This window comes from Endozoicomonas sp. ALE010, from assembly GCF_049310165.1.
GTDB lineage: Bacteria > Pseudomonadota > Gammaproteobacteria > Pseudomonadales > Endozoicomonadaceae > Endozoicomonas.
The window spans coordinates 115,344-173,014 of record NZ_JBLYNV010000003.1 but is presented as its reverse complement, the minus strand read 5'-3'; the positions used below and the strand labels follow the sequence as shown (position 1 = coordinate 173,014).

Annotated in this window: 43 protein-coding genes and 1 pseudogene (2 of these 44 cut by a window edge); 23 read left to right on the top strand and 21 right to left on the bottom strand. The window is 49.7% G+C overall.

What is annotated here, in order from left to right; translation table 11 throughout:
• Nucleotides 1-618: the 3' portion of a zinc metallopeptidase gene (locus ACO6UY_RS02840; protein ID WP_422446495.1), read on the top strand. The gene continues 66 nt to the left of window position 1, outside the view; 618 of the gene's 684 nt are visible here — the last part of the coding sequence; the start codon falls outside the window, past its left edge; its stop codon occupies nucleotides 616-618.
• A gap of 39 nt (nucleotides 619-657) precedes the next feature.
• Complete coding sequence (locus ACO6UY_RS02835) at nucleotides 658-1,281, top strand: LysE family translocator (RefSeq protein WP_422459578.1); 624 nt, start codon at nucleotides 658-660, stop codon at nucleotides 1,279-1,281.
• A gap of 1,402 nt (nucleotides 1,282-2,683) precedes the next feature.
• Here ACO6UY_RS02835 and nrdG read toward each other — a convergent pair.
• Complete coding sequence (nrdG, locus tag ACO6UY_RS02830; RefSeq protein ID WP_422467387.1) at nucleotides 2,684-3,169, bottom strand: anaerobic ribonucleoside-triphosphate reductase-activating protein; 486 nt, start codon at nucleotides 3,167-3,169, stop codon at nucleotides 2,684-2,686.
• A gap of 67 nt (nucleotides 3,170-3,236) precedes the next feature.
• Nucleotides 3,237-5,369, bottom strand: coding sequence for an anaerobic ribonucleoside-triphosphate reductase (gene nrdD / locus ACO6UY_RS02825; RefSeq protein ID WP_422446491.1), 2,133 nt, complete (start codon nucleotides 5,367-5,369; stop codon nucleotides 3,237-3,239).
• A 435-nt stretch (nucleotides 5,370-5,804) separates the two neighbouring features.
• Here nrdD and ACO6UY_RS02820 point away from each other — a divergent pair, with 435 nt between their 5' ends.
• The 3 genes from ACO6UY_RS02820 to ACO6UY_RS02810 all read left to right on the top strand — a co-directional run bounded on the left by ACO6UY_RS02820 (nucleotide 5,805) and on the right by ACO6UY_RS02810 (nucleotide 8,947).
• The gene (locus ACO6UY_RS02820) at nucleotides 5,805-6,809 is read left to right on the top strand and encodes a C2H2-type zinc finger protein (protein ID WP_422489004.1); all 1,005 of its coding nucleotides are present in this window, start codon (nucleotides 5,805-5,807) and stop codon (nucleotides 6,807-6,809) included.
• Between the two features lie 287 nt (nucleotides 6,810-7,096).
• Nucleotides 7,097-8,089: a C2H2-type zinc finger protein gene (locus ACO6UY_RS02815; RefSeq protein ID WP_422446487.1), complete on the top strand. Its 993-nt coding sequence runs from the start codon at nucleotides 7,097-7,099 to the stop codon at nucleotides 8,087-8,089.
• A gap of 117 nt (nucleotides 8,090-8,206) precedes the next feature.
• Nucleotides 8,207-8,947: a UPF0149 family protein gene (locus ACO6UY_RS02810; RefSeq protein WP_422489003.1), complete on the top strand. Its 741-nt coding sequence runs from the start codon at nucleotides 8,207-8,209 to the stop codon at nucleotides 8,945-8,947.
• A gap of 288 nt (nucleotides 8,948-9,235) precedes the next feature.
• Here the strand turns inward: ACO6UY_RS02810 and ACO6UY_RS02805 are convergent, their stop codons facing one another.
• The 6 genes and pseudogenes from ACO6UY_RS02805 to ACO6UY_RS02780 form a co-directional block, all read right to left on the bottom strand.
• Nucleotides 9,236-10,987: a mechanosensitive ion channel family protein gene (locus tag ACO6UY_RS02805; protein ID WP_422489001.1), complete on the bottom strand. Its 1,752-nt coding sequence runs from the start codon at nucleotides 10,985-10,987 to the stop codon at nucleotides 9,236-9,238.
• A gap of 194 nt (nucleotides 10,988-11,181) precedes the next feature.
• Nucleotides 11,182-11,292 (bottom strand): annotated as a pseudogene (locus tag ACO6UY_RS02800) (aldehyde dehydrogenase family protein); the annotation flags it as partial.
• A 240-nt stretch (nucleotides 11,293-11,532) separates the two neighbouring features.
• Complete coding sequence (locus tag ACO6UY_RS02795) at nucleotides 11,533-12,711, bottom strand: pyridoxal-phosphate-dependent aminotransferase family protein (protein ID WP_422446481.1); 1,179 nt, start codon at nucleotides 12,709-12,711, stop codon at nucleotides 11,533-11,535.
• A gap of 116 nt (nucleotides 12,712-12,827) precedes the next feature.
• Complete coding sequence (locus ACO6UY_RS02790; RefSeq protein ID WP_422446479.1) at nucleotides 12,828-13,313, bottom strand: MaoC family dehydratase; 486 nt, start codon at nucleotides 13,311-13,313, stop codon at nucleotides 12,828-12,830.
• A 392-nt stretch (nucleotides 13,314-13,705) separates the two neighbouring features.
• Nucleotides 13,706-14,650 (bottom strand): alpha/beta hydrolase, encoded by a 945-nt coding sequence (locus ACO6UY_RS02785; RefSeq protein ID WP_422467381.1) that lies wholly within the window; start codon nucleotides 14,648-14,650, stop codon nucleotides 13,706-13,708.
• Nucleotides 14,651-14,686: 36 nt separating this feature from the next.
• Nucleotides 14,687-16,033, bottom strand: coding sequence for a hypothetical protein (locus tag ACO6UY_RS02780; RefSeq protein ID WP_422467379.1), 1,347 nt, complete (start codon nucleotides 16,031-16,033; stop codon nucleotides 14,687-14,689).
• Nucleotides 16,034-16,237: 204 nt separating this feature from the next.
• Here ACO6UY_RS02780 and ACO6UY_RS02775 point away from each other — a divergent pair, with 204 nt between their 5' ends.
• Together ACO6UY_RS02775 and hrpA are read left to right on the top strand one after the other, a co-directional pair.
• The gene (locus ACO6UY_RS02775; protein WP_422446473.1) at nucleotides 16,238-17,917 is read left to right on the top strand and encodes an AMP-binding protein; all 1,680 of its coding nucleotides are present in this window, start codon (nucleotides 16,238-16,240) and stop codon (nucleotides 17,915-17,917) included.
• A 146-nt stretch (nucleotides 17,918-18,063) separates the two neighbouring features.
• Nucleotides 18,064-21,960 carry an ATP-dependent RNA helicase HrpA gene (gene hrpA / locus ACO6UY_RS02770; RefSeq protein WP_422488999.1) on the top strand — a complete coding sequence of 1,299 codons (3,897 nt, stop codon included), beginning with the start codon at nucleotides 18,064-18,066 and terminating at the stop codon, nucleotides 21,958-21,960.
• A gap of 45 nt (nucleotides 21,961-22,005) precedes the next feature.
• On the opposite strand, the gene ACO6UY_RS02765 is transcribed toward hrpA, so the two are convergent.
• Nucleotides 22,006-22,947, bottom strand: coding sequence for a porin (locus ACO6UY_RS02765; protein ID WP_422467375.1), 942 nt, complete (start codon nucleotides 22,945-22,947; stop codon nucleotides 22,006-22,008).
• 502 nt (nucleotides 22,948-23,449) lie between these two features.
• Here ACO6UY_RS02765 and ACO6UY_RS02760 point away from each other — a divergent pair.
• Nucleotides 23,450-24,430, top strand: a complete 981-nt coding sequence (locus ACO6UY_RS02760) for a DUF3418 domain-containing protein (protein WP_422446467.1) — start codon at nucleotides 23,450-23,452, stop codon at nucleotides 24,428-24,430.
• A 228-nt stretch (nucleotides 24,431-24,658) separates the two neighbouring features.
• Here ACO6UY_RS02760 and hldE read toward each other — a convergent pair whose 3' ends face one another.
• From hldE to msbA, 3 genes are all read right to left on the bottom strand, one after another.
• Nucleotides 24,659-26,101 carry a bifunctional D-glycero-beta-D-manno-heptose-7-phosphate kinase/D-glycero-beta-D-manno-heptose 1-phosphate adenylyltransferase HldE gene (hldE, locus tag ACO6UY_RS02755; RefSeq protein ID WP_422488997.1) on the bottom strand — a complete coding sequence of 481 codons (1,443 nt, stop codon included), beginning with the start codon at nucleotides 26,099-26,101 and terminating at the stop codon, nucleotides 24,659-24,661.
• Between the two features lie 232 nt (nucleotides 26,102-26,333).
• Nucleotides 26,334-27,803 carry a hypothetical protein gene (locus ACO6UY_RS02750; RefSeq protein ID WP_422459472.1) on the bottom strand — a complete coding sequence of 490 codons (1,470 nt, stop codon included), beginning with the start codon at nucleotides 27,801-27,803 and terminating at the stop codon, nucleotides 26,334-26,336.
• A gap of 216 nt (nucleotides 27,804-28,019) precedes the next feature.
• Nucleotides 28,020-29,834, bottom strand: a complete 1,815-nt coding sequence (gene msbA / locus ACO6UY_RS02745; RefSeq protein WP_422446461.1) for a lipid A export permease/ATP-binding protein MsbA — start codon at nucleotides 29,832-29,834, stop codon at nucleotides 28,020-28,022.
• A 329-nt stretch (nucleotides 29,835-30,163) separates the two neighbouring features.
• Between msbA and ACO6UY_RS02740 the strand changes: the two genes are divergently transcribed.
• A complete protein-coding gene (locus ACO6UY_RS02740; protein WP_422446459.1) occupies nucleotides 30,164-30,439 on the top strand; it encodes an AbrB/MazE/SpoVT family DNA-binding domain-containing protein in 276 nt (91 codons plus the stop codon).
• Between the two features lie 2 nt (nucleotides 30,440-30,441).
• Entirely contained in the window at nucleotides 30,442-30,828 is a 387-nt protein-coding gene (locus tag ACO6UY_RS02735; protein ID WP_422488996.1) for a PIN domain-containing protein, read from the top strand.
• A gap of 19 nt (nucleotides 30,829-30,847) precedes the next feature.
• On the opposite strand, the gene ACO6UY_RS02730 is transcribed toward ACO6UY_RS02735, so the two are convergent.
• Together ACO6UY_RS02730 and ACO6UY_RS02725 are read right to left on the bottom strand one after the other, a co-directional pair.
• Complete coding sequence (locus tag ACO6UY_RS02730; RefSeq protein WP_422488994.1) at nucleotides 30,848-32,662, bottom strand: anthrax toxin-like adenylyl cyclase domain-containing protein; 1,815 nt, start codon at nucleotides 32,660-32,662, stop codon at nucleotides 30,848-30,850.
• 340 nt (nucleotides 32,663-33,002) lie between these two features.
• A complete protein-coding gene (locus ACO6UY_RS02725; RefSeq protein ID WP_422459466.1) occupies nucleotides 33,003-34,256 on the bottom strand; it encodes a hypothetical protein in 1,254 nt (417 codons plus the stop codon).
• A gap of 348 nt (nucleotides 34,257-34,604) precedes the next feature.
• Here ACO6UY_RS02725 and typA point away from each other — a divergent pair, with 348 nt between their 5' ends.
• On the top strand, nucleotides 34,605-36,422 hold the full coding sequence (gene typA / locus ACO6UY_RS02720) for a translational GTPase TypA (protein ID WP_422466083.1): 1,818 nt from the start codon (nucleotides 34,605-34,607) through the stop codon (nucleotides 36,420-36,422).
• Between the two features lie 55 nt (nucleotides 36,423-36,477).
• Here typA and ACO6UY_RS02715 read toward each other — a convergent pair whose 3' ends face one another.
• Nucleotides 36,478-37,560, bottom strand: coding sequence for a hypothetical protein (locus ACO6UY_RS02715; RefSeq protein ID WP_422488992.1), 1,083 nt, complete (start codon nucleotides 37,558-37,560; stop codon nucleotides 36,478-36,480).
• 226 nt (nucleotides 37,561-37,786) lie between these two features.
• Here ACO6UY_RS02715 and pip point away from each other — a divergent pair, with 226 nt between their 5' ends.
• Both pip and dtd read left to right on the top strand, forming a co-directional pair.
• A complete protein-coding gene (pip, locus tag ACO6UY_RS02710) occupies nucleotides 37,787-38,740 on the top strand; it encodes a prolyl aminopeptidase (protein WP_422488990.1) in 954 nt (317 codons plus the stop codon).
• A 38-nt stretch (nucleotides 38,741-38,778) separates the two neighbouring features.
• Nucleotides 38,779-39,216, top strand: coding sequence for a D-aminoacyl-tRNA deacylase (gene dtd / locus ACO6UY_RS02705; RefSeq protein WP_422488989.1), 438 nt, complete (start codon nucleotides 38,779-38,781; stop codon nucleotides 39,214-39,216).
• A 65-nt stretch (nucleotides 39,217-39,281) separates the two neighbouring features.
• Here dtd and ACO6UY_RS02700 read toward each other — a convergent pair whose 3' ends face one another.
• Together ACO6UY_RS02700 and argS are read right to left on the bottom strand one after the other, a co-directional pair.
• On the bottom strand, nucleotides 39,282-39,878 hold the full coding sequence (locus ACO6UY_RS02700; protein WP_422488987.1) for a hypothetical protein: 597 nt from the start codon (nucleotides 39,876-39,878) through the stop codon (nucleotides 39,282-39,284).
• Nucleotides 39,879-40,022: 144 nt separating this feature from the next.
• On the bottom strand, nucleotides 40,023-41,765 hold the full coding sequence (gene argS / locus ACO6UY_RS02695; protein ID WP_422488986.1) for an arginine--tRNA ligase: 1,743 nt from the start codon (nucleotides 41,763-41,765) through the stop codon (nucleotides 40,023-40,025).
• Nucleotides 41,766-41,958: 193 nt separating this feature from the next.
• Between argS and ACO6UY_RS02690 the strand changes: the two genes are divergently transcribed.
• From ACO6UY_RS02690 to ACO6UY_RS02665, 6 genes are all read left to right on the top strand, one after another.
• Nucleotides 41,959-42,552 (top strand): SPOR domain-containing protein, encoded by a 594-nt coding sequence (locus ACO6UY_RS02690; RefSeq protein ID WP_422488984.1) that lies wholly within the window; start codon nucleotides 41,959-41,961, stop codon nucleotides 42,550-42,552.
• A gap of 105 nt (nucleotides 42,553-42,657) precedes the next feature.
• Complete coding sequence (gene hslV, locus ACO6UY_RS02685; protein ID WP_422446439.1) at nucleotides 42,658-43,200, top strand: ATP-dependent protease subunit HslV; 543 nt, start codon at nucleotides 42,658-42,660, stop codon at nucleotides 43,198-43,200.
• Between the two features lie 28 nt (nucleotides 43,201-43,228).
• Entirely contained in the window at nucleotides 43,229-44,569 is a 1,341-nt protein-coding gene (gene hslU / locus ACO6UY_RS02680) for an HslU--HslV peptidase ATPase subunit (RefSeq protein WP_422446437.1), read from the top strand.
• A 76-nt stretch (nucleotides 44,570-44,645) separates the two neighbouring features.
• Nucleotides 44,646-45,023 (top strand): DUF971 domain-containing protein, encoded by a 378-nt coding sequence (locus tag ACO6UY_RS02675; protein WP_269673216.1) that lies wholly within the window; start codon nucleotides 44,646-44,648, stop codon nucleotides 45,021-45,023.
• Between the two features lie 75 nt (nucleotides 45,024-45,098).
• On the top strand, nucleotides 45,099-45,329 hold the full coding sequence (locus tag ACO6UY_RS02670; RefSeq protein WP_422446434.1) for an antitoxin MazE family protein: 231 nt from the start codon (nucleotides 45,099-45,101) through the stop codon (nucleotides 45,327-45,329).
• Nucleotides 45,326-45,649: a type II toxin-antitoxin system PemK/MazF family toxin gene (locus ACO6UY_RS02665; RefSeq protein WP_422446432.1), complete on the top strand. Its 324-nt coding sequence runs from the start codon at nucleotides 45,326-45,328 to the stop codon at nucleotides 45,647-45,649. The genes ACO6UY_RS02670 and ACO6UY_RS02665 overlap by 4 nt, the downstream gene beginning before the upstream one ends.
• Here ACO6UY_RS02665 and ACO6UY_RS02660 read toward each other — a convergent pair.
• Entirely contained in the window at nucleotides 45,584-48,346 is a 2,763-nt protein-coding gene (locus ACO6UY_RS02660) for an ankyrin repeat domain-containing protein (RefSeq protein ID WP_422488983.1), read from the bottom strand. The genes ACO6UY_RS02665 and ACO6UY_RS02660 overlap by 66 nt on opposite strands.
• A 344-nt stretch (nucleotides 48,347-48,690) precedes the next feature.
• Here ACO6UY_RS02660 and ACO6UY_RS02655 point away from each other — a divergent pair, with 344 nt between their 5' ends.
• The 3 genes from ACO6UY_RS02655 to ACO6UY_RS02645 all read left to right on the top strand — a co-directional run bounded on the left by ACO6UY_RS02655 (nucleotide 48,691) and on the right by ACO6UY_RS02645 (nucleotide 56,030).
• Nucleotides 48,691-50,640, top strand: a complete 1,950-nt coding sequence (locus tag ACO6UY_RS02655; RefSeq protein WP_422488981.1) for a hypothetical protein — start codon at nucleotides 48,691-48,693, stop codon at nucleotides 50,638-50,640.
• Nucleotides 50,641-50,879: 239 nt separating this feature from the next.
• Nucleotides 50,880-52,232, top strand: coding sequence for an ankyrin repeat domain-containing protein (locus ACO6UY_RS02650; protein ID WP_422459450.1), 1,353 nt, complete (start codon nucleotides 50,880-50,882; stop codon nucleotides 52,230-52,232).
• Between the two features lie 123 nt (nucleotides 52,233-52,355).
• Nucleotides 52,356-56,030 carry a DUF1601 domain-containing protein gene (locus ACO6UY_RS02645; RefSeq protein ID WP_422488980.1) on the top strand — a complete coding sequence of 1,225 codons (3,675 nt, stop codon included), beginning with the start codon at nucleotides 52,356-52,358 and terminating at the stop codon, nucleotides 56,028-56,030.
• 70 nt (nucleotides 56,031-56,100) lie between these two features.
• Here ACO6UY_RS02645 and ACO6UY_RS02640 read toward each other — a convergent pair whose 3' ends face one another.
• The 3 genes from ACO6UY_RS02640 to ACO6UY_RS02630 form a co-directional block, all read right to left on the bottom strand.
• Nucleotides 56,101-56,262: a hypothetical protein gene (locus ACO6UY_RS02640; protein ID WP_422488979.1), complete on the bottom strand. Its 162-nt coding sequence runs from the start codon at nucleotides 56,260-56,262 to the stop codon at nucleotides 56,101-56,103.
• A gap of 35 nt (nucleotides 56,263-56,297) precedes the next feature.
• On the bottom strand, nucleotides 56,298-56,522 hold the full coding sequence (locus ACO6UY_RS02635) for a hypothetical protein (protein ID WP_422488977.1): 225 nt from the start codon (nucleotides 56,520-56,522) through the stop codon (nucleotides 56,298-56,300).
• 332 nt (nucleotides 56,523-56,854) lie between these two features.
• On the bottom strand, nucleotides 56,855-57,175 hold the full coding sequence (locus ACO6UY_RS02630; protein ID WP_422488976.1) for a hypothetical protein: 321 nt from the start codon (nucleotides 57,173-57,175) through the stop codon (nucleotides 56,855-56,857).
• A gap of 291 nt (nucleotides 57,176-57,466) precedes the next feature.
• Between ACO6UY_RS02630 and ACO6UY_RS02625 the strand changes: the two genes are divergently transcribed.
• A protein-coding gene (locus ACO6UY_RS02625; RefSeq protein ID WP_422488974.1) for a hypothetical protein crosses the window boundary here: on the top strand, nucleotides 57,467-57,671 show its 5' portion. It continues 20 nt past the right edge of the window; only the first 205 of its 225 coding nucleotides appear in the window; its start codon is at nucleotides 57,467-57,469; its stop codon lies off the right edge, out of view.

Genomic DNA, 57,671 nt, shown 5'->3' with positions numbered 1-57,671 from the left:
CATACGTTCCGTAAATATGGCAGAGACCGACCGGATCTTCAGGGCACCGGCGGCGAGCTGGCACAGCACCTGATTGAACGATTCCAATTGGATGGCGTATCCGTTCGTGAAGGTCAGGAAGGTGAGGATTATTATGATCCGGAAAACCGGGTAGTTTCGCTCTCCTCATGGCACTATCGGGGGAAAACCATCGCTGCTGTTGCCGTTGCTGCCCATGAAGTCAGCCATGCCTTGCAGCATCAGGAGCAGCACCCCGGGTTTATGCGCCGTCAGAAGCGGGTAAAAATGGCCATGATGATTGAGCGGTTCAGCGTTATGGCCCTGATGGTGACGCCTTTTATTTTCTTATTCACCCGGCTTCCCCAGAGTACCCTGATCACTTTGCTATTGGGCGCTTCCGGGATGATTGCCTCACTCTGGGTGCAATTGATGAACCTGCCCATTGAGATGGATGCCAGTTTTAACAAGGCCCTGCCAATTCTGGAGGAAGGGTATCTTGCCAGAGACGATCTACCGGGGGCGAGAAAGGTCCTGAAAGCCGCGGCAATGACCTATGTTGCTGCGGCACTGGCAAGCTTGCTGAATATCGGACGATGGATAGCTATTTTAAGACGATAAGCCGTTGGGCAAATGGATGCCTTTGGAATTGAGTTAAATATGGTCAATTTATCCCTGCTGGTTCTGTTTGTTCCTACGTTTTTATTTGTGTCTGCCACCCCGGGCATGTGCATGACCCTGGCCATGACGCTGGGTATGACCGTGGGTATTCGCCGGGCGCTGTGGATGATGTTGGGAGAACTGTTGGGCGTTGGGCTTATTGCCGTGCTTGCCGTGGTCGGTGTGGCTGCGGTGATGCTGAACTATCCAGCCGCTTTTACGGTGTTTAAATGGCTGGGGGGGGTGTATCTGTTTTACCTCGGGGGGCAGATGTGGTTGTCCAGGGGGAAAATGGCCATTCCTCATGAGGGGCTGCAACCAAAAGAGACGGGTGCCAGAGAGCTTATGATTCAGGGGTTTTTTACTGCGGTAGCGAATCCCAAAGGATGGGCATTCTTTATCTCATTGCTACCACCCTTTATTTCAGCAGATCAGCCGCTGACTCCACAGCTGATTATTCTGGTGGCCATTATTCTGGTTATTGAATTTATCTGCCTGAATATATACGCAGCCGGTGGCAGAACGCTGCGACATTTTCTGCAGAAAAGCGGTAATGTCCGGGTGTTGAACCGGGTTGCCGGTTCTCTGATGATGGGGGTGGGTATCTGGCTGGCGGTTGGTTAAATCTGGCAGAATAAATCAACTGCCAGCGGAGGATCTGTTGCCAGAGAAAAATCTGTTTAATCTGTGTAAGGGGGGTTGTGGAGCTCTCCTCCCTCTCAGAATTTGAATGTCCTGGTTTAAATCCGCAATTTTTCTGGCGTAAAGATGTTGACGGTTCCCGGCGTCATTACAATGGTAAAAATCATGGCATTTTACTTTGAATATGCCTCGTTTTTGAATACGTTCTGCCTCATTCCAATCTTTAAGGCACTCAAAGCAAATGTCATGGTCACAAAAACTGGCATCTGCGGCTGCATTCTGACGTGCATGGAGGCCTGACCGTCGAATGTGATTACAGCCTGAAGATCTCTCAATGAGGTTATCACATTTCGGGCATGGCCTGAATTTACTGTCATCCGCCTGGGCCATCTGGTAGACCTGCAGTTTTGCATTCAAATCAGAAAGCCGCTGTTCCTGATTTATGATATGTGCTTCATCACAACTCTTATTGAAATGGGGCTTTTCTTCACAGTTTGCGCAAAACTTGCGAGTACAGGGTACGTAACCAATATTGCGTTTGTAAATTTGTCCAGAGCAGCTGATTACAGCCTGTTCAGGCTCTCTCAGATTGACAAAATACTGTTCATTGCAGTCTCGGCATGTAGCATTTTTTGTCACTACAGGGCCAAGCAATGGGGAAAACGGATCCCGGGCAAAAATTCGGAGTTGTGATTGCAGGTGGAAATCTTGCAGCATCTGCAAACATTCCGGGGATGATATCTGTGGAGCAAGCTTGTCGACGGGTATGGAGTGGTGTTTGGACGAATCGCACGTTGGGCAGGCTATGCCAACGCCATTTGTTTCATCATTTGTTATGGGGTCTGCGATTCGATATTGAGTGTGCTGTGCCAGGCAGTCAGAGTGAATCCACGTTGCTGTTTCACATCCGGGGATAAATGCTGCTTCTGGTGCACTTTGAAAATCACTCAGGCAGACAGAGCATTGTGCATCGGTGGGTGGTTGAGCCTTACTTGCATCCGACGTTTCTTGTTGTGGAACAGGTTCCGGGTTTTGTGCAGCAGTAGATTCTGGCATGGGAGCAACAGGATTTAATAAATGGCGGGTTCCGCGCAGGTAGGCACCATCAGTTGCTCTCATTTCATAAGTTATGGTTCTGGGTATGTTGGGGTCAGCCTCAAAAACGGCCTGTAAGGTACGATCCAGCCATGAAGCCAGGGCATCAGTATTCGGGTCTTCATTAGATCGTCCAATATTGTTAGAAGCATTACTGCTAGAAGCATTTCTGCTAGAAGCAGTACTGTCAGGAGCGATATTTAAATTGGAATTGGGAATCATATTTAGGTATTTAAATTCTTGATTTACTCTCAATAGACTAAATTTTGATCCCAAAGTTTCATTTTCTTTAAGTAATCTGTCTCAGTGTATTATTAATATCAATTATTCTCTGATTGCTGCTACCCCGCCAGGGCAGTGACAGATCTCTCTTATCCAGCTCAAAACGTCCATCAATCAGCACATCAATGTATTGCACAACGTTTTGTTGAGCCTGGCTGAGCTCTTCCAGCGTGTAGCCAGTCCAGAGCCAGATATTTTTCTGCGGATATTCGGCTTTTACCCGCTGAACCAGCTTCAGTATGCCGGATAGATTGCCGGGAAACAGTGGGTCTCCGCCGGACAGCGACAGCCCATCCCGTTTGATGCGGGAATCCCCAAGGTCGGCAATAATCCGGTCTTCCATGGCCTGGTCAAAAGGGGTTCCCTTGCGGGCATCCCAGGTGGTGGCGTTATGGCAGCCTTGGCAGCGGTGTTCACAGCCACTGACAAACAGGGTGCAGCGGGTGCCTTCACCATTGACCACATCGATTGGATAGTACTGGAGATAGTTCATGCTCTTTGCTTTTCCATGGTACCTGTGGTGCCTGTTCCCACGCAGAGCGTGGGAACAGGCAGCCGTATCAGAGGTGCTTCACCCGACGAACCACTTCTTCCTGCTTACCTTTAATAAACGGGCGGCTGTTCGGTTGACCCAGGTAGCCACAAACACGACGGGTAACGGACATCTTGTCGGAGTCACGGTTTTTGCACTGCGGGCACTCAAAACCACGGCTGGTGGCGTTGAACTCACCTTCATAATCACAGCTGTAGCAGGAGTCATTGGGTGTATTGGTGCCGTAGTATGGGACCTTGTCGTAGGTGTAGTCCCAAACGTTTTCCAGAGCCTTCAGGTTGTTGACCATGTTCGGGTACTCACCGTAACAGATGAAGCCACCGCTGGCGTGTTTGGGGTATACCTGTTCAAAGTCGACCTTGTCGTATGGGTTGACCTTCTTTTCCACATCCAGATGGAAAGAGTTGGTGTAGTAGCCTTTTTCAGTCACGCCTTGAATAACACCAAATTTCTTTTTGTCCAGACGGCAGAAACGGTCACACAGGCTTTCACTCGGGGTTGAGTAGAGGCTGAAACCGTAGCCGGTTTCCTGTTTCCACTTATTCACCGCGGCACGCATGGTTTCCACAATGGCAACGGCTTTCTGGCGCAGCTCTTCACTGTCGTACAGATCACCAGAACCATTTTTGCCACCATAAAGGGCATTGATCGTCTCATGGATACCGATATAGCCAAGGGAGATGGAGGCGCGGCCATTTTTGAAAATATCGCTGATCTTGTCATCGGGCTTCAGGCGAACACCACAGGCACCTTCCACATAAAGAATCGGCGCTACCCGTGCACGGACACTGTCCAGACGCTGGATCCGGGTCATCAGGGCTTCTTTCGCCAGCTGCAGACGCTGTTCCAGCAGCTGGTAGAAGGTCTCTTCACTGCATTTACTTTCAATTGCTATGCGGGGCAGGTTGAGTGAGACGACCCCCAGGTTATTACGGCCATCGTGAATCATCTTGCCGTCTTCTTCATAAACCCCCAGGAATGAACGACAGCCCATGGGTGTTTTAAAGCTTCCGGTCACTTCAACCAGCTTGTCATAGTTGAGAATGTCCGGGTACATCCGTTTGCTGGCACACTCCAGTGCCAGCTGCTTGATGTCGTAGTTCGGATCTTCAGGGCTGAAGTTCACCCCTTTTCTGATGGCAAAGACCAGTTTTGGAAAGACCGGTGTCTTGCAGTTTCTGCCCAGACCGCGAATCCGGTTTTTCAGAATGGACTGCTGCACCAGGCGCTCTTCCCAACTGGTACCCAGACCAAAGCCAAAGGTGACAAACGGCGTCTGACCATTGGCGGTGTGCAGGGTATTTACCTCATACTCCAGTGCCTGGTAGGCGTCATAGCAATCCTTTTCGGTCATTTCCATGGCGTATTCACGGGCTTTCCCTTCATCATGGATCCAGCGCATACCTTGCTGCAGGTGCTTTTCAAAGGTTTTGCGTACGTAAGGTGCGTGAATACGGTCAATCTCATTGATACTGGTGCCGCCATAGATATGGCTGGAAACCTGGGCAATGATCTGGGCTGTGATGGCCGCTGCGGTAGTGATTGATTTGGGCGTTTCAATTTCCGCATTACCCATGCGGAAACCGTTGGTCATCATTCCTTCAATATCGATCAACATGCAGTTGAACATTGGGAAGAAGGGCGCGTAGTCCAGGTCGTGGTAATGGATTTCGCCACGGTCATGGGCCGCAGTAATATGCTTTGGCAGAATATGCTGTTTGGCGTAGTGCCTGGCGACCACACCGGCCAGAAGGTCCCGTTGGGTGGGGATGATTTTACTGTCTTTGTTGGCGTTTTCGTTGAGCAGCTCTTCATTATCCTGGTTGATAATGCTCAGAATGTCCCGGCTCAGGGCATTACGAGACTCACGTTCAATATCCCGGATCTGACGATATTCAATGTATTTGCGGGCAGCGTTATGGTATTCGCTGCTCATCATCAGGTGCTCTACCTGATCCTGAATATCATAGATATCCACCAGTTCCAGACCTTCCACGGTGCTGGCTACTTTTTTCGCAACGTACTCAGCAAAGTCATGGTCTTTGATCTGAGCATCATTGAGGGCGCTGGCAACGGCTTTTACGATGCGTGGTGCATCAAAAGGCTGGCGTGAACCATCGCGTTTGATGATCTCAGTCATGGTGGGTCTCCGGACAAATAGAGTAATGAGATATTGCGCCTTTTCGGGAGGAATATCTACAGGTAGTGGTATGCGTGCCTGGTTGGCACTATATGATGTGGTGTTTTGCGGGGGCTATGATCTACTAAACTGTTTGATTCTGCAATATTGACAAAACGTAAATCTGCATGGGAAAGCGCGGTTTTCATTCGGAAGTCAGGAGTTACTGACAGGGAAAGTCTCACGTACTGTGTGGTTAAACACGATGAGCCTGCTGGAAATAGCATTTTGTAGGTATATGCCGAGATATTTTCATATCAATGGGAAAATGACTGCGACTGTGCAAAACAGTTGCAGCATGGAAAGCGCACTTCATCGCCATTCGGCAACGCTTTCCCGGTTCAGAATCGGTATTGAATAAAATGTTAAAAAAATTTGGAATGAGGGAATTTTGTCTTGGGAAAGTGGTCAAATACTGAATACAATGAAAACAATTTAGTAATAAAGTACAAAAAAATGAATCCATTTTCTGATTACCTTTTTTTTTCCCCTGATACTTTTGGTTGGCCCACTGAAACAACAACATGTGATACCAAAGAGATCGGAATAACAAATGGGCTTTTTTATAATAAAAAAGTTAAAGCAACTGAATCGGCTGGTTCTGGCTATGTTACTGAAATGATCAAACGAAAAGATGTTTTTGATTCGCCCATTCGCTCAGTAATGGAGAAGACTTCTCCAATGTTTCCTAAGTTTGATGATATTGTCTCTACGTCTGCTAATAGCGAAGGAAATAAACGCCCACTATTTTCGAACCACGAAAATTGTAATAAATCTGGCAATATTGATATTTCCATAGAAACAAAACTGAATGAACCGGATGCTCAGATAGAAAATTCAACAAAGGTCTTGCACACTGTCAAGAAGTATTTTCAGTGTAATCAATGTGACAAGCGCTATAAACGAAAGTGGGATCTGGAAGAACATAGTCGTGTACACACTGGCGAAAAGCCCTTTAAGTGTAATGTATGCGAAAAGAGCTTCGGGTATGCCTTTAGCCTGAAAATACATACCCGCGCCCATACTGGCGAGAAACCCTATAAGTGTGAGCTATGCGACAAGGGCTTTGCCCAAAGCGCTGGCCTGAAAAGACATGCCAGCACCCATTCCAGCGCGAGGCCCTTTAAGTGTGGGGTGTGCAAAGAGAGTTTCAGTGAAGCCCGTGGCCTGAAATTGCATACCCGTATCCATGACGGCGTGAGACCCTATAAGTGTCAGTTGTGCGATAAAAGCTATATCCAGAAAAGTGGCCTGATTGACCACAACCGCCGCCTCCACTCCAGTGAGAAGCCCTTTAAGTGTGAGGTGTGCGAAATAAGCTATGCAATAAAAAATGATCTAACAAAGCACCAGAAATCTAAACGCCACTTGCAGACACTGGCTGAACTGTCATCAACCTGACCGACAGGCTCCCAGTCGCTGTCCTCTGGACAGGCAAACGGTAAAACCTGCTTTGCCTGTCCGGGAGCCCCGTTAGATCGGTCAAAAATTATGGAGAACTGTCGGTTATCTCAGAGGGTAAATGTAATTGTTTTACTTGGCCGCCCTGTAAAGAGCAAACAGGTTCCTGGCAAGTCCTTATGCCTGGTTGTGACAAATGTTAAAAAATTTGGAATGAAGGAATTTTTTCTTGGAAAATTGGTCAAATGGCAGATCTATCGAAAACAATTAGGTAATAAAGTACAAAAATGGACCCATTTTCTCATTACCTTTTTTTTTCCCCTGAGGATTTTAACTGGCTCACTGAAACAACAATATGTGATGCAAAAGAAATTGGAGTAAAAAATGGGATCTTCTGTGATAAAAAAGTTAAAGTGATTGAGTCGGTTGATTCTGGCTATATTGCTAAAGTGATCGAACGATACGGTGTTTTTGATTCACCCATTTGGCCAAAAATTAAGAAGACCCCTCCGCTATTTCCTAAGCCTGATGATCTTTACCATACGTCCGCAGATAGTGAGGTAAATAAACGTCCACCATCTTCGCACCTCGAAAATTGTGATAAATCCGGAAATGGTGATATTTTCACAGAAATAAAAATGAATGAACCGGGTGCTCAGATAGAAAATTCAACAAAGGTCTTGCACACTGTCACGAAGTCTTTTCAGTGCCGTCAATGTGAGAAGCGCTTTAATCGAAAGGTGAATCTGACAAATCACATGCGTATACACAAGGGCGTAAAGCCCTATAAGTGTCAGTTATGCAAAAGGAGCTTCACTCATTCCAGTAACCTGAAAATACATACCCGCCGCCATAATGGCGTGAAACCCTATAAGTGCGATCATTGTGACAAGCGCTTTACCCAAAGAAGTGACCTGAAAAAACATACCCGCATCCATACCGGCGAAAGGCCCTATAAGTGCGAGGTGTGTGACATGAGCTTCAGTATGGCCACTGGCCTGACACAACATACCCGCATCCATACCGGCGAGAGGCCCTATACGTGCAAGGTTTGCAAAAAGCGCTTCAGACTCGCCAATAGCCTGAGAAAACATAGTCTCATGCATGCCGGTGAGGATGGTACCTTTAAGTGTGAGTTGTGCGAAAAGAGCTTTAAACTAAAGAGTTATCTAATAAAGCACCAGAAAACCAAACGCCATTTGCAGAAACTGGCTGAACTGTCATCAACCACCAGGAAATACAGGTCGTTGTCCTCTAAACAGGCAAACGGCCGTTTATGAAAAACAATTATAAAATTTACGTCATCTTTGTGGCAGGGATATTGATGGACTCTGTTGATGATGCGATGATTTGCGCCTTTTTTTGTATCTGTCCTGAAATGGAGAGAGGAGATTGAGTTGAGCGCTAGTTCTGGAAAAGCATCCCTGGCCAATTGCAAGTTTGATCAGCAGCAGGAAACCGTATTATCTGCCTATCTGGCATCACGCCCTGGCGGGAAAAGCGGTCAGGTTATGACGCTGCCAGCCATCAAAGGCCTGATGTTTGCCATTGCCAACTCACCGGTTAATGTTCCGCCGGATCGTTGGATGACCCTGGCACTGGCGACTAACACACCGCCGTTTGAATCCCCACAGCAGGAAGATGATATCCGCCATATCCTGTTTAACCTGCTGGATAAAACCAGAAAGACCATCACGGGTGGTTTTGAGGTACTGCCGGAAGAGTGCCGGGCTGAAGATGTGTATTGTTCAGAATTTTCCCGCCTGCAGGAATGGGCGACAGGTTATGGGCAGGGCTGTCAATTGCTGATGGATGTCTGGATCCAGGTGCTGAAGCATCCCGGGGTTCAGCCTATGGAAGAGTCCTGGTCCAGTTGCATGGTGCTGCTGAACGTCTGGAGTCGTGCAGACAGCCTGCTGGAAAAAGCCAAAAAGAAAGATGGCCCGGATGTGAATAAGATGCTGCAGGCAATGCCAGCGGTGGCCCGGGAGATGGCGGTGATGTGTCACGATATTCGCGAGATCTGGCAAAAGGCGCTGGAAAAGCCCGCTCCGGTCAAGGTGACCAAAGTTGGCCGCAATGACCCGTGTCCATGTGGCAGCGGCAAAAAGCACAAGAAGTGCTGTGAAAAGGCTTAAAAGAAAGAACTGTTAACCACAAAGACATCAGGACACAAAGTAACGGCATTTTGATGGTAAGGAATTGGCCCGGAATAATTTGCACATTTCTGAGCTTCAAAACTACGTTCGTCCTGAGCCTGTCGAAGGGCGTGAACTCCGGCCTCATGTATTGTGCCAATCACCCTTCGACAAGCTCAGGATGAACGGAGATCGAGTTCAAAATGTCGAAATTATTTAAGGGCAATTCCTTACCTTCTGTTGCTCTCCTTTGTGTCCTTTGTGCCTTTGTGGTGCAAAAAAAGTCTTTTAAGTACGCCCGTCTTCCCCTTCGCCCACCGTACGCAGCCCGATATCTGATCGTTGTACGGTTACCCGCTCGCCCGGCAGTTCGGCTGGTGCTTTATAAAAGTGCAGTTCCCGTTGCGGGAATGGAATGGTGATGCCTTCCCGATCAAACCGGACTTTTACTTCACGGGTAATATCCCAGTATACATCCCAGTAGTCGTCTGTTTTTACCCAGGGACGAACGACAAAATCCAAGGATGACTCATTGAGGACATGCAGACGAATAACATGCTCTGGCGTTTTCAGGATTTTCGGATGGCTGCTGACAATATCTTCGAGAATCCCTTCTACCTGCTCAACATTGTCGCCGTAGGCAACCCCGAAGACCATATCCACCCGGCGGATCCGTTCTGAGGTGATGTTTTTGATGGTTTCTCCCCAGATCTTGGCATTAGGCACCATAAAGACCTGGTTATCGAAGGTGCGAATGGTGGTGTTGACCAGGCTCATCTTGCCGACTTTACCGGCAACACCGCCCGCCTCAACAAAGTCACCCACATCAAAAGGGCGGTAGATCAGGATCATCATTCCGGAGGCGAAGTTGGACAGGGTATCCTGCAGGGCAAAACCGATGACAATACCGGCAACACCGAGACCGGTCAGTACCGGTGTCAGGTCCAGACCCACCTGTGCCAGGGCGAACAGGAGGCCAAAGATGATCACCAGGTTACCACCAACATTGATAAAAAATTCCTGAACCAGTGTACTGAAACGGGCTTTTTTATGGGTGACGGCACGGGATATGCCCCGCCGAACCAGACGCGCTAACACTATCGCTGCCGCCATCAGAGCGGCAAACAGGAACAGGCGGGAGAGGATGCCACCCAGATTGGCTTTGAACCAGTGCGTCAGGTCGTCCCATAGCCCAACAATTACCGTGCGCAGCGTATCAATGTTAACCACGGCTTCGGCCAGATTGCCGGTTGCCTTGAAGATCAGTTCATTGTAATGATCCACCGGCAGTCCCTGTTCTTCCATCATCATCACGATCTGCCTCAGGTTGGTGACCGCGCTGCGCACCAGGCGATCCTGGGTGGCAATTTTACTTTCCAGAGAGCTTCGGGAATCCGCAGGAAGGGATTTCAGCTCGGTCTGTAACAGTTCTTTCTGACGGTTATTGCTGCGCAGGTAGGTAGCCATAAACTCGGCATAGCGGGTGATCTCATGGTCAAGTTTCTGCTGTAATGCGGTGGTATCAACCTGCCAGCTTTTCAGTAAATTCAGGTTATCCAGTCTTTCGCTCTGTAGCCAGTTGATATAGGCGTAAAAGTCATTGATATGGAACAGCACCAGTAATTGCTCGTCCGTTTCAGCCTGTTCGTATTGTTCAAACATTTTACGCAGGTCGGATGAGGCGGGGGTCAGTCGGGCTTCAAAAAAACGGTTTTCCGCGTTCACCACCTCCTCGCCCAGTTGCACGGCGGCTGTTGTATTAACGGCTTTAACCTGGTCCAGGAAGTTATTTACCCGTTGCGTGGTCGTGCGAATATCGGAGACGATCTGTTGCTGAATCAGGTCGCGGCTCATTTCTGATGTGGTTGCCTCCCAGCTGGCTTCCATCTGATGCACGCGCTTGCCGGTGGCTTTAATATCCGTTATTACCGCAGCATGAGCATCAATCAGCTCCGTTGGTAACGGTGGCTGGGGAGCGGTGATGTCGGCAAAGGTGTTGAAGGAAAAAAACACTAATATCCAGACAAGGTTTCTGAACATCGGAAGTCTCCGAAAGGAACATCAGACGCTGTTCCAGTTTAGGTGTTGATTGTTGGCGCTACGGGAAAATTTGTGGGCCAGAATTTTACCTCTGCTTTGTTTAAAGAGATATGCTGATGTAGCATTTTGGGCAAAATGCTGGTTCTGGAGGAGAGCAAAGGCTGGCAAAAGCCAGCCTTTGAAAGGTTATTTCAGAAGATCTCTTCCCGGTAGATGGCCATCTCCGTAGTAACATCAGTAAACAGTGTTGGCCCGACCCAGTTGCCTTCCGGAAGTCCGGCAGCCGTGCAGTCACTGCCGTCCAGCGGTGACAGGAATAAACTGTGAGCTTTCACTGGTGATGAATTCGCCATCGATAAACAGGGGGATTCTATTGGGCATGGGATTACCTGTCTTATTTTATGATTAAGCGTGTTCTTCCCTACCCAGAGGATCTGGCGTTGCCGGGCGCTCTTGCGGCCGCGCAGCAACTCCAGCTCCTTTGGGAATATAGCCAATACGTCTTAATGGCAGGCTCAAAGGGTTTGCCATTTGAGCCTTTCTTTCTATTGATAAACAGAGATGGCGGCTTTTACCGCTTCGCCGGGTGTGAACCTGTGGCCCTGTCTCAGCAGCGCAGATTCCAACGCTGAGAGACAGTGCAATACATTGGTTTGATTAGCGGCATACCCCATCAGGCCGATCCGCCACACTTTGCCGGCAAATGCGCCGAGACCTGCACCAATCTCCAGGTTATATTCCGCCAATAGTTGCTGTCGAACCGCAAGGTCATCGACACCCTCCGGTATAACCACGGCATTCAGCTGGGCCAGTCGCTCCTCTTCAGGAACCAGCATTTCCAGTCCCATGGCGGCCAGTCCGGCAACCAGTGCCTGATGATGCCGCTGGTGCCGCTGCCAGCTGTTGTCCAGCCCCTCTTCCTGCAACAGGTAGAGCGCTTCGTGCAAGGCGTATAATTGGTTGACGGGTGCCGTATGATGATAGGCTCTTTTGCCATCACCCCCCCAATAGCCCATAACCAGGTTCATATCGAGAAACCAGCTGCGTACCGGTGTTTTTCTGGCCTGGATTTTCTCCACAGCGGCTTCGCTGAAGCTGACCGGTGACAAGCCGGGAACACAGGACAGGCACTTCTGGGAACCGGAATAAACGGCATCGACTCCCCATCCATCGACTTCCAGCTCTGAGCCGGCCAGCGAAGTTACGGTGTCGACAATGGTCAGGCAGTTATGCTTTCTGGCCAGCTGACACAGTGTTTTTGCATCCGAACGTGCACCGGTAGAGGTCTCGGCATGAACAAAAGCCAGAACTTTGGCATCGGGGTGGGCGTTCAGTGTTTCTTCCACGGCTTTCGGGTCCACTGCACGCCCCCAGTCGGAATCGACGGTAATCGCGGTACCGCCCATGCGTATGACGTTTTCTTTCATCCGGCCGCCAAAGACACCGTTTATGCATACAATGACCTTGTCGCCTTCTTCGACCAGGTTGGCAAAACAGGCTTCCATTCCTGCCGAACCGGGTGCGGAAATGGGCAGTGTCAGCCGGTTGCTGGTCTTGAAGGCATATTGAATCAGTGACTTCAATTCATCCATCATCCGGATGAACTCAGGGTCAAGATGCCCAATGGTGGGTCGCGCCAGGGCTTCGGTAATTCTGGGGTGAACATCTGAGGGGCCGGGGCCCATCAGGGTACGTTTCGGGGGGTGAAAAGGGGCGATAGTCATAACTGCCTGTTATTCTCCATTTATGGGCACTGCTGTCGGGTAGAGCGTGCCAGTCTATTATTCTGGGGAAGCCTGACAGCAGAAGGCTTGTCAGGCAGGGCTTTCAGTCGATGTTGCTATTCGGCTCGCTTCAATAATACTACTTCGGGCAGCGGATATTCATCAACAACGACCTTTCCAGAGGACGGCATGATTTCCGCTTTGCCTTTCACAACGGTTTTACCATTCTGGTTGATCACATTGGTCGAGACGGTTGCACGCTTTCGTTGTTCATTGATTTCCAGAATTTCCAGCTCAACCGTTACCGTATCACCGACTTTTACCGGGCGCAGGAATTTTAGCTCCTGGCCCAGATAGATACCACCGGGGCCCGGCAGTTTTGTCGCCAGGGCACAGGAAATCAGAGAGGCGGTCCACATGCCGTGGGCAATACGACCTTCGAACTGGGTGGTTGCGGCAAATGCCTCGTCCAGATGAACGGGGTTAGTATCGCCGGATACTTTGGCAAACAGCAGAAGGTCTTCGTCGGTCAGTGTGCGTGTCAGGCTGGCCCTGGTGCCAATGGTTAATGCTTCAAATGGGATGTTTTCCAGCTTGCGCATAAGTACAGGCTCTATTGCTTTGTTAAAGTATGGGTAACTGTTTTGTCAGAACGGTCTGAGCGTATATTTTCATTGGCAATGATTATCGCACCTTTTGTGGACAGATGTTGCTTTTGTGGTCATTCCGTGCAGCTTCTTTTTGATAAACCAGGGGATCCTGTCTGAAATGGCAATAGAGTCGATCTTCAACGCTTTATTACCTGATGGCAGGTTTCTGAATCGAGTGTGATTTGACTGCAGGGCCCGGATTACTGTTTTCTCAATTTGCTTCTGTAATAGCGGTAATTGTTTGTCACTCACCCCATCAGATTGGAAATAAACTGGTTCTGCGCTGGTCCGCCGATACCTGAAGATTTGTCCATAGTTCAGAAATCGGCGACTTATGGATATTGTTAGCTGTGCTTTTCAAGCCAGGTGCACAGTTGATCAATCACTTCCTGATGGTTGGTTTCATGAAATAATTCGTGTCTGGCACCTGGGTATAGTGTCAATGTTGTATTGTTGTGCCCAGAACTGATCCATGCCGTTTGCAGGTTTTTTAAGCCATCCGGTGCGCTGACAGGGTCTTGGTCTCCCCCTATGATCAGCACTGGCAGCTGATGGTTGATTTTCTTTAACAGGCTTGTTGAACTGATTTCCTGCAGCCCCCCGAACAGGTCATGCCAGAGCTGGTTGCTGCAGCGAAAACCGCAAAGGGGATCCTTGACATATCGCATAACCGATTCAGGGTCGCGGCTTAACCAGTCAAACTCTGTCGTATTGGGTTTAAAGCTGTTGTTGTATCCGGCAAATGTCAGTTGGTGGATGACAGGGCTGTGCCCCATCACTCCCTGGCGCAGGGTTTCAATTTTAGCGACCAGCCGGGCGAGCATCAGCAATGGCTTTGCCACCAAGTTTGACCCGGAGAGAATGGCACCGGATATATTGGGGTTATGCCTGCCCAGATAGCTTTGCAGGATATAACTGCCCATGCTGTGACCCAGAAGAAAGCAGGGTAGAGTCGTGTGCTGGGCAAGGGTGTGGTCAACGACCCGTTTCAGGTCCTGAACCACATTATTCCACCCATCATGGTCACCAAAATGCCCCTGGCTGGACGTTTTATCTTTGTTGATGGTGGCACCATGCCCGCGATGATCATGGGCATAGACATGAAACCCTCTTCTGGTCAGCTGCTCCGCCAGCTGTTGGTAGCGGGCACTGTGCTCAGCCATGCCATGACTGATATGGAGCACAGCCTTTGGACTTTTTTTCGCCAGCCATTGGTAAACCGGAATGCGGTGGTGGCCTGACTGGCTGTTGATGGTTACCAGTGAAGGTGGTGATTCCGAGTGGTTCATACAGCGTCCTTGAATAGGCTTTTGGATTCATTATGCTTAACATCTGAATTGAATGGAAACTGGCTCGAGTATTTTCACGTTTATTTTATCAAAGTGTGGCTGAAGGTTGTCCGTAGTGATCACGGACAGTGCTTCTACCTCAATCATCTGTTCAATATCAAAAGAGGTGGCATCACCGGAGCGGTTATCGATCAGCTTGTATTTTTGCAGTGATAAAATCGTCCTCACTGACACATCACCGTTATCAAGAACTCTTGTTTCCGTTCTTATTTGTCTTTCAGGCATAGACAAACTGAGGTTTTTACCAATGAAATACAGATTTAATAAATTGTGGAAAATATTGGCAGATCGTTGGCTACAGAGAAAAGTTAAAATGTGTACCTGTTTATGAGAGCACAGGATCTTGTCAAGTTTTGCTTCAATCAGGGATTGGAATAGCTGTTCACGAGTATCACGGTCTGTAAGGTTCCCTGTGTCAAAGGTCATTTGGTCGATAATAACACCACTCTCCTCCCTTTCCTTGAATGAGCAGGTTTTTGTATTGCTGTAAATGCTAAGCAGGGGGCGGTCTGACGGAGAGTAAATGTCAATATTCATGCCTCTTAATAAATCATTGGAAAAAATGTCACTTAATTTCGTGTTGGAGGAGATTTCGAGATCTTTTTGATATTCTGTTTTCAGGTGCAGGTTGCACTCATCTAACTCTTGGTGCTCCAAATCGTCCATTGACATTGAGTAGTGGTTTTGTGACAGGTTGGTTAAATGTCTTTTAATACCCAGGCTGCTATTAATACAGGCTTCGACCTGATCAAAAATCGTGGTCATCGTTGTTATACTCCGGGCGGGATGGTCCTGGGTTGTTAAATGGTGTTCCACTGACTTTCTGTCATCTGTAAAGCGTTGAATAGCGCTGCCCGGGTTGTCACCGAATGTTATCAGGTAGTAATTTGTCAGGGTTTGCAGTTGCTCATCCCGGGATAATGTCAGCTCATTTAACTGGTTCAGAAATTTGCTCATTCTATTTGGCGAAAGAAGGCTGCCAATAAAAACCTTAATTGCTCTGGTTTCGGTAATATGCTGCCAAAGACGTATAAATTCCTTAACGGGTTTGGTCATGTCAGGATCCCCGGATAAACGAGGCGTACTCTTGCTGCAAAGGGGCGTTGCCCGTTTTCTCTGGAGCGATGACACAGGCCATCGCTGACTCACTACTGGCTGAAGAAGAGGTACCGATATCAATCGCTCAGAAAGATGGGTGCTCAGTGATGAATTTATGGGGCTTGAAGACTGTGGTTGTGCTGTCTTCAGTGGTTGTGCTTTATGGCTATCAGATGGTGGCGTGTAAGTGCCCGTTAGCAGGTGATTGCCGCTTATTCTGTCCATTGGCTTTTCTCTTGTGAATACTATTGTTCAGGCCTTCGTTGAAAGCAGGTTAGAAGTATTTACCGCAGGTCGTCTATCAGGAGCAGCAGAAAACTGATAACCTCAAAAAATTTTCCAATGCGATAGTCTGCAAGACAGGTTGAACAGTTTGCGAGCCAGTTTTTATTCTATACAGCTCCATCATGGATGTGGGAGGCGTACTCCATGACCACCGGTTTCTGGAAAGACAAGTACCCGCAAGGTATTCCTGCAACGATTGATGTTGGTCAGTATCGCTCAATTATTGATGTACTGGAGTACAGCACCCGTAAGTTTGCCAGCAAACCGGCATTCAGCAACATGGGGCATGAGCTGAGCTATTCCCGTCTTTATGAGCTCAGTGGGCATTTTTGCAGTTATCTGCAAAATCACACCGATTTGCGCCCCGGTGATCGTATAGCCATTATGCTGCCCAATGTCATGCAGTTTCCTGTGGCGGTCTTTGGTGCACTGCGTGCGGGATTGATTGTGGTAAACACCAATCCGCTCTATACCGAACGTGAGATGGAGCACCAGTTCCGCGATTCCGGTGCCAAGGCGCTGGTGGTGTTGGCCAACATGGCGCACATGGCTGAGAAGGTGGTTCCCAAAACGGCCATCAAGCATGTTGTGGTGACGCAGGTCGGCGATATGCTACCCACCCTTAAGCGGACACTGGTGAATCTGGTGGTCAAACACGTTAAGAAAATGGTGCCGGATTATTCGCTGCCATCGGCGGTGTCATTTACCACTGTTCTCAGTCGGGGAGCCTTGCACCATTGCACGGATATTCGCCGGGAAAATGATGATGTTGCCATCTTGCAGTATACCGGTGGTACGACAGGTGTCGCTAAAGGTGCCATGCTGACTCACCGCAATATTCTCAGCAATATGTTCCAGGTCAAGGCGCTTGTTGGGGGTAATTTGCGCGAAGGCGAGGAGCTGATTATTGCGCCATTGCCGCTTTATCATATTTTTGCTTTTACCGTGCATTGTATGGTGGCTATCTTGATGGGTGAGCATAACATGCTTATTACCAACCCGAGGGATATGAAATCCTTTATCAGGGATTTGACCGGTAAGCCTTTCAGTATGTTTATTGGTCTGAATACTCTCTTTGTCGGGCTAATGAACCAGGAAGCCTTCCGTCGTCTTGATTTCTCCTATCTGAAAAACACCATTTCCGGTGGTATGGCGCTGCAACTGGATACTGCGGAGCGATGGGAGAACCTGACCGGCAGTTGTATCTGTGAAGGTTATGGTATGACAGAAACTTCACCAGTGGTGACGATTAACCCACTGGGTAAAATCAAGCTGGGTACCATTGGTCTGCCAGTGCCGTCCTGTGAATTGAAGGTGGTTGATGCTGAAGATCAGGATCTGCCCATTGGTGAAGTGGGTGAACTCTGCATAAAAGGCCCTCAGGTGATGAAGGGCTACTGGCAGAGTGAGCAGGCCACTGAAGAAGCGATGCTGGATGGCTGGCTGAGAACCGGCGACATTGCCCGAATAGACGAGGAAGGTTATGTCACCATTGTCGATCGCAAAAAGGACATGATCTGTATCTCCGGTTTCAATGTGTACCCGAATGAACTGGAGGAGGTGCTCTCTGCCCACCCTGATGTCTCTAAGTGTGCCGTGATCGGGGTGCCCGATAAACGCTCGGGAGAGGCGATCAAGGTGTTTGTGGTGTCCAGTAATCCGGAACTGACCAAAGAAGAAGTGATTCACTTTTTCCGGCAAAACCTGACGGGCTATAAAGTACCCAAAATGGTTGAGTTCAGAGATGAGCTGCCCACGACCAATGTGGGTAAGATCCTCCGTCGTCATTTGCGTGATGAAGAGCTGGCAGCCCGGCAAATTTAATGAGTGGTTAGGGCCTGTTGACGTTTCGTTGCGCTGAGCACGCAACGAAACGTCAACAGGTCCTGGAATTCCTCTCAGGCGGCCATTCAGGCCGCTTGTCAAACTTATATAATCATCACTGATTCCATATAAACGGGAGTACCTGGGTGTCCGGCTTTTCCGATAAGCAACTGCGCCAGTCCATCAATCAATGCATGATACGCGATCGTTACCGCTTGCGTGGTCAATTGCGTCGGCTGAAACGGGATGATGAGGCAGGTCTGGAGCGGATTCAGAAAAAAATAGCGTCATCGCTGTTGCTGGTAGAGCAGCGACAAGCGGCTCTTCCTGACGTCCGTTATGAGCAGGCGCTACCGGTGATTGACCGGAAAGAGGATATCGCCAGGGCTATCCGTGAGCACCAGGTAGTGGTGATCGCCGGTGAAACAGGCTCAGGCAAGACAACCCAGCTGCCAAAAATCTGTCTTGAAGCGGGTCGTGGTATTTTTGGTACGATTGCCCATACCCAGCCCCGGCGACTGGCCGCCCGTTCCGTTGCCAATCGCATTGCTGAAGAGCTTGGGGGCGTGCTGGGGGAGCAGGTTGGTTACCAGGTGCGTTTCACCGATCACTCCACCGAAACTACCCTGATCAAGTTGATGACTGACGGTATTCTGCTGGCCGAGATCCAGAATGACCGTTTTCTTAACCGCTATGACACCCTGATCATTGATGAAGCCCATGAGCGCAGCCTGAATATTGATTTTCTTCTGGGCTATATCAAGCTGATTCTGCCTAAACGACCAGACCTGAAAGTCATCATCACGTCGGCTACCATAGACGTCGAGCGGTTTTCAAAGCACTTTGATCAGGCACCGGTGATCGAAGTCTCGGGCAGAACCTATCCGGTAGAGACATTATATCGTCCACTGGAAGATCTTGAGCTGGAAGGGCGTGATGCCGACCAGCGATTACAGCAGGGGATTCTGGGCGCACTGGAAGAGATTGACAGCCTTGAACGCGCAGGAAAGGGCAAACCACTGGGCGATGTGCTGGTGTTTCTCAGCGGTGAACGGGATATCCGGGAAACTCACCAGTTTCTCCGGGATGCCAAACTGCCCCATACTGACATTCTGCCACTGTATGCCCGCCTTTCTGCCGCTGAGCAGAACCGGATCTTCCAGGAACACTCCGGTCGTCGTGTTATTTTGTCCACCAACGTCGCCGAAACCTCGTTAACGGTGCCGGGCATTCGCTATGTGATTGACCCCGGTACTGCCCGTATCAGCCGCTACAGTGTCCGGTCAAAAGTCCAGCGGCTGCCGGTTGAGGCTGTGTCGCAGGCATCGGCCAATCAGCGTAAAGGGCGCTGTGGTCGTGTTGCCGAAGGTATCTGTATTCGCCTTTACTCTGAGGAGGATTTTCTTTCCCGTCCGGAGTTTACCGATCCGGAGATTCTCAGAACCAACCTGGCGGCGGTGATCTTGCAGATGTTGCGGATGGGGCTGGGCGATATCGCCGCGTTTCCGTTTGTTGATCCACCGGATGGCAAAGCCATTAATGATGGCTTCAAGCTGCTGCAGGAGCTGGTGGCGGTGGGTAAAGACCGGCGTATTACCCCGATTGGCCGACAGCTGGGGCAGCTGCCGGTAGATCCACGCCTTGGACGGATGCTGATTGAGGCGAATAACAATAATGCCCTGCATGAAGTGTTGATTATTGTCAGTGCCCTGGCGGCACAGGATCCCAGGGAACGCCCGCAGGACAAACAGCAGGCGGCCGATCAGCGACACCGTGAGTTTTATCACGATGACTCGGACTTCATGACATACGTGAATCTCTGGGAAGCCTATGAGGAACAGCGGCAGGCACTGTCCCAGAATCAGCTGCGCAAATACTGCAATAAACAGTACCTGTCTTTTATGCGCATGCGCGAGTGGCGCGACCTCCATCGACAGCTGACACTGGCCTGTAAAGACCTGCAATTCCGCTTGAATGACAGCCCTGCCAGCTATGGCGATGTTCATAAGTCACTGCTATCCGGCCTTTTGTCCCAGTTGGGCAGTAAAGATGATGAAGCGGATTATATGGGGGCCAGAAACCGGCGCTTCTATCTGTTTCCGGCATCGACGCTTTATAAGCGCAAGCCCAAATGGGCGATGGCGGCAGAGCTGGTGGAAACTTCCCGGCTCTTTGCCCGAACCAATGCCAAACTGGAGCCCCAATGGATTGAGCCGCTGGCAACGCATCTGGTGAAGCGGAACTATTTTGAACCCCACTGGGAGAAGAAACGTGCCCAGGTGGTGGCGTTTGAGCAGGTCACACTGTATGGATTGATCATTGTCGGCCGTCGTCGGGTGAATTATGGCCTGATAGATCCGGTGGTTGCCCGGGAGATCTTTATCCGTGAAGCCCTGGTTGAAGGGCACTTTGATTCCAAAGGGGCATTTCAGAAGCATAACCTGGCATTGATTGACGAAGTGGATGAGCTGGAAGCGAAGTCCCGCCGCCGGGATATTCTGGTGGACAGTGACACGCTCTACCACTTTTACGATGCCCTGATTCCTGCGGATATCTGTAACGGTGCGGGCTTTGAGCAGTGGCGCAAAGGGGCTGAACGACAGAAGCCTGATTTGCTCCACCTTACCAAAGAGTATCTGATGCAGCATGAAGCAGAGCATATCACCGTCAACAGATACCCGGATCGCTTCCGCTGGGAGGGGTTGGAGCTGCCGCTCAGTTATCACTTTGCCCCGGGTGAGACGGATGACGGCGTCACCCTGACCGTGCCGGTGGAGGCATTAAGGTTGCTGCCCAGGCATCGTCTGGAGTGGCTGGTGCCCGGTATGCTGTTCGACAAGTGTGTGGCCCTGGTTCGATCCATGCCCAAGCCGGTGCGCAAGAACTTTGTCCCTGTGCCTGACTTTGTCAACGGTGCTTTGGAATCGCTCTCTGCCTGTGACGAGCCGCTGACCGACATGCTTGGGCGGCAGCTGACCCGTATGTCCGGTGTGCGTATTCTCGAAGAGCACTGGAACACAGATAGCCTGGATGGACATTTGCTAATGAATATCCGGGTGGTGAATGAAGATGGCGATGTTATTGGCCAGGGGCGTGATTTAAATCAGCTCAGACAACAGTTCTCTGATCATGTACAGGACACCATCCGTAAGCTGGCGAAAAGTCATCTGGAGCAGGAAGGTCTGCTGGACTGGACCTGTGGCGAGCTGCCCCATGAAATTACCCGCAAAGCCGGAGGGCTGGTATTAAAGTCATACCCGGCCCTGGTTGACCAGCGTGATTCAGTGGCAGTTCAGCTATTTGAGAGTCCGGCGATGGCCGACTTTGAAAACCGCAAAGGGTTGACCCGACTGCTCAGGATCAGGCTGTCCACCCAGCTTAAGTTTGCCTTGAGTAAAATGGCCCGAGTGAAGGAAACCCTGTTGCTGGCGACCAATCTGGTGCATCAGAGTCAGCTGGAAGATGATTTACAGAGTTTGATTATCAGCGGCGTCTATCTGAATGATGACAACGGGCTGCCCAGAAACCGGGAGTCATTTCTGGCATTGCTTGAGCGGCATAAAGGCGACATTGTGCCTTTTGCCGAGAAGATCGATCCCATTGTTAATGAGATTTTTCGTATTGCCCAGGGGGTGAGTCGTCAATTGAAAGGAAAGATCAGCTTTGATCGGGCATTGTCGCTGGCTGATATCAAACAGCATTTACAAAGGCTGTTACGCCCCGGCTTTATGGCTGATGCCGGTAGGGAGTGGTTGAGCCACTACCCCCGATATTTTAGAGGGATTGAAGCCAGACTGGAGAAACTGCCCGCCCAGGTAAACAAAGATAGAGCGTGGACGGAAGAGCTGGCTGTACTACAGCAAAAATATGAAAAACGGCTTGATGCGCATCTTCAGCAGAAGATTGTTGATCCGAACCTGCAATTATTTTACTGGATGATCGAAGAGTACCGGGTTTCCCTGTTTGCCCAGCAACTGGGAACCCGTTTTCCGGTATCAGACAAACGTCTTCGTAAACTGTGGGAACAGGTTGAGGATATTTAAGCAAGGTTACTCCCTCGGGATGTCCCGGAGGGAGTATCAGTGAAATCAGAAGTCGTAGCGGATACCGGCCTGTAACTCGTCATCCGTGTTATCAATCTGCTGGAATCTGTAACCGGCGTAGGTTCGCAGGTTGCCATTGAACTTGTAAACTGCCTCAATGGCAAACTCGTCAATTGTGTCTACTGTTGCACCAGCCTTGGGGTCTACTTCCTGATAGTTGTAAACACTGGCCAGGGTAAGTTTCTTTACTGGTTTGTATTTAGCTGATATTTCGTAGCCGGTAATATCATTGTCAGCGTTGCTACCCAAGGTGTACAGGGCACCCAGGGTAATGTCGTCAATAGAGTATTGGACGACAAGATTAGCCTGGTCGTCGTCGTTGACCCCGCTGGTTTGGGAAACATAACCGGCACCAATATCAACTGAGCCAATATTGTAGAGGGCAGCAATACCGTAGCTTTCGGTATCTTTGGTGTTATCTTCATCCGCTGCGGTATAGTTGGCCTGAATGGTCAGGGCATCAAACTCTCCGGAATAAAGGAAGGTATTTTCGCGTTTGTCTTTGTTGCCATCAACGATATCTGCTGCTTCGGCACCAAATGTTGCCATAATATCAGTGATATCAGTCAGCAGTACCTGAGCCGAGTCTTGTTTGCCGTAGGAAAACTCTCCAAAAGAAGTGCCTAAACCTGCAAAGTAGTAACGATTAGTTAGTTCAGACTTGTCGTCAAACTGAGTCTCATATTTACCAAAGCCATACAGCTCTTCGGAGATCCGGGTTTTTCCGGTTATCTTTACGCGGGCGCGGGACTTATCTTTGAAAGAGTCAGTGTCGGCACTTTTATTTTCGTCAGAGATATTAAAACGGGCTTCTGCACGACCGCCGACTTTTAGCAAAGTCCCGTCTTCATCATAAACAGTTACAGCAAAAGCAGGGGTTGATGCCAGTGCGGTCAGAATGGTTGTAGTCAGTGCTGCGTTCTTCATTTTGCTTGTATTACCTTACTTATGTGGATGAACGTTCTGTTCATTAGATTGAGACCGTTATAGTAATTAGCAAAAATGAAAGAAAAATTTCTGTAAAGTTACGATTTTATTGCGATTTTATTTCTGTCTGATGAATTCGGGGGGGCGAGGCTTTGATCCGTCTACTTGATCCGTCTACGATGAGCGGTCGAGGGGGGGGCATTATGGATTGAGTCATTGATATCAGAGAACAATTTTCTTTCCCCTGAAAACCATCACCGTCTTAATTATAAGATTTTTGCATATTATCCATTATAAATAATTCAAACGGTTCTTTTCACCGCCTGAGCCTTGTCTATCCTTGCCTGATTTTGCAAGGCAACAGCTTTGATATCCCAACCTGTCGTTCAGCCAACGGTGAATGGGGGGCTATGGGCCAATGGCACTGACTTAGGAGTTGTCTGGAAATAACTTCCCTATTTTCATTGCCTGACTCCGTTCGGACTGAGCTTGTCGAAGTTCGGTGGCACGACCCTTCGACAAGCTCAGGGTGAACGGAAATCGGGAACTTATTAAAAGACAATTCCATAGAGCGGCAAAGGACAAGCGAGAGCGCGAGCACGTTTATAAAATATCCGGGTTAAGTAGTTGGTTAACTACTTACGATGCCCTGATTCCTGCGGATATCTGTAACGGTGCGGGCTGTGGGAAGTGGTGCAAGGGGGCTGAACGACAGAAGCCTGATTTGCACCACCTTACGTTTGAAAGTCCGGCGATGGCCGACTTTGAAAACCGCAAAGGGTTGACGCGATTGCTCAGGATCAGGCTGTCCACCCAGCTTAAGTTTGCCTTGAGTAAAGTGGCCAGATTGAAAGAAACCAGGTTGCTGGCCACTAATCTGATGAAGCAGAACCAGCTTGAAGATGATTTGCAGAGTTTGATTATCAGCGGCGTCTATCTGAATAAGGACAGTGAGCTGCCCAAAAAACGTGAATCATTCATGGCATTGCTGGAGCAGCCCAAAGGCGACATTGTGCCTTTTGCCGAGAAGATTGATCCCATTCTTAATGAGATCTTTCGTATTGCCCAGGGGATTAGCCGACAACTGAAAGGTAAGATCAGTTTTGACCGGGCCCTGGCCCTGGCAGATATCAAGCAGCATGTGCAAAGACTGTTACAGCCGGGGTTTATGACGTCAGCGGGTATGGAGTGGCTTAGCCATTATCCTCGTTATTTCAAGGCGATTGAGGTCAGGTTGGAGAAATTGCCAGCCAAGGTAAACCGTGATCGCGCCTGGACGGAAGAGCTGACCGCTCTGCAGCAGAAATATGATAAACGCCGAGAGGCTCATTATCAGCATAAGGTGATCGATCCAAATCTTCAGCAATTCTATTGGATGATTGAAGAGTACCGGGTTTCCCTGTTTGCCCAGCAGCTGGGCACTCGTTTTCCGGTATCGGACAAACGACTGCGGAAATTGTGGGAAGAGGTGGAAGCGATTTAATTCATCAGTGTTTTCTCACCAATGTTATCAAGGAGTCACGGTAAATGTGTCAAGCATGGGCCTGATCAATATATCGGCCCTTGATAGGTCTGGTTAATGAGTACGTGTTATTTGATCTGTCATAACCTGTAGATGTTGTTAAGTCCGACAGGCTACTACTCTGCCGGTTGATGCCCGGCAGATAATTCAGATCAGGGGCTGGCCACAGCGGTTATGGCCAGGCAATCATCAGGCAGGTTGTGCTTCTTTTTCATCGCGGATTTTATCGACAATGGCAGTGGTTGAGCAGTTCTCCAGGAAGGCCAGCACTTTCACTTCACCACCGTATTCATGAACAATCGGAGCACCGACCACTTCATCCAGTGAGTAGTCGCCACCTTTTACCAGTACATCCGGCTTGATTGCCTGAATCAGATTTTCCGGGGTATCTTCATCAAAACTGACAACCCAGTCCACCGCTTCCAGGCCAGCAAGTACTGCCATTCGGCGGTCCACCGGGTTAATCGGGCGTCCTTCACCTTTCAGGCGGGTGACAGAATCATCGCCATTAATGGCAAGAATCAGCCTGTCCCCCTGCTTGCGTGCCTGCTCCAGGTAGCCAACATGGCCAGCATGGAGGATATCAAAACAACCGTTGGTAAAAACGATCTTTTCGCCGTGAGCCCGGGCATCTTCAACCGCAATCATCAATTGCTCGGCAGATACCGCACCTCTTTCAGCACCCAGCTCCCGGTTCACTTCACGTCTCAGTTCGGGCATGGAGACGCTGGCGGTGCCTAGCTTGGCCACAACAATGCCGGCGGCAATATTGGCCAGACCGGCAGCCTGGGGCATGTCACAGCCAGCGGCCAGGGAGGCGGCCAGTACCGAGATAACCGTGTCGCCTGCACCTGTTACATCGAAAACTTCTCTTGCCCTTGCCGGGTAGTGGACTTCAGGTTCATTTTCCCGGATCAGGGTCATGCCGTGTTCACTGCGGGTAATAAGCAGTGCTCCCAGCTCAAGGTCTTTTAACAGTTGTTGACCTTTGCTGACCAGCTCTTCTTCGCTGCGGCAGGGGCCAGCAATTGTCTCAAACTCTTTCAGATTGGGCGTTATCACCGTGGCACCACGATAACGCTCAAAGCTGCTGCCTTTGGGGTCCACGAGAACGGGAATATTATGGGATCGGGCCAGGCGAATCAGTTGCTGACAGCCCTGCAGAGTTCCCTTGCCGTAATCAGAAAGGACAATGGCGCTCAGGTTATGGATAAGCTGGGCGGCCTTTTCTTCAATCACATCGGGACTCAGACCATCAAAGCTTTCTTCATGATCCAGGCGAATCAATTGTTGATGCTGGGAAATGACCCGTAATTTGGTAATGGTTGGCGCACCGGGGATTCGGGCAAAGCAGCAGTAAATGCCAGCGGCCTCCAGTCGGGTCTGAAGGACGTCGGCGGATTCATCGTCACCAGTTGCCGCGATAACCCATGCCGGTGCGCCCAGTGTGGCAATATTGAGGGCAACATTGCCCGCTCCGCCCGGACGGTCTTCTATCTGTCCGACTTTAACTACAGGCACCGGAGCTTCCGGTGAAATCCGGGAGGTGGCACCATGCCAGTATCGATCCAGCATGATATCGCCAATTACCAGGACTTTGGCCAGATCAAAACGGGGAATCGTCAATTTCATCAATGAGGTCCAGTCAGCTTAATGGCAGTTGGTTAACTACTTACCATACCACAGCCGTGCAATATGCACCTTAAAGTCAGTTGACGGATATTTTGGCAAAGGCTGTACAGCGTGTGCTGGTACACCTTATACGCCTTGTTTCGTGTTTCCGGATCGGGGGCAGTGCAGCTGTTTTACGGTAAATTGGCGACTTTACCATAGATGTTTTCTGCTGCGTAAGTGAGAAATAATATTAATCCTGTGACGTCAGATGGTCGTCGTACTCCTCGACACTCGCCTCATCATTGTCAGCCTGGATATCCTGGCATTTAGACAGGTATTTTTGCAGTTTATTATTCTGGGAGTCTTTAAGCTCAGTGGCGTATTGAGGGTTATGTTCAAGTAATGTTTTGAGCTTAGCTGCATCATTGCGTTCGATCAGCAAAGCGATTTGTTTGGCAAGGGATAGTGTTTTTTCTGAGGGATTTTCTAATTTATAGGAACTGGCAGGGGCTACGGCTGGTGATGGTTGAGCTGATGCAGATGATTGGGGTTCTTTTGGTTTTGATGATTTTGCCGATTGCTCGCTCAAGCTATTCAGCAGAGATTTTAAGGTTCTCTTTTGAAATTTTTCAAGGTTATCCGATTGAACTCCTTTTGGTTTTGGGCAATAAGTTAGCCTTGCCGGATTCAGCCTGGGCCTTTTGAACAACGCATGGTAGGGGTGGCTTTCAGCCAGCGACTTTGAGAATGCGGCGATTAATTTGAATGGCGGGATGTGGCTGGATTGTGTTTTTATGCAGGGAATAACAAGGGTTTTATCCTGACTTTTCCATAATCCCAATGTCTTGAAGAGTATGGCAATGTCACAATTATCATCACTGGTATCAGGGCAAGTTGAGTCAGTTTGAGCCTGAACACGTTTTGAGGTCGCAGGATGATCATAAAAAGTACAAATTGTGGAGAGCAATGCCCCAATAAAATCCGCAGTGGTATGACATGTTTTAAAAGGGTCATCAGGTATAAAAAACTTAGCATCCTGGTGGGAGATAGTCTCAGTAATTATTTCACTTACTTTTTTATGTCTGAAAGCGATCGATAGTTTATAGGTGCTATGTTCGCTGAACATTATTAGTACGTTAGTATTATCAGGTGGAAATAATTCTGGCATTAAAATGTGCTTTGGCATGTTGGAGACTCTGCGGGTTGCCATATTCAACGTACCTGACAGAAAAGCCTCGGCAATGTGTGCTGGATTTTCCCTGTCAAACCTGCCCAGTTGAATTGATCGGAGTATTAATGCTCTTTTGCATTTGGTCATGAACTTGATGAGTTCCTGAAACATTAAATTTCGTGGGTAGTTCGTCGAGATTACTTGCCACTCCCGAATACATGCTTGCAACTCATTGGGCAGAGAGCTTTTCGCAATGTCATTATTTTGAGGGCCTTTTAGCGATATAGAAGAACCAGAGCCAGAAGATGCAAGTATTGTTGTGTCGGCGCTACCGGGAAGCACAGCTCTTGCTTCAATGTCAGTGGTTCTGGTGGATGTTATGTCATTGGAGCCGGACTGGCTGGATGTATGCGTCTGACATGTTGCCACTGTTCGGTGAGGAGAAAAAACACATTTGGAGCTATCAGAAGCGGGTGCTAAAGGCCGGGTTAGCTGATTGGCAGGCGCTGCCGAGACGTTTGCCGGGTTGGTGCTTGGATATGTTTCCATTGGAAATGCCTGTTTAAGCTCAAGATACGACCAGTACATGGTTTGAATTTAATTGATGAGTTCCTTCTATCAATGGCTCCCAAGCTCCGTTCATCCTGAGCTGAGCCGAAGGGCACCCGGGGTGAACGGAGATTTTACACATCAAACTTATTGGAATGATGTACTAAGTAAGATTGAAAAAGGGAGCAAAAGTTCCATTTTCTTCCTGAGTAATATTTAAACGTGTTCTACGGTAACAGGCGGTTCATCCTGAAACTGCATCTTGTGCAGTTTGGCGTAATGTTCACCTTTCGCCAGCAGTTCAGTATGGGTTCCTCGTTCAATAATTCGGCCATGCTCCATTACCAGGATGCAATCGGCATTCTCAATGGTTGACAGGCGATGAGCAATCACCAGGGTGGTACGGCCTTTCATGATGCTGTCCAGGGCTGCCTGAATGTGGCGCTCGGATTCTGTGTCCAGGGCTGAGGTTGCTTCATCCAGAATCAGGATGGGCGCATCTTTAAGCACCGCACGGGCAATGGCCAGACGCTGACGCTGGCCGCCGGACAGGAGAACGCCGTCTTCGCCAACAATTGTGTGCATACCGTCCGACATGTCTTTGATGAACTCTGTGGCATGGGCCGCTTCTGCAGCCAGGCGGATATCTTCCTGATCGGCGGTATCCGCCAAGGCACCGTAGGCAATATTTCTGGCAACGGTATCATTGAACAGGGTGATGTTCTGGCTGACCAGGGCAATATGGCTGCGCAGGTTTTTCAATTCAAAGTCATTCAGGGGAACACCGTCAATCAGGATATCGCCTTCGGTATGGTTATAGAACCTGGGAACAATATTGGCGAGGGTGCTTTTGCCGGAACCGGATCGCCCCACCAGGGCGTAGGTTTGTCCGGGTTGAATGGTGAAGCTGATGTCTTGCAGTGCGGGTGATTCCGCGCCTGGATAAGCAAAACCAATCTGCCTGAATTCAACGCAACCGGTTACCCGGTCGCAGGTGTACTGGCCATGATTGGCTTCTGGTGTTTCATCCACCATGGCGAAAATACTTTCTGCCGCCGCGATGCCCTTCTGGATACTGGCGTTCACTTCGCTGAGCTGGCGGATCGGCTTGGGCAGCAGGGCGGCCGCTGTTACATAACCCACCAGGATTGCTGTAGTTGAGTCACCTTTGACAAACAGAACCATAAACAGCAAAAGGGCAAGGGCTATGGAGACAATAAATTGCAGAACCGGCGTATGGACGGAGCCCGCTTTGGCCAGCTTAAGGTTCTGGCGGGTATTGGCGGCACTGGAAGACCGGAAGCGATCACATTCATAACCTTCACCACCAAACCCCCTGACCTCCCGATAGCCATTAATGGTTTCCGAGGTGACATGGGTCAGGTCTCCCATGGAATTTTGCATATTTCTGCTGATCCTGCGGAAACGTTTGCTGGCATAGGCAACCACCATGGCGATGATTGGCAGTGCGGCAATAAAGATCAGGGTCATCTTCCAGCTGGTGTAAAACAGGAAACTGAGCAGGAAGACAACGGTCAGGCCTTCCCGGACGGCAACACGAATGGCATCGGTAGCCGCGGCAGTCACCAGGCTGACGTTATAGGTAATACGGGCAATCAGGTGGCCGGAGTTGTTGTTATCAAAGAATGCATTGGGCAGGTTGATCATGCGTTCGAACATCTCGGTTCTCAGGTCATGGATAACAAAGTTCGCGACCTTGGAGATGTAGTAATTACCCAGATAAGAGCCGATGCCCCGAACGATGGCGATAATGACCATCAGTGACGGGATCAGCCAGAGTGATGAAATGGCTGAGTTGGGCAGCCATGCCTGGTTTTGCAGCAGGGTGACCTCTTCGCCTTCCAGCGCCTGGACAAAGTATTCAAGCAGCTTGGCGAAACCGGGCTGGGTCAGGGCAAAGATAGCCAGGCCAAGGAGACTCAGGGCAAAATAGCCGATGTAGGGTTTTACGTAAGTCAGCAGTCGAAGGTAAATCTGCAGACTGCCAGGATTAGGGTTCTGTTCTGACATGGTATTGGATCATTTCCGGCTCTGGACAGACGTTGCCATGAGCGTAAGTGCCGCTTCCGATTAAAAGAAAAGTTTGGCTGGGAAGCACGTTCTGGCGGCATTTTCATTAAAATAAAAATGAACCCGCGAGCATAACAGCGATATCAGCCATTTAAAAAGCCTTTTTACCGGGCGTTTGCGGAAGCGCTTCAGGAAAAATAGCAGGTTTGTTTATTCGGTTGCGGAAAAAGGACAGGCTTAAAACCTGAATGTACTACTTAACCCGTCCGTTTTGACAAGCTGCTGATCAGGTATTACCTTTTGTAATACTCGAACCAGAGACCTCAGCCATGTCAACCAGCTCAATCACCAGCAAAGGGCAGGTCACCATTCCCAGTGCTATTCGGGAAAAATATCAGTTGCAACCCGGTGATAAAGTGCTCTTTCAAGAAAAAGACGGAGTCATCATCCTGACCCCCATGTCTGACGATATTGAAGCCCTTGGTGGTTGCCTGGCCCAGCACACCAATGGTCGCAGGGCATCGCTGGACGATATGGAAAAAGCCATTAAGGCGGGTGCTTCTGAAACCTGGATCAATCAACATGACCAGCACAAAGGCAAGTAGTAATGGACGGTATTGACACGAATATCCTTATTCGCTATCTGGTTCGAGATGACGAGCCTCAGTATCAACAGGTTCTCAACTTCCTCACCGGTTGCCAGAAGTTTTACATCAGCCCTCTGGTGTTGATAGAAACTGTGTGGGTGCTCAGTCATTTTTACAGGGTAGACCCCGAACAGCAATGTCAGAAACTCAGAGCTGTTTTGCACCTGCAAAAGTGCGTAACTGATCATTGTCCGGAAACCCTGAAAGCTCTTGATGATTATCAACAGGGTTATGATTTTGCGGATGCCATGATCGGGCATCATAACAAACAACGATGTGTAACAACCCTGACCTTTGACCGCAAGGCTTCAAGGTTGCCTGAGTTCAGCCTGCTCTGGCCGCAGTGATCGCCGGGAGGTGCAGGTCCTAAGGACCAAAGCCGGAATCATCATCTTCAGAATCACTGTCGCTGAAATCGGAAAGATCCGCTGTTGATGAGTCCCCCTCTGATCCCTGGTCAACGGAGTCGAGACTGCTATTGAAGCTGATAGCGGAATCACGGCGCTCATGAGCGTCACCTTTCAGATAGTCCTCCTGTTCAGAGATCAGCGCTGCCCGGTAATCTTCATCGAGATCATCTGCCCGGGCCATTTGCTCAAGACCCCTGACAAACTCTTCAGGGTCGATTAACGAAGCTTTCATACTGGCTGCCACACGGGCCTTGGCATTGAGAAAATTGTGATTTTTCGGACGGGTTTTCCAGAGTGGATTTTGCTGGACTGCATAACCTCGATTCATCAGCTCACCCAGCACAGAGTGAAACTGCTCCTCATTGAAAATCATGCAAATCCCTTCTGCCATATTTAATGAGGCTGGCAGAAAAGCGGTAATGGGATAATTGGCCTGCTCATCAGTGGCCAGACTGTGAACATCAACATTATGGTGAATAACCCGGTGTTTTCTGCCCAATGCCCGTTCGTAATAGCTAACCATATTCCGGGTTCGGTTTGACACATTGCCCATATCCGAGTCCTCCCTGAAGAGGGTTTGCCCGGATTCATCTTTTACCGAATAAAAATCGTTCTGCAGTTTTTTTTCCAACTGATCATAGCCAGCCAGTTTCTCCTGCAACACCTCTTTGGATATTTCCCCGGCAGCAAAGGATTTCTTCAGTCTCGCGCGATACTTGTCTACCTGCCGGGTGACAACCTGGTCTGATACTAAAGGTATGGGTAATCGGTCTAAACGCTCCAGATCCAGTTTCTCCAGGGGAAAAACCTCCATCAGTGGATCAATATCTGCGGTCATGGGCTGTGCCGTGTCGCCTGGCTCTGTTGCCGGCTGCGCAATCACCATAACAGGTGCTGGGGATATATGATCAGCGTCGTACACAGCCCATTGGCCATCGGGTTCTCTTATCAATAGCTGGGTATGTTCAGGCCCGTCACTGCGATTGCAGGCCCGTGTCTTGAAATAGAGACACGGATCACCGTGTTCATTGACCTGCTCATTTCGCTGATACAGATAGCCATTGCGTTCAAGCTCCTCAAGGCGGTTCTGGCTGATTCTTAATGGCACAGCCTCGGCGTACGGATTGCCGTGGCGATCTACCCCTTTCAGGCACTTTTCTGCCTGCTTGCTGTATTTTTCTATTTTACTGTCCCTGTCCAGGGCCAGTTTGCTGTACTGCTGAAGCACCGGAATGGTACCTGCCTGAGCCCCCCAATTACTGCTTTTTGCTTTGATTCTGAAATGTTTGGTGGGCCACCCTTCATCAATCAAGGTGCGACAGACTGGCTCCACAGGTCGGGTAAACAGTGCTGCACCGCGGTGATCAGCGGCCTCTTTCAGCTGGCTCAGAAGATTATAGGGGATTCCCTGGAGGGAGTGTGCTGCAACCCGTTGCAGGCCGGTGATTACTTTGTCCCGGGAAGTATGTTCCTGCACAGGGTCAGCCAGAGTGATCAATGAGTTACTGAGGCTTTTTTGTGAATCTTTATCCAGTCGGCTCGCAGTTCTGTCACTGTTAACACCCTTGCCAATATGGGTATCACTGCGCTCAGTGATCGGGGAAACCTGCCGGGTATTGGCAAACACCCCTCGAGTGTTATCGTTGGCCGGCCTGGGTTTATTTTCTTGAGCTGGATATTGAGTTGGTGTATTTGTGGTAATTTTTTTGGCCATAGTATGCAGGCTTCCCCAGCTCATCCCGTTGCGAGCGAAACTATCAATGTTTTGCATCGGCAGTCTTTGCTCCCTTTAAAGAACAGGGTCTCCACAAATTCTCATGACCAGCATAGATGGTGTTGAGGGTTTGTAATCTGAATTTTTGCGTCACCCTGCACAATGAAAATGCTCGAGGTGCAGGGCAAGCGCAGAGAAGTTTCCGGAAGAGATTGCGAAGTGTTGTCCCGGTTTAGTTGCCCATTAGTGGTCAGGAGTGGTTGGAGCGTTTGCCTGATGGAAGTTGTTTGAGCTGAAAGGTTTAAGTTCAGTCCTGCGAAAGTCTGGCGGGGAAGTTCAAGTGGGAAAGCCAGGGTCTTTCTTTTTGCTGGTTTCCCTTTTGGAGCACATGCAAGATTCAAGACTTGGCACTGGATTCCTCTTTCACCTTATGGAGATAGAACCGCACCTCAATTTTTCCATAATCAACATGGCCATCATTATCGATAGTGGCAGTACGACTGAGCGAGATGCGAGATTGACTGTCATATTTGAGAGGCTCTCCATCAGTAGTTCCTGCCCCCCCCGCAAGGGTTGGAATAGCGTTCATGCGGTAGGTGATGTCAGTGCTGTTGTCGTTACGTATCACATCGATAGCCAGCTCTGGGTTTTGTTGGGTTAGCAGCCCCCAATCGGGCATCATGTTAAACAGAGTACCCTGGAGACAGTAGAGCATATGATTAAGCTCGGTCTGGTTGATGTGGCTGAGTATCTGCATCTTTGTTTCGATCGGTAGCCCATCAAGGCTACTGATAATCTTGCCTTCTAACGCCTGACGAACTTCGTTGGCGGCATCCGTCTCATTATGATCCATCTTATGGCGGTATTCAGCGCATAGAGCACTATTGTCAAAGTTGACTCCATTGTTGTTGTGAATACGTACAGTGTTTCTGATCAAATCGACACCGATCTGGTTGGGGATGACAAGTTGACCTTGTATATCTAAATCGGCTTTCATGGCGAGCATATCGCTTTCATGGCAACTGTCACTGGGGATTCGCACCTCTCTTTCAATCTCAGCCGGTATGGCCAGATCCTCAAAAATATGGTCTGGAGCCTGCATAGTAGCAATAATCTTATCGTTGATTTTGGTCGCCATTTCACTGAGAAAGCGCTTGTTGGTATTTGGGCTGGAGAGGAGAATGCCTTTGTAGACATTGGGCATGAGAACCAATTGCTCTTGCAGGTAGTCTCGAAACAAAGCCAGTTGCCGGGTCGTGCAGGGTGGATCGTCCAGCATCTCGAGTTCATCCATATAGGCGTTGATGAGGGCCTTGATTTGCTGACACTGCTCTGAACTATTGTGGGTCGTGTCGGTGAGCTTTTTAGTTGAGGTCTGGATTTTCTCCTCGAGAATTATAAGCTGATCCTTCTCTTGTTTATTCTGTTTGAGGTCAGTGATCTTATGGGGTGAAGACAGGGTGATTTGGCGTTTCTCCAGACCAAAATCTGTCCGCTCATTGGATAATGCATGTCCAGCTTTGCCAATTGTTGGCTCAGCATCTGCTATTTGGGAAATTCGGCCTGTACTGGTGTTTTGAGTCTTCTTAGGATTGTTGTTGTTTGGTGGGATGGCTGGCTGACTTGGGGTGCTCTCATCGACCTTACTCATTGGCTTCATCCATGTGCGCTGTTGGGTATCTCCTGAAGTATAGGAAACGGATCAGGCATCTCACGATCAACGACTTTATGGCTTTGAGTGTTAGCAAATCCCTTCGGCTGGTTTCCGTCGCAATGTCAACGTGGTAACTCGGTTATATCTGGTCATATACGTATACCCGTGCACTTAAATGCCGGTAAGGCGGGCAGATATAAGGGTGTATAAAACTTGCGTATGAGTGGCGGAGTGGTAGGATTGCCGCCATTTTAGTTGCTCGGCCTCCTGGAGCAGACATATTTAAAAGTGTGTACAAATATGTGTACGAAAAAAATTTAAAGATTTTGAAAGGCGGAATAAGTTTTGGAAATTAATAAGTTAAGAAACGTTGCCATTATCGCCCACGTAGACCACGGCAAGACTACGCTGGTGGATAAGCTGCTGCAGCAGTCAGGTACTCTGGGTCGTAAGGACCAGGGCGCTGAGCGTATCATGGACTCCAATGACCAGGAAAAAGAGCGTGGTATTACCATCCTGGCCAAGAACACCGCGATTGAGTGGCAAGATTTCCATATCAACATCGTTGATACCCCGGGACACGCTGACTTCGGTGGTGAAGTTGAGCGGGTGCTCTCTATGGTTGACTCGGTTCTGCTGTTGGTGGATGCCGTTGATGGTCCGATGCCACAGACCCGCTTTGTTACCCAGAAGGCCTTTGAGCAGGGCCTGAGACCGATTGTGGTTATCAACAAGGTTGATCGTCCGGGTGCTCGCCCTGACTGGGTTATGGATCAGGTATTTGATCTGTTTGATCGTCTGGGCGCTACGGATGAGCAGCTGGACTTCCCGGTGATTTACGCCTCCGCACTGAACGGTGTTGCCGGTCATGACCCGGACAATCTGGCTGAAGATATGACACCGCTGTTTGAGATGATTACTGAGCGTGTGCCTGCGCCACCGGTCAATGTTGACGGTCCTTTACAGATGCAGATCAGTGCCCTGGATTACAACAGCTACGTCGGAGTTATCGGTATTGGCCGTATTACCCGTGGTGTACTGAAGCCTGGTCAGCAGATTGTGCTGGTGGATCGTGACAACAAGCAGCGTAAGGCCAAAGTGCAGCAGGTCATGGGGCACCTGGGGCTTGAGCGTGTTGAAGTGGCCAAAGCCCGTGCCGGTGACATTGTCTGTATTACCGGTATTGATAAGCTGAACATTTCTGACACGATCTGTGATCCTGAGCGTCCGGAAATGCTGCCACCGCTGACGGTTGATGAGCCAACAGTCAGCATGACCTTCCAGGTGAATGACTCTCCGTTTGCTGGTCAGGATGGCAAATTCGTTACCTCCCGTAATATCCGTGAGCGTCTTGATCGCGAACTGATCTCCAACGTAGCGTTGCGTGTTGAGCAGGGCGATGATGCAGATAAGTTCAAGGTGTCTGGCCGTGGTGAACTGCACCTGTCCGTTCTGATTGAAACCATGCGTCGGGAAGGGTTTGAGCTGGCGGTTTCCCGTCCACAGGTAGTGGTCAAGGAAATTGACGGCGTTAAGCAGGAGCCCTTTGAGCACGTGGTGGTGGACATTGAAGAACAGCACCAGGGACCAGTCATGGAAGAGCTTGGCCTGCGTCGTGCTGAACTGAAGGATATGGTACCGGATGGTAAAGGACGTGTGCGTCTTGACTTCATTATGCCGGCTCGTGGCTTGATCGGTTTCCGTTCCCAGTTCCTGACCATGACGTCAGGCAGCGGTATCCTGACCTCCATTTTTGATCATTATGGTGAAGTCAAGGGTGGGGAAGTCGGCCAGCGCAACAACGGTGTTCTTATCTCCATGGTGAATGGCAAGGTGTTGGCCTATGCGTTGTTCAGCTTGCAGGAGCGTGGCCGTCTGTTCATTAACCCTAACGTTGATGTCTATGAAGGCCAGATTATCGGTCTGCACAGTCGCGATAATGATTTGACGGTAAACCCAACCAAAGCCAAACAGCTGACTAACGTTCGTGCCGCGGGTACCGATGAGAATATCATTCTGACACCGCCAGTTCGTCACTCTCTGGAGCAGGCTCTGGAGTTTATTGATGATGATGAGCTGGTTGAGGTGACGCCCAACTACATCCGTATTCGCAAAAAGTTCCTGAAGGAGCATGAGCGTAAGCGTGCAAGTCGTTCAAAGTAATACTGGCGAATCACTGAAATACTGTATGCAAAACCCCACTTCGTGTGGGGTTTTTTTATGGCCCTAACCAGGGGTTGCCGGGGTATGGGACCGTGGTCGTTAGCTGAGTTATAATCGCTGCAATAACAAGGCATGCCACAAAGGTATAACCCGGTGATGCTATCCAGCCTTCCAGAAAGTGAGGGTTACGTTTTCCCTCCGCTAAAAAGTGTCTTTTCTTTTCATGTTTAACCCGTTTGTTTTTATCTGCCTTGTAGCGCTGTCGCATTTGTTCAATGTCGGCCGTTGTCAGGGGAGATACCGGGGGCCTGTTGCTTTTCTGGCTCAGTCGGTGAGAGACCAGAAAACCGTATTCCAATGGTGAGGTGAGTAATATGACCGGGTTGATGTGCGGGTTGTCGTAGAGTTCAGGAATGGCTGCAAACAGGTCTTCACTATTGTCCAGAACCACTGCTGGCGAGGATGTCAGATCGGTGCTGACGGGCCCCGGGCCCAGTATTTTGCTGGTGGCTATTCGGTTGTGGCTGATATCGATATCAACAATATTTAGATTCGCTGACAGGGCGATGCATTGCAAAACAGCATGCCGCTTCTCCTTAACCCCCTTGAAGTTCTCCAGCATTAACATTTCTGGGCAAACCCGGGTGTTGTTAATGGTGGTTCTGGTTAATAGTTCAAACAGCTTGTTATAGAGATCGTCATTATGGGCGAGATGCTTACCCAGTTCTGTGTGATGGCTCAACCAGGCCGCAAGGTCATCCTTGCTCTGCTCAAGGATGAACGTTTCAAAGACGTTTTTCTCTTTTTTATTTAGATTCAATGCTGGCTGAAGCAGTTGGTGCAGCTCACCATCCGCCGTTCTGCCTGCCGAAATAAGCAGTTGTGAAAGATAGTGATAAAATTGTTCGGGTCGACAGGTATGCAGGGCTTGTAAAGCCGTCAGGGTATATTGCCAGCGATCATGCTGTTGGGTTTCAGGATTGGTTGAGTAAATCTTAAAGCCCGTCCTGGCTACCCATTGCTGAATCATTATTTGATCATCATCAGAGAAGTACCGGGATGCTCTGGCGGGTATTACCATTAAGATGATCAAAAAGACCACAATTGTTTTAATTACTTTTCCAGGTTGGTATTTCATATTCTTCGGGCTGTTGCTGTTTTATTACCCTCTCCAGAGAGGTCGGTGTACGTAGCTGAATGGCGTGGTGTGATCAGTAGAGGATGTTTATGTTCTAAGTCTCAGACAGGTTGCCGCCGAATTAGTTCAAGTTATGTTTTTAAAAGTGACGACGTGCCCTTTGCCGCAATAACCGTTTAAGGTTAAGGTTAGGCATTGTTCTGGTGTTTTCCTGAAAGGATTTTCCATGCGCACCCTGTATCCTGCCATCAAACCCTACGCTACCCGGCACCTGCAAGTTGATGATATTCATGAGATATACATTGAAGAGTGTGGTTCTCAGGATGGGCTACCGGTTCTTTTCGTGCATGGTGGACCGGGTGCCGGTTGTACAGAGCACGATCGCCGTTTTTTTGATCCGGAAAAGTATCGGATTATTCTTTTTGATCAGAGGGGGAGTGGCCGCTCCAGACCCCATGCTGAACTGGAGCACAATAATACCACTGCACTGATTGACGACATGGAGTTGATTCGTGAAAACCTGGGAGTTGAGCGGTGGCTGGTATTTGGTGGCTCCTGGGGCTCAACGCTCTCGTTGTTGTATGCCCAGGCGCATCCGAAGCGTGTGTCAGGACTGGTTCTCAGGGGTGTTTTTCTCTCCCGGCAACAGGATCTTGACTGGCTTTATAAAGAGGGAGCCAGCAGAGTATTTCCGGATCACTGGGCGCACTTCCTTGAGCTGATACCGGAAGGTGAACGAGGCGATCTTCTGGAAGCTTATTATCAGCGGCTGTTCGGCGAGGATGAACTGGCCAGAATGAATGCTGCCAAGCACTGGTCTTTGTGGGAGGGCAATACGGCAACCCTGCGACCCAACCATGAACTGGTGGATCACTTTGCTGATCCACACCTGGCCTTATCCCTTTCGCGGATAGAGTGTCATTACTTTAAACATAAGTCCTTCATTAACCCGAATCAGATTATCGAGAAGATGAATCTGATATCAGCCATTCCCGGCGTGATCGTGCATGGGCGTTATGACATGATCTGTCCGCTGGATAATGCGCAGGCGCTTGCGGATCACTGGCCGCAGGCAGATTTGCAGATTATCCGGGATGCCGGTCACGCTTCCTGCGAGCCGGGCATTGTGGATGCACTGGTCAGGGCAACGGATGATTTTGCCCGAAGATTGGCTCCTTAAAAGCAGAGCGTATTGGAAAAACAACTCGAGATGCATCGATGAAAGGTTTGATTCAGCGGGTCAGTCATGCCAGCGTGGTGGTGGATGGGGAGACGGTCGGAGAAATCGGTTCCGGCATTCTTCTGTTGCTGGGTGTCGAAAAAGGGGATGACCTGGCTCTGGCGGATAAACTGCTGGAAAAAGTGTTGAAATATCGAATTTTCAGTGATGATCAGGGCAGGATGAACCTTGGTTTGCGCGATGTGAGGGGCGGCCTGCTTATTGTTTCCCAGTTCACTCTGGTTGCGGATACCCGTAAAGGATTACGCCCGGGTTTCAGCGCCGGGGCCTCTCCTGGGCAGGGAGAAAAGCTATATCACTACTTTGTTGAGCGGGCTGAAGCTCTGCATCACAATGTTGCCACCGGCCGCTTTGGTGCAGATATGAAAGTCTCTCTGCTCAATGATGGGCCGGTGACGTTTCTGCTCGAGTCTTAGCGTCAAATACCGAAAAACGGAATGGATCATCAAGCCCGGTAATAGGCTGATGATCCATATTTTGGCTACAGTGCAGCATTATCATTCTCGGAAGCATCTGTTTCGACCGTTTTGAATACCTCCATTTCAAACTCAGGCTTGCCATTGAGGGGAAGCAAGGGTGGCATGCCTTCAGCATCTTCCTTGTTGAAGAAACAGTAAGTAGACTCATCAACAGGGAGTGGCTCGTAGGTGTAATTTACATAGCCCTCTTCCACTCCTTCAAGTTCCACATCTTCAGCTTCCAATCGCGTCGGGTCAAAGTCGCTTTTGTCAAGCTCGGCCAGATAACGCTGATGGTAGAAGTATGGAGTAATTTTATCGGCAATCGCTACAGGCCCCGGGCTTACTGCTGCAAGGCCGGAAAATATCACCTGGCCGACAGGGTAATAGTATGGGCCAAAAAACGCATTTGCTGTTAGACAGCAAAGCTGCTTTGCAAAATAGCCAGTAACTGTATAGTCGACAACAGCTTTAACAGCCCTGGGGCCAAACTGTACAGTTATACCTCCGCCAATACGTCCAGCTACGAACATGGCTAAAGGTCGAGACACGGGCTCGGAATAACTGATAAACCTCTTGGTTAATCGGGCTATTCCACCTGGTATGGCAGAACCAATCATGGTTAACCTCCTTATTAAAATTCTTTTGAACTATTGTTCTAGACTATGAGGTTTCGGAAAAGTTCCGCCAATGTTGGCTAATTGGGCAAAATAATTGCAAATAAGGCGATAGATGGCCTGACATTGGGTGTCAGGCGGGTATTATTACATCTGCTCGACGGTTTCAATGCCCAGCAGGCCAAGACCCAGCTTCAGGGTTCTGGCGGTCAGGGCGCAGATCTGCAGGCGGCTGTTGCGCAGGTCTTCAGAAACGCCTTCCTTGTTCACCGGGCATGCTTCATAGAACTTCATAAAGGCACCGGAGATGTCGTACAGATAGGCGCACAGCTGATGTGGCAGGCCTTCTCTGGCAACGGATTCAATGGTTTCGCTGAAGCGGCACAGCAGCAGGGCCAGCTCCCGTTCAGCATCGTTCTCAAGCAGGATATCACCAGTGAGGTCAGACTCGCTGATACCGGCCTTGCGGAAGATGCTCATGATCCGGGTGTAGGCATAGAGCAGGTAAGGTGCGGTATTGCCCTCAAAGGCCAGCATGTTATCCCAGTCAAAAACATAGTCGCTGGTCCGGTTTTTGGAAAGGTCCGCATATTTTACCGAGCCAATGGCCACAGAGCGGATCACATTTACCTTCTGTTCTTCTGAAAGGTCGCCGGATTTACTGGCAATCAGGGCTGCTGCGCGTTCTTCCGCCTCGTCCAGAAGGTCTGCCAGCTTGATGGTGGTGCCGGCACGGGTCTTGAACGGTTTGCCATCTTTGCCCAGCATCATACCAAAGGCGTGGTGTTCCAGTGACGCGTGGTCAGACGCAAATCCTGCCTTGCGGGCAATGGTGAATACCTGGTCGAAATGCTGTCCCTGGCGTGCATCTACGTAATAGAGAACGCGATCGGCGTTCAGGGTATGGCAGCGGTGACGGATCGCCGCCAGATCGGTGGTCGTGTAAAGGAAACCACCTCCGGACTTCTCGACGATGACGCCCATTGGGTCGCCATCCTTGTTTTTGAACTCATCCAGAAAGACAACCCTGGCACCGTTGTCTTCGCTCAACAGTCCCTGTTCATCCAGCAGCTTAATGATGACTGGCAGACTGTCGTTATAGGCGCTTTCCCCCATCACATCAGCAGTGGTCAGTGAGACATTCAGGCGGTCGTAGGTATCCTGGTTGTGTGACAGGGTGGTATCCACCAGTTTTTTCCACAGTTTCAGGCAGTACTCGTCACCGGCCTGCAGGCGGACCACATAGCTTCTGGCGCGGGTGGCGAAGTCCGGGTTGTCATCAAAATGCTTCTTGGCTTCGCGATAGAACGTTTCCAGGTCAGAAAGCTCCATGCTCATGGCTTCCTGGTTCTCTTTCTCCAGTTCTTCCAGGTGGGCGATCAGCATGCCAAATTGCGTACCCCAGTCCCCCAGGTGGTTCTGGCGGATCACCTTGTGTCCGAGAAACTCCAGGGTTCTGGCGGTTGAGTCACCGATAATGGTGGAGCGCAGGTGGCCAACGTGCATCTCTTTGGCAACGTTCGGCGCTGAGTAATCAACCACCACGGTTTGCCTGTTGTCGGTCTGTGCAACTCCAGCCCGGGGATCGTGGACGGCAGACTGAAGACTGCTGGCCAGCCATTGGGGGGCGAGGTGAATGTTGATGAAACCGGGTCCGGCAATGTCAACCTTGCTGGCAATGCCATCAAGGTCCAGATTATCAATCACTTTTTGTGCCAGTTCCCGTGGGTTCATACCCATTTTTTTGGCCGCAGCCATCACGGCGTTGCACTGGTAATCACCAAAGTTCGCCCGTGTGCCGGGACGAACCATGGCCGGGGTCTCCTCTGGAGCACCCGCAGCAATAAGCGCTTTGATGACCTTGTCTTCAAGCAGCTTGAGAATATTCATGCATGAGTCCTTGGTTAAAACTCGCTGGAATTTAAATGGCGGGAATGCTATCGAAAAAGGCCATTTGTCTCAATAGAAGCAATCGCTGTGCTTGAACTTATACCAGTAAGGCTGGAGATAATGGTATCTTTATCCGGTTGTGTTCATAAACAGCCGGACAAACACAGACCTGACAATAGATAAGTTGAGAGATATGACATCCAGATCAAACAATAGCAGGCGGGGAGCCAGTAAATCGACCAATGCCGGTAAATCCGCCGGTGTGTCTCTGCCCAACTGGGCCTGGTTGCTGGCAGGTCTGGTTATTGGTGTGTTTGCTGCTTTTCTGGCAGGGCTGACGCCCTCTGCCAAAGATGTGCGCAGCGTCGCCGGGCAGGTCCAGTCATCGTCCGGGGATGAACAGAAAAAAGATAATCAGCCGGTGTTTGATTTTTATACCCTGCTGCCCGAGTCGGAAGTGACGGTATCCATTGCGGAGCCGGAACTGAAACCGGAACCAGTCTCTGCCAGAAAAACAGAGAGTAAGCCGGATCAGAAACCGGCAGCCAGCGCTAAAAAATATCTTCTGCAGGCTGGTTCCTTCCGCAGCGACAAGGATGCCGAGCGACTCAGGGCGCAATTGCTGCTGGAAGGTTTGACTCCCAAAGTCGAGAAAGTCAGTGTTGGCACAGGGGAAACCTGGCACCGGGTGCAGCTGGGACCATTTACCGACCGGGTCTCACTGCACAATGCCCAGGAAGTGCTGGCCAGCAAAAACATTGATAGTCTTTTGTTACAGTTGAAATAGAAAAAGCACCATTGTGGGCGGGTTTTCTCTTCCGCCCCTCTTGATAATTTATTTCCCTGCCCCATATAAAGCCTTGTTATCCGTTTTTTTATTAAGGAGCGAGCCTTGGAACAGTATCGTGGCACAACTATTCTGTCGGTACGTCGTGGCGGCAGTGTGGTGATCGGTGGTGATGGCCAGGTTTCGCTGGGTGATGCCGTAATCAAGGGCAACGCCCACAAAGTACGCCGACTGTATAAAGGTAAAGTGATTGCCGGGTTTGCCGGTGGTACCGCTGATGCCTTTACCCTGTTTGAGCGTTTTGAAGCCCAGCTGGAAAAACACCAGGGACGACTGACCAAATCAGCGGTTGAGCTGGCCAAAGAGTGGCGAACCGAGCGGGCCCTGCAACGTCTGGAAGCCATGCTGATTGTTGCTGATGCCACGGCCTCCCTGATCATCACCGGTAATGGCGATGTCATGGAGACGGAAGATGGCATCCTGGCCATCGGTTCCGGTGGTTTTTATGCCCAGGCAGCTGCCAAGGCACTGTTTCATAACACAGAAATGGGTGCCCGGGATATCGTTGAAAAGAGTCTGGGTATCGCCGCAGATATCTGTGTCTACACCAACTCAAACCAAGTCATCGAAGAGCTTCCTGCAGCTTGAAACAATAGCGATCTAACGAGTTTCTGATATGTCAGATATGACACCCCGTGAAATTGTCCATGAGCTGGACAAACATATTATTGGCCAGGACGAGGCCAAACGCGCTGTAGCGATTGCCCTTCGGAACCGCTGGCGCAGAATGCAGTTGAATGAAGATCTGCGTAACGAGATCAGCCCGAAAAATATTTTGATGATCGGCCCCACCGGCGTTGGTAAAACCGAGATTGCCCGGCGTCTGGCCAAACTGGCCAATGCACCGTTTATCAAGGTGGAAGCCACCAAGTTTACCGAAGTGGGTTATGTGGGCCGCGATGTCGAGTCCATTGTCCGTGACCTGATGGATGCTGCCATCAAAATGCTCCGTGAGATGGAGATGGAGCGCGTTCGTCACCGTGCGCTGGATGCCGCTGAAGAGCGCATTCTGGATGCCCTGCTGCCGCCTCCCCGTTCTTTTGGTGAAGAGTCGTCTCAGCCTCAGGACAACTCAACCCGTCAGGTGTTCCGCAAAAAACTCCGTGAAGGTGACCTGGACGATAAAGAGATTGAGATTGATGTGCGTGAAGCGGCCATGGGTGTTGAAATCATGGCTCCTCCGGGCATGGAAGAGATGACCAGCCAGCTGCAGAACATGTTCTCGAACCTGAATACCGGCAAATCCAAAAAGCGGAAGCTGAAAGTCAAGGATGCCATGCGTCTGGTTCAGGAAGAGGAAGCGGCCAAGCTGGTTAATGAAGACGAGCTCAAGACCAAGGCGGTTGACGCTGTTGAGCAGAACGGTATCGTCTTTATTGACGAAATTGACAAAGTGGCCAGGCGCTCCGGGGCTTCCAATGCCGATGTCTCCCGTGAAGGTGTGCAGCGTGACCTGCTGCCATTGATCGAAGGTTGTACCGTTTCTACCAAATACGGCATGGTGAAGACAGATCACATTCTGTTTATTGCCTCCGGTGCGTTCCACCTGGCCAAGCCTTCTGATCTGATTCCGGAGCTGCAAGGACGTCTGCCCATCCGTGTTGAACTGAAAGCGCTCTCTTCTGAAGACTTTATGCGCATTCTGACCGAGCCGGATGCATCTCTGACGGAACAATACCAGGCGCTGATGGCCACAGAGTCGCTCAATATCGAGTTTGCCGAGGATGCCATTCGCCGCCTGGCGGAGGTTTCCTGGCAGGTGAATGAGCGTACTGAGAATATCGGTGCCCGCCGTCTCCATACAGTGATGGAGCGTCTGCTGGAAGAAGTCTCCTTTGGTGCAGCAGATCTGGCCTCAGCCCAGGATGGCGCGCCACTGAAGATTGATGCGGCTTATGTTGATAAACACCTGGGTGAACTGGTTCAGGATGAAGACCTGAGTCGTTATATCCTCTGATGTTTGATAGGGAGTGGTCAGTTGGTCACTCCTTTCACTCTCTTACTCTTTTCTATGAGTGGAACCCCCGCCCGAAATGACTACCCCAATTCCTTCCGCCATTAAACTGCATAAGCGCTCCAAAACCCTGGAGATTCAGTTTGGTCATGACACGTTCCAGCTGGAAGCGGAGTTTCTCCGGGTATTAAGCCCATCTGCCGAGGTTCGTGGTCATGGCAACCCTGTTTTGCAGACCGGTAAACTGAATGTGGCCATCACCGGCGTGGAAATGGTTGGCCAATATGCCATCAAGCTGGTGTTTGATGATGGGCATAACAGTGGGATTTATGACTGGGGTTACCTCCATGAGCTGTGTCATAACAAAGAAGCGATGTGGGATGAGTACCTGCAGGCTCTGAGGGATGCCGGTGCCAGCCGTGATCCGGACGTTTCGGTGGTTCGTCTTTTTCAGTAACTTGACCTTAATGCCCTGCCTGCTACGTTGCATGTGACATAACCACCATTATGAAAACTTAGCCACGGAGGCATTATGTCTACCAATATTAACCAGTCCAAAACCACCTGGAAACGTGTAGAAAGTCACAGAGAAACATTGCGTCAGGCTGGTTTGCGCCCTTTACAGATCCGGGTTCCTGATACACGGATCAAGGGCTTCGGTCTGGAGTGTCAGCGACAATCTGCTATGCTCAAGTCCGATAAACTGGAACGCGACACCATGGACTGGATTGAACAAACCAGCGACGATGAGGGCTGGGCATGAAGCGCGGCGACATCGTTACCGTCTCAATCAAGGGAGACGATGGCAAACCCAGGCCAGCCTTAATCATCCAATCCAACCTGTTTCCAGAACACCCTTCGGTCACTCTTTTGCCAATCACAGGAGAGTTGAGGGATGTGCCCCTATTTCGCTACACCCTGTTTGAAAGTAAAGAAAACGGGCTCAACAAAACCTCTCAAGTGATGATTGATAAAATCACCACTATAAAAGCAGACAGAATCGGCAAAACCATCGGCTCACTCAGTCAACCAGAACTGACAGAAGTCATCCGGCTGATGGCCTTGTGGTTGGGAATGGCCTGAAAGCACTTCATCCACAACGGATTCCCGGGAGCGCGAGCAATCAGCAATGCACGACAATTGCCATTCATCATGGTCAGGATTTCGGCCCAGGGATTGTTCTGCCTTTTCGAGCATCAAGATCAGCTGCTTACGTTGTTTCTTCCTGGCCAGTTCCAGGGGTGTCTGGCCATGGCAATCCCTGGCATGGATATCAGCGCCGCTATCGATCAGAACGGGCAAAGACCCAACGGCATTTCCCTTAACCGCAACATGCAGCACCGTCTCGTCTGTGCTGGTGGTCGCATGGATATTTGCCCCGTTACAGAGCAGGAATTGTGCACTTTCTACCTTGTCTTTCTTTATGGCCATGTGCAGGGGCGTAAAGCCTGCAGCCGACCTGTTATTAACATCTATCCCTTTGTTAACCAGGATCTGGGCACAGTCGATCTGGCCACACTGGGCAGCGATATGCAAAAGAGATATCCCTCCCTGCAACTGATTGAGGGAAATTCCAGTCTTTTCCATCGCATCAAGCAACAGCTCCATGCATGCGGTATAACCAAGGCGGACAGCGTGGCATAGGGGGGAGTAGTTGTTGTCATCCAGGGTAGTGATATCGGCATTGTTGTCGACCAGAACCTGCACACACTGCCTCTGATCGCTTATGGTGGCCAGGTGCAGGGGAGTCTGGCCACGTTTATTCTTGAAGTTGATATCCGCTTTGTAAGCCAAAAGAAGCTCGACACTTTCCAACTGGCCCAACTGTGCGGCTATATGCAAGGGGCTCAATTTCTTATTACTCCTGGCATTGATATACACCGAGTCTTTGTGATTCAACAGCACAGTCATACAGGAAATCCTGCCAAACTGGGCAGCGATGTGCAGGGGGGTATGGCCCATCCCATCCTTTGGATTAATGCTCGCCCTTTTGTCCATCAACAGCAACCGAAGGCATTCGCTGTGACCATGTTTGCTGGCAAAATGCTGGGGCGTCCATCCCCCACCGCGTTGGGAGCTTATGATCAGCGCCTGATGCTCAAGCAAGACTTTCATACATTTCACACTCCCTTCCCGGGCAGCAATATGCAGAGGCGTCAAGCCATAAAGAGTCCTGGCATTGATATCAGCCCCCAGCCTGATCAAGGTCTGCAGATACTCCACACTGTCGAACAGGGTCGTATTATGGAGGGGGGTATTGTGGCCCTCTGTGAGGGCATGGATATTGGCACCATGCCTGATCAGGATGTCCACAGAATTCCGCTGGGGAGTCTGGGTGGCCCGGTGCAGAGCGGTTATACCGTCACGGTTGACCGCATTGACGTTGTGCCCGGCACCAAGCAAAAGCTCCACACATTCAACGTGTCCATGGTCGGCGGCGCTGTGCAGTGGCGACCAGCCAAGGATGGTGCTGGCTTCAAGAAACCCGGCACCATGAGCCAGTAAAAGTTTTATACACTCTGGATACCCTTGATGGGCAGCGTTGCTCAGGGGTGACAGGTTCCTGTTGTTGCGGCAGTTGACGTTTGCCTGCCGGTTCAGCAGTAATTCCACGCACCGGGCCTTGCCAGCCAGGGCTGCCAGGTGCAGGGGAGTAGAGCCGTCGTTGTCCCTGGCGTCAAGCAGGCTGACATTGCGATTGAGCAACAGTTCCATAAAATTCACACCGCCACCAAGGGCGGCAATGTGCAGGGCTGTCTGCCCATTGTCGTCTTTGGCATTGACATCCAGCCCTTGATCAAGGAGCACTTGCAAGAAATCGATGGGGCCACTGCGGGTGAGAACATGCAGGAGTGTCTTGCCCTTGTCCAGAATGGCGTTCACATTGGCACCATGATCGAGCAGGATTTGTGCACACTTGCCATGACCATTAAGAACGGCAAGGTGCAGTGCCGTATGATGGTGATCACAGGTGGCATCTATATTCTCTTCATACTTCACCCAACTCCTCTCACTCCTCTCACTCCTCTCACCGTGCTTCTCTCTGCGCCCGGTGAAGAGTATGGCTGCCACACAGGCATCATGCCCCATCATAGCTGCGAGATGCAGGGGGGTAGTGTCAAACAGGTCAATTTCATTGCCAGCCGCCCTGAATTCAAGAAAACGCTCCACACACGTCACTTGACCATGCAGGGCAGCACTGTGCAGGGGGCTTCTGCCCATACTGTCCCGGATATTCATATTGGCACCATTATTGATCAATGTTTTGACACACTGCTCGTGGCCATATCCTGCGGCAAAGTGCAGGGGTGTCACGCCGACAGAGGAGACGGCATTGACATTGGAATTATGGTTAACAAGCATCTGTACACACGCCTCATTGCCCGTCTGGGCAGCAATGTGCAGCAGCGTGACATGGCCGCCGTAAAATGCTGAGTAAAAGCTCTGACGGGCCAGCATCGGCTCCCGATCCAGCCAGCCAGACAACGCCTCCATATCCCCGGAACGACAGCATTGCAGGGGTTCATCGAGAACAGCGGCCTGGTCAAGCAGTGGTTCAGCTGCACTGCCATGGCCAGGTACCTGCTGCACAACATCGACACTGCGCTGGGCAATCCCTTTAGAGTTGTTCAGCCAGGGAGTGATGCACTGTTCATGATATCGATGCTGACAAGTGGCAACGGTGATTTCTTGTTGATCAGCAAATGTCTGCTGGCACACGGGGCAGGAATTATTTAAAACGAAAGGGACGGCAGGGGCTGGCGAAATAGCAGTATTCATCAGATCTCCTGACTAATGGTGGATGACCATGGGAAGGCAAGAGAAGCGTAGCAGAGATATTTTGGCTTGCAGGGATTATCGCCAGGGAAAGACCGGGCTGTGTCAGCGGTTGGATAGGAAGAGCCGGATAAGGGAGGCCTTCAAGTCCGGAGCTGTGAGCAATTAATGAACGGTTTGTCACTTTTTTTGTCTTAATTCATGCTTGTTCAGCTGGTTCTGGTTATTAGACTTCAATTGCCCACCAGTTTTCATGCCTGCTGATTGCATCAGTCTTTAATCTGTCCATCCATTAGCCGGGGCAGAGCAAAGCAACGTTAAAACATTATTATCAGAGGAGCTAAAAGATGATCAATTTAACCAATAATCAACGGCCTCCCCAACTTGATAAGCCCGTCTGTCTCGCACAAGTTCATCAACCAAAAAAGGATGTAACCACTAAAGATCCTGAGTCTGCTTTTAACGGAAAGCCGGTCACTCTTGCCGAAGCTACCCACCCAGCCCCGGTGTCGGGATCAACCGTAACAGATATAGCCCCGGAGTTGGCATCAACTGTGATAGATATAGATATGAGACCGGAGTCGACATCGACCGTAATAGATATGGCAATATTGGCAAGGAGTGTAAAACCCACTTCTGAACCTGCCTCATTACCTGAACCACACCTTGATGATCTTGTTTCCTGGTCTCAGTTGCCGCCGCAAATCAAGCAGGAACTAACACCCTGTCATCACCTTCTGTTTGCTATATATCTGGGCTTACCCATAGCGGAAATCAATAAAAAAAATATACAACACAACCTTGAGCACTCAACACAAAAATTTGATTATTTGTCCTGGTATTCACAGCAGCATGGACTGGCCCGGGAAAAACTTACCATACCCCATGGCAAATTGCTGACCATGCTGGGGGGGATCTCAAGGCCCGATCTGGTTGCACGGTACTGTGACATCTTTGGTATTGCCGTTGATCAAAGACAGTTCTGCGGTGAATGGCCTGCCGGTGTCCGGGCTGTTGACGACAATGCTGCACTGAATCATGAACTGGATTTTTTCAAGTTGCACAAAATCTTCATTGGTGATGAATACCTCCGCTCTGTCCCGACCGCAACCGTGGCTTATTGCGCTGGATACCCGGAACTGATGAAGGATAAGGATTTGCGACAACGCTCCATTATTGTTGACAAGTGTCTGTCAACCCCCCTGCTACTGAAAAAAATTCTGGATACCAAAGAGGGGCGAATGACCGTAAATGAGCTGGTAAAAATATTGAGCAATCCTGAAATTATGGCCATCAATACTGCACACCAGTTAATTGAATCCCTGAAAGGGTTTCCACCTCGTTTTAATTTTTCTGAACAACACAGTTTGAGTTTGAGAAATCAGATTCACCATTATGCCTATGATCTTGGAATGATAGGAGTGGATGCTGAATCTTTCGCTCGTGCACTTGGGTTGCCGCTGCACATAATCCAGAAAATTCTCTATAGAATTTGTAAAAAAGAACCCGGCTACCTGTATATCACAAAATTACTGCATGCAGCATTCCGTTGTCTGCCCCAACTTACTTCGGAACATGTTGCGTATGCTTCGTCGCAAGCTGTTAAGTCCAGCAACTGTGTTGAGAGATTAGAGGATTTGATCGCTGGAAAAATAAAACGTTATCCCTGGTTTTGCGTCTCCAGTCCTGAAAAGCCTCCCGTCCTCAAACCGCTCTTCTGGCAGGATGTGCACAATGATGGCACAGACCCGGAGATGACCGGTTCGAAACCGCTGACGCTGGATTTTTTGAGGTGTTTGCCATTGAGCCACAACTGGTATTTGATTGGTCTTACCATGGGATTGTCACCGGATGAGCTAAGTCATATTGGCAAAAAAACCAAAGTAGACTTCAGGGTATCGGCAAATGAACTCAGTCTTGCTGCTTCTGAGTTGTCCCGGATACTGGCTCAATCCGAGAGAGGACTGGAAACAGGACATCTCTATCAGGCACTGCAATATTTGGATGATCAAGCGACACTGGCTTACTTTCCTGAGCATCTGTCAGTCCATCCTGACAAACCATTACCAGAGCACATCGCTGAATCCGTTGAAAGTGGAAGATCAATAGCCCATCTTTTGCGCACTTACAAGACAGAGGAACTGGAACGTTTTCTGAAGTTGTTCAGTAATTATGAGGAAATGAAATACCAGCTGCCCAAGGTCTATAAGGTATGGGATGGAGTTTGGGAAAAAGGTAAATATTACGAACCCGGTAAACCCTATGTAGCCTGGTCTTCAAGAAGTAAGGCAAAATGAAAGCTGGGGTCTTTGTTCTTAACGCAAAACAAGGGAAGCCGAAACTGGCTTGGTTTTATCTTTTGAAGCGATTCAAGATTTATGATTAGGGTTACCTCCATGAGCTATGTCTTAACAAAGATCACTCTTCAATAAATCCTTGGGATCTGCCGAGCGACAGGCTTTTTTTTGCTTGACCGGGATAAAAAACAAAATTTGATTGTCTTGTGTAAGTAAATACAAACAGAGGTTTCAAGACCATGAATATCAGAGGTGAACACACTACTGCTGCCAGCTCTTCATCTCCGGCACCTGCTCAAGCCAATGACAAAAAAAACAAACGCAAAAAAACGGCAGCAAAACGCGAAACACCACACCCGGTTGAACATTCCAGCCAGCCCGCAACGGGTAAAAAAACAAGAAAGATGATCGTACCGGAAAAAATTGTCGAGCCCATGATGTCGTCCACCCTGACCACCTCCAAAGCGTTGAGCGAGCAACAGAAAAAGCTGAGCAAGCAACTGGTTGAGGCGGCCCGAACTGGCAACAAGGAGGCCGTGGAAGCATTGCTTGATCAGGGCGCGGATATCAATATGAACTGGAAGGTACATGAATGTCCCATTGCCGCAGCAGCCGGGGAGGGTCATCTTGAGCTGGTGCGCTACCTCCATGAGAAAGGCGCAAGGACCGACAAGCTTTTTGCATCACCGATCATGGAAGCAGCCAAATATGGCCATGTTGACGTTGTAAGTTACCTGCATCAGGCAGGCGTCAGTGAAGATATCTGCATAAACTGCGACACCCCGATCGATGCAGCCATCGTTGGGGGGCACATTGACGTAGTGAAGTACTTTATTGAACACGGTGTAAACGTCAACGGCTCTATGAAAAGCTTTAACATTCCCCTTTACCTGGCAGCCAGTTCGAAACACCTTGATATAGTGGCATTACTGGTTGAGAACGGTGCTGACCTTGACGGTTGCAAAACAGGCCGTAACACCCCGATCTGGATTGCGGCCAAAAAAGGCCACCCTGATATTGTGAGTTTTCTGGTTGCAAAGGGTGCTAACGTCAATGCATTCAGTTCAGGATACGATACTCCGATCTGGGTTGCGGCCCGAGCTGGAGACCATGAGCTGGTTAAGTACTTGCTCGAACAGGGTGCGGATCTGAATGCCAACAGTACCGGCTATGGGACCCCGATTCTTGCTGCGGCCCTGGCCGGTGACCGCAATCTGGTCAAGTACTTGCTCGAACTGGGTGCGGATGTGAATGCCAACAGTGTCGGCAGCCTTACCCCGATCTGGGCAGCGGCCTCGGCCGGTCACTACGAGTTGGTCAATGACTTGCGCCGTGCAGGGGCAACCTTTGAAAAAAACAGCACAAAGCATGAAACCCTCATCTCGGCAGCTGCCATGGGCGGAAGCATCAAACTGGTTCAGGAATTGCTCCAGGAGGGCGGTTACATCCGAACCCGTGGTGACTACATTCCCCTGATAAATCGGGCGAAGGATCATCACCGGACTCAGCTGCAAGAATACCTGAAAAAAGAATATGATCTTTTGCCAGACCCGCTTGGTCCCAAGCCTGGGAAAAAAAGAAAAAAACGCTGATTCGACACCTGCCTATGTGGCAGGACCGTTGCCAGGGTAGCTGATAAACACTTCAGCAAAATGAACTTATGAACCGCACAACAGTCTGCTTTTTATATTTTCATGAATTAATGAAATATAATTATGGATAGAAGTTCTGGTGGTATCAGTGGTAAATGTGCAAGATCAAACAATGATTACAACCGACCGGATGGCCATGCCGCTTCTTCAAGGCATGGGCGATATAGACATGCCACAGTCAGACAATGGAATAATCCCCCCCGCACGGGGGGTAATGAATTTTGCCATTCTTCTGGTGTACGCTCTTCTCAACATCTACAGTGCCGTTTGGTAAACCCTGCTCAAGATTTTAATGCCCTCATCAAACAGGAAATAATGGCTGATCTGGTGAGTAAATCTGATCATTTCGGTCATCGTTATGACGGGAGAAATCATGGTCGATACGCCAGTTCAATTAAAAAATACTCGTCAGTTGTTAAAAGACCTTTAAATCGGGATGAACAAAGCCAGCTGATACGTCTGCTGCAAAATTTTACAGTAACGCGGAGCTGGAATTGGCTGAGCCTGACGACAACATTTCATTCATTGACCTCAGCAGGTGTTTTTACCCCTCATAAACCCATGGATGAGCGTTTTAAACGTACTCAAGCTGTCTTATTGTCAGCGCTACTTGATGTAGTAATATTCAAGTGCAACCAAAAACCTGAAGCCAGGGATATTGATGCCCGTGGAATCGCCAACCTGGTGTGGGCCATGGCGAAACTGGTGGACAATGGGCAGGAGCTGACACCAGAGCTCAAACAGGCTGTTACCGCGCTGTTGCCCCACGTGAGCGCACAGAATGACCAATTTATTCCTCAGAATATCGCCAACATGCTGTGGGCGATGGTGAAACTGCTGGACAACGGGCTGAAGCGAACACCAGAGTTTAAAGAGGCCGTGGCCGCGCTGCTGCCCCACGTGACACAGGAAGCTAACTTTAAACCTCAGGGTATCGCCAACCTGCTGTGGGCCATGGTGAAACTGGAGAACAACGGGCAGGAGTGGGCATCAGAGATCAAACGGGTCGTTGCCGCGCTGTTGCCCCTCGTGAACGCACAGACAGCTAACTTCAAACCACAGGAAATTTCCAGCCTGCTGTGGACCATGGCGAAACTGGTGGAAAACGGGCAGGAGCAAGCACCAAGGCTCAAAGAGGCCGTGGCCGCGCTGTTGCCCTGCGTGACGGCACAGAAAGCTAACTTTAAGCCACAGGGTATCGCCAACCTGCTGTGGTCCATGGCAAAACTGGTGGACAACGGACAGGAGCAGACACCAGAGCTCAAAGGGGCCGTGGCTGCGCTGTTGCCCTGCGTGAAGGTACAGAAAGACCAATTTAATGCGCAGGATATCGCCAACCTGCTGTGGTCCATGGCGAAACTGGTGAACAACGGTCAGAAGCGGGCACCAAGGCTCAAAGAGGCCGTGGCCGCGCTATTGCCCCACGTGAACACACAGAAAGACCAATTCAATGCCCAGGGTATCGCCAACCTGGTGTGGGCCCTGGCGAAACTGGTGGAAAACGGGCAGGAGCTGACACCAGCGCTCAACAAAGCTTTGGCCGCACTGTTGCCCAACGTGAACGCACAGACAGCTAACTTTAAATCACAGGAAATTGCCAACCTGCTGTGGGCCCTGGCGAAACTGGTGGACAACGGACAGAAGCGAACACCAGAACTCAACGAGGCTGTGGCCGCGCTATTGCCCTTTGTGAACGCACAGAAAGCCAACTTTAAACCACAGGGTATCGCCAACCTGCTGTGGGCCATGGCGAAGCTGGTGGACAACGGGCAGAAGCAGACACCAGATATCAGGGAGGCCGTGGCCGGGCTGTTGCTCCGCGTGAATGCACAGAAAGACCAATTTATTCCTCAGCAGATCGCCAACCTGCTGTGGGCCATGGCGAAGCTGGTGAACAACGGGCAGGAACAGACAACGGAGCTAAATGAGGCCGTAGCCGTGCTGCTGCCCCACGTGAACGCACAGAAAGACCAATTGACTCCTCAGCAGATTGCCAACCTGCTGTGGGCCCTGGCGAAACTGGTGTCTGACGGGCAGGAGCGGACACCAGGGCTCAACGATGCCGTGGCCGCGCTGTTGCCCCTGGTAAACGCACAGAAAGACCAATTTATTCCTCAGCATATCGCCAACCTGCTGTGGGCCATGGCAAAACTGGTGGACAACGGGCAGGAGCGGACACCAGGGCTCAACGATGCCGTGGCCGCGCTTTTGCCCACCATCAACGCACAGAAAGCTCACTTTACACGGCAGGAAATTGCCAACTTGCTGTGGGCTATGGCGAAACTGGTGGACAACGGGCAGGAGCGGACACCAGGGCTCAACGATGCCGTGGCCGCGCTTTTGCCCTACGTGAGCGCACAGAAAGGCCAATTTAGTGCTCAGGGTATCGCCAACCTGCTGTGGGCCATGGCGAAACTGGTGGACATCGGTCAGGAGCGGACACCAGAACTCAACGAGGCTGAAGCCACGCTGTTGCCCTCCGTGAACGCACATAATGACCAGTTTAATGCCCAGAGTATTACCAACCTGCTGTGGGCCCTGGCGAAGCTGGTGGACAACGGGCAGGAGCGGACACCAGAACGCAAAGAGGCCTTGGCTGCGCTATTGCCCCGGGTGAACACACAGAAAGACCAATTCAATGCCCAGGGTATCGCCAACCTGATGTGGGCCATGGCGAAACTGGTAGACAACGGGCAGGAGCAGACACCGGAGTTCAACGAGGCCGTGGCCGCACTGTTGCCCCTCGTGAGCGCGCAGAATGACCAATTTATTCCTCAAAATATCGCCAACCTGCTGTGGACCATGGCGAAACTGGTGGACAATGGGCATAAGCGGACACCGGAGTTCAACGAGGCCGTGGCCGCACTGTTGCCCCATGTGAACACACAGAAAGACCAATTTAACTCCCAGGGCATAGCCAACCTGCTGTGGGCCATGGCGAAACTGTTGGATAATGGACAGGAGCTGATACCAGGGCTCAATGAGGCCGTGGCCGCGCTGTTGCCCCGGGTGAACGCACAGAAAGACCAATTTAATGCCCTGGGTCTCGCCAATCTGCTGTGGGCCACGGCGAAACTGGGGGAATTTGTGGAGTTGAACGTGGTTACATCCACGTTTGAATCCCTTGTCTGCCGAACCAGTAAACACCCTCAGCTCTCTCATCAAGAGATATCAATGTCTCTCTGGGGAGTAATGGTATGCTGTGCCAGGTTGTCTCTGGAATGCAATGCCAATAAAAATAGTGTGCTTGAAACGCACATGGATGACCTGTTTACTCGCCTGGAAAATACCTCCCCTCCAGACAATGAAGAGGAACAATCCATCATTACCATGGCCGCAAGTTGGCTTGGGAGAGCGTGTCCGGTGGTCCCCCATTACCAGATAATCATTTCAAAGCCTCAAATCATCGTCCGCAATCAACTGCAATCATGCATTCCCTCTTTGAAGATTGAAGAAGAACAAAGTCTGAACTCACTGCCTCCGGTTGACCTGCTACTGCCAGATCACAACATTGTGATTGAAGTTCAGGGACCGTCACATTACGTGGGTGGTGATTTCAAAACCAGAGATGGTTCGACTCTGCTTAAAATCGCACTGCTGCAAAAAGCAGGATTTGAGGTCATTGAAATCCCGGTTAACCAGCTTTTGAACCAAGGTTCAATAAAGCGATGTATTGAACAAATAAAGACCAGGTTATTTCAGGGAAGGAGTGCCCGCGTTTCAGATACAACACAGTGATCTCTGTCCTGGGATACTCTTTGGCATTCAGTTTTCTTTTTTTGAGGTCATGCCTTCGCCCCCTTTGGCGTTAATTTCCCAGATTCCTTTTTTCAGGATTTTTCATCATTTTATTATACCGCTCCCTTCTTCGCTGACTTACCAGCTTCCTTTTTTCAGGATCTTTCATCTCTTCTCTATACCGCTCCCTTTGGCGCTGATTTCTCAGATTTCTTTTTTCGGGATCATTCATTATTTCTCTAAACCGCCATTTTTGGCGCTGATTTTTCAGTTTTCTTTTTTCGGGGTCTTGCATTCGTTCCTTTGGCGTTGCTTTGTCAACTCTCTTTTTTCAGGATCTTTCATCATTTCTCTATAACGTTCCCTTTTTCGCTGATTTATCATTTTTCTTTTTTCGGCGTCTTGCATTCGCTTTCTTTGGTGCTTAAAACCGACCTTCACCACCCCTTGGTAACATTTTGATTTTAAACGATTAAAAATCGTGCCAACCATATATTCGAATAGAATATATGCTTCAAAATCAAATGATTACGTTATTTTGGTGGTGAAAGTGGGTTAAAAAGAAAACTATCAGCAACTTCTTTCCGTGGGATCGTTTGCGTATCACTTTTTGTTTGGTCCAGGTTTATTGGGTTAACAAAAGTAACAGGTGATAAATCCTGTCGGTTAAACAGAACGGCATGAGGATGAGTTAACTGACCATCTGGACACAAATGCCTGAAAGGTATTGGGTCAGGCTCACTAACCGATAAGCATCCCTTCTGATCAAAGGGGAAATTTGATATTGATGATATCCCATTATTAATGACTTCATCGTCAGAATTTCAGGGCACATATTTATCAAGAGCTGATTTTGGTATCTCAGGAATATCCGTTCCAAAAGAGTTTTCTGCATTGAAGTCTGCCAGAGATACAATGTTGTATTCACTCAACGATTTAAGAATGCCTGTTTCATTTTGGTGTATATATGATTGACTATTGTAAACAGGAAAAGGAGAGTTCAGCACCTGACCAGACATGCCTTGATACACTTGCTGTTGTTTGCGGGCATCAATTTCGCAGGATTGGTTTATGGTATCTAATCTGTTGGAATAAAGATTAGAAAAAGCAATATAGAATGAATGTAACTTACAGGAGTGATTCATTGAATTACTGGATTATTGAATTAATCTTAAGACTACTTCTTCTTGTTCCTCCCTACCACAAACCATTTACTATTTTTGTTAACGAAGCATAAGGATCTGCGATGGCCATTAAGTAGTTAACCAAATGAAATCCTATTTTCTGACTTAGTGGGCAGTCACTCCCGGTAACTGCTCCTGCGTTGCTCTATCTCCTGCATCCATGCAGTCCTGCGGCGTTATAACTCCGGTCACATAGCTAAGGCTATGCCACACTCCTGGCATCGTCATGCAGAGTCATGGTTTTTAGTAAGGGTGATCAAAACCATTGTTGATGGTATAAAAGCAAAGTTTGGTAGATATACTGTCAGTATTCTTGGTGGTGTCACTCTGCGTTTGGTATTAAAAAAAACCAATTCAAGCTATGCCAAAATGTTACGTAAACCCCTGAATGCGTACCAGATCGATATCGCTAAAACGTTTAGTGATAAAGAAGATAGTGGTAAGCTTATAAACTGCC

Excerpts from the sequence above, each read along its gene's own strand:
- ACO6UY_RS02835 (WP_422459578.1), top strand. The coding sequence starts at position 658 with ATGGTCAATTTATCCCTGCTGGTTCTGTTTGTTCCTACGTTTTTATTT.
- nrdG (WP_422467387.1), bottom strand. The coding sequence starts at position 3,169 with ATGAACTATCTCCAGTACTATCCAATCGATGTGGTCAATGGTGAAGGC.
- nrdD (WP_422446491.1), bottom strand. The coding sequence starts at position 5,369 with ATGACTGAGATCATCAAACGCGATGGTTCACGCCAGCCTTTTGATGCA.
- ACO6UY_RS02815 (WP_422446487.1), top strand. The coding sequence starts at position 7,097 with ATGGACCCATTTTCTCATTACCTTTTTTTTTCCCCTGAGGATTTTAAC.
- ACO6UY_RS02805 (WP_422489001.1), bottom strand. The coding sequence starts at position 10,987 with ATGTTCAGAAACCTTGTCTGGATATTAGTGTTTTTTTCCTTCAACACC.
- ACO6UY_RS02795 (WP_422446481.1), bottom strand. The coding sequence starts at position 12,711 with ATGACTATCGCCCCTTTTCACCCCCCGAAACGTACCCTGATGGGCCCC.
- ACO6UY_RS02790 (WP_422446479.1), bottom strand. The coding sequence starts at position 13,313 with ATGCGCAAGCTGGAAAACATCCCATTTGAAGCATTAACCATTGGCACC.
- ACO6UY_RS02785 (WP_422467381.1), bottom strand. The coding sequence starts at position 14,650 with ATGAACCACTCGGAATCACCACCTTCACTGGTAACCATCAACAGCCAG.
- ACO6UY_RS02780 (WP_422467379.1), bottom strand. The coding sequence starts at position 16,033 with ATGGACAGAATAAGCGGCAATCACCTGCTAACGGGCACTTACACGCCA.
- ACO6UY_RS02775 (WP_422446473.1), top strand. The coding sequence starts at position 16,238 with ATGACCACCGGTTTCTGGAAAGACAAGTACCCGCAAGGTATTCCTGCA.
- ACO6UY_RS02765 (WP_422467375.1), bottom strand. The coding sequence starts at position 22,947 with ATGAAGAACGCAGCACTGACTACAACCATTCTGACCGCACTGGCATCA.
- hldE (WP_422488997.1), bottom strand. The coding sequence starts at position 26,101 with ATGAAATTGACGATTCCCCGTTTTGATCTGGCCAAAGTCCTGGTAATT.
- ACO6UY_RS02750 (WP_422459472.1), bottom strand. The coding sequence starts at position 27,803 with ATGGAAACATATCCAAGCACCAACCCGGCAAACGTCTCGGCAGCGCCT.
- msbA (WP_422446461.1), bottom strand. The coding sequence starts at position 29,834 with ATGTCAGAACAGAACCCTAATCCTGGCAGTCTGCAGATTTACCTTCGA.
- ACO6UY_RS02740 (WP_422446459.1), top strand. The coding sequence starts at position 30,164 with ATGTCAACCAGCTCAATCACCAGCAAAGGGCAGGTCACCATTCCCAGT.
- ACO6UY_RS02735 (WP_422488996.1), top strand. The coding sequence starts at position 30,442 with ATGGACGGTATTGACACGAATATCCTTATTCGCTATCTGGTTCGAGAT.
- ACO6UY_RS02730 (WP_422488994.1), bottom strand. The coding sequence starts at position 32,662 with ATGCAAAACATTGATAGTTTCGCTCGCAACGGGATGAGCTGGGGAAGC.
- ACO6UY_RS02725 (WP_422459466.1), bottom strand. The coding sequence starts at position 34,256 with ATGAGTAAGGTCGATGAGAGCACCCCAAGTCAGCCAGCCATCCCACCA.
- ACO6UY_RS02715 (WP_422488992.1), bottom strand. The coding sequence starts at position 37,560 with ATGAAATACCAACCTGGAAAAGTAATTAAAACAATTGTGGTCTTTTTG.
- pip (WP_422488990.1), top strand. The coding sequence starts at position 37,787 with ATGCGCACCCTGTATCCTGCCATCAAACCCTACGCTACCCGGCACCTG.
- dtd (WP_422488989.1), top strand. The coding sequence starts at position 38,779 with ATGAAAGGTTTGATTCAGCGGGTCAGTCATGCCAGCGTGGTGGTGGAT.
- ACO6UY_RS02700 (WP_422488987.1), bottom strand. The coding sequence starts at position 39,878 with ATGATTGGTTCTGCCATACCAGGTGGAATAGCCCGATTAACCAAGAGG.
- argS (WP_422488986.1), bottom strand. The coding sequence starts at position 41,765 with ATGAATATTCTCAAGCTGCTTGAAGACAAGGTCATCAAAGCGCTTATT.
- ACO6UY_RS02690 (WP_422488984.1), top strand. The coding sequence starts at position 41,959 with ATGACATCCAGATCAAACAATAGCAGGCGGGGAGCCAGTAAATCGACC.
- hslU (WP_422446437.1), top strand. The coding sequence starts at position 43,229 with ATGTCAGATATGACACCCCGTGAAATTGTCCATGAGCTGGACAAACAT.
- ACO6UY_RS02675 (WP_269673216.1), top strand. The coding sequence starts at position 44,646 with ATGACTACCCCAATTCCTTCCGCCATTAAACTGCATAAGCGCTCCAAA.
- ACO6UY_RS02670 (WP_422446434.1), top strand. The coding sequence starts at position 45,099 with ATGTCTACCAATATTAACCAGTCCAAAACCACCTGGAAACGTGTAGAA.
- ACO6UY_RS02665 (WP_422446432.1), top strand. The coding sequence starts at position 45,326 with ATGAAGCGCGGCGACATCGTTACCGTCTCAATCAAGGGAGACGATGGC.
- ACO6UY_RS02660 (WP_422488983.1), bottom strand. The coding sequence starts at position 48,346 with ATGAATACTGCTATTTCGCCAGCCCCTGCCGTCCCTTTCGTTTTAAAT.
- ACO6UY_RS02655 (WP_422488981.1), top strand. The coding sequence starts at position 48,691 with ATGATCAATTTAACCAATAATCAACGGCCTCCCCAACTTGATAAGCCC.
- ACO6UY_RS02650 (WP_422459450.1), top strand. The coding sequence starts at position 50,880 with ATGAATATCAGAGGTGAACACACTACTGCTGCCAGCTCTTCATCTCCG.
- ACO6UY_RS02645 (WP_422488980.1), top strand. The coding sequence starts at position 52,356 with ATGGATAGAAGTTCTGGTGGTATCAGTGGTAAATGTGCAAGATCAAAC.
- ACO6UY_RS02640 (WP_422488979.1), bottom strand. The coding sequence starts at position 56,262 with ATGAATGATCCCGAAAAAAGAAATCTGAGAAATCAGCGCCAAAGGGAG.
- ACO6UY_RS02635 (WP_422488977.1), bottom strand. The coding sequence starts at position 56,522 with ATGGTTGGCACGATTTTTAATCGTTTAAAATCAAAATGTTACCAAGGG.
- ACO6UY_RS02630 (WP_422488976.1), bottom strand. The coding sequence starts at position 57,175 with ATGAATCACTCCTGTAAGTTACATTCATTCTATATTGCTTTTTCTAAT.